This is a genomic window from Clostridiaceae bacterium (assembly GCA_012840395.1).
Classification (GTDB): domain Bacteria; phylum Bacillota; class Clostridia; order Acetivibrionales; family DULL01; genus DULL01.
In genome coordinates, this window is record DULL01000034.1 from 1 (window position 1) to 57671 (window position 57671).

Here is a 57671-nt window from a genome sequence, read left to right on the forward strand (position 1 = left end):
ACGCATCATTTCCCGCATTGCTGCTTTTTGCTGACTGTCATTTTTTCTTGCCATAAATAAAACCTCCAAACTGAGTAATTTTATCTTACATCAGATTAGAGGTTTACACAAACTTTAGGACACTTCCTTTTGCTCAAATAATTTTTTCATCTGGTATATAATTTCAGTTTTTCTAACTACCGTTGCACTCTGCCTGTACCATCTCCGCCCATTAGTTTCTCCACATCTGATACGCTTACACGATTAAAGTCGCCAATAATGGAATGTTTCAGGCAACTGGCCGCTACTGCAAATTCCAGTGCGGTCTGTGTATCTTTATAGGTATTGAGGCCGTAAATCAGTCCACCGGAAAAAGAATCTCCGGCGCCAACCCGGTCAACAATATCACGTATTTCGTAACGTTTACTCACATAGAAACGTTCCCTGTCATGCAGGCAAGCAGCCCATCCGTTTATATCAGCGCTTTGGCTTTCTCTCAGTGTAATAGCTACCAAACGTACATTAGGATACTTCTCCAGAACCTTTTGGGCTAGCAGATTATATTTCTCGCGGCTCAATTCTCCGCTTTCCACCGATACATCGATTGTAATTCCCAAAGACTTTTGTATATCTTCCTCATTAGCAATAACTATGTCCGTGTATTGGACCATTTGTCTCATTACATCCGGAGCTTCAACTCCGTATTTCCATAAATTTTTACGATAGTTGAGATCGCAGGAAACGGTTACGCCGTGTGCTTTCGCTGCTTTTACACTTTCAAGTGAAAGCTCCATGGCACTTTTGCTTATAGCTGGTGTAATACCGGTTATATGGAACCAATCTACATCAGATAGAACAGCATTCCAGTCAATATCACCAGGTTTTGCCATGGCAATAGCTGAGTATGCTCTATCATAAATTACTTTACTGGGTAATTGATTTGCACCATTTTCCAAGAAATAAATCCCCATGCGCCCTTCTTTCCTGATTATCTTGGAAACATCCACATTGAAGCGGCGCAGTTCCCGTATACATTCATCACCTATGGCATTTTTAGGTAGTACGGTCAAATATTGCACTTCCATTCCATAGTTGGCAAGGCTGACTGCCACATTTGCTTCTCCGCCTCCGAATGTTGCTTCTAAAAGGGGAGATTGAAGCAATCTTTCAGAGTTTGGCGCCTTTAGGCGAAGCATGATTTCACCAAATGTTAATACCTTCATTATCAACACCTCGTTACTTCATTATTTTTGCAATGGTTTCAACTGCTTCCCTGCACAATGAAGTTATATGTTCAAAGTTGTCCTTATTAATATCTTCTTTACTGCATACCCAGCTTCCACCTATAGCATGCACATAGGGAGCAGCAGCATAATCAGCCAGGTTTGCCGCATTAATACCACCCGTCGGAATAAATTTTATATCACTAAAGGGACCAACCAATGACTTCATGGCAGATAATCCACCAAAAACATTAGCAGGGAAAAACTTCAGCACATATAAACCTAACTTTTTTGCAGCCATAATTTCAGTAGGTGTCACACACCCGGGAACAATCGGAATATTGTTTTGCTGGCACCATGACACCAGTTCTGCATCAAATCCGGGAGATACTATGAATTTAGCACCGCAGTCAACTGCTTTTTTACACTGTTCCAGGGACACTACTGTTCCTGCACCTACGAGCATATCCGGACAGTTTTCACTTACCTTACGAATAGCTTCAGGTGCTGCAGCTGTCCTGAATGTGATTTCCATTACATCCACGCCACCTTTTAAAAGAGCATTTGCCGTGGGCACTGCCTTGGCAGCATTCTCTATAACAACAACGGGTACGATGCCTGCTGTCTTCAGTCTTTCCAATACTTCCAAGATTCTCTCTCCTTTCTGAATCCAAATTCTTCTTTACCATTCTACTTTACCATTATTTTAATCTAATAGCTTCAACAGAGAAATATCAGCATGTGTATACTCTGCAATACGGCATAATTCTTCATAGGTAATTTCATTTACCGGTACACCTGTTGCTTTGATACGTTCATGTGCCTCTATTTCCTTTTCTCCGTGAATATAAATTCTTTCTTGGCCTTCCGCTTTGCTGGAATCGCGCAATTCCTGCAAATATTTGCTGAAGCGAAGCTTGATGTCCTCTTTGTCACCAAATATGCCATAATCAATTGCATAGAAACAGTGAGCAATATTTGACTGACCCTGTTTTTTATAAACATAATTGGAAGTGGTTCCGCCAGACAGGATTCCTGTACACAGCTCGCAGATCAGTCCGAAGCCATAGCCTTTGTGTCCGCCCATAAGTTCTCCCGAGCCGCCGATAGGCAGAATGCCTCCGCCAGACTTGGCAATGATATTCTTAAGTACTCGGTTGGAATCAGTACAATCATGCCCTTTTTCATTCAACGCCCAACCAAATGGAATATCATTGCCGCGTTTTGCATAAACCTCCAATTTCCCACGGGGTACAACCGTTGTGGAAGCATCAAATAAAAATGGATGTGGCTTTGCAGGCATTCCAACTGCAATAGGATTGGTACCTAACATAGGCTGGCGTCCAAATGTCGGCACCATAATTGCTTCCGTATTAGTCATAGCTACACCCAGCATATTTTCTTCAATGGCCATTTTTACATAATAAGCTGCAATACCGAAATGATTGGAGTTGCGCACAGTCACCAGACCAACTCCGCTTTGCTTTGCTTTTTTAATTGCTGTTTCCATCGCATATGTAGCAATAAGTTGGCCCATTCCATTATTACCTTCAATTACTGCAGAAACCGGAGTTTCAAACACCACTTCAGGCTTTCCGTTGATATCCACCAATTTTTTGCTGGTTATTTCTTCATGATAGCGCTTCAGCCGCTGGATACCGTGTGATTCAATGCCAGAAAGGTCTGCTTCCAATAAGACGTCTGTAATTGTTTGGCTGTCTTTTTCTGAAAACCCATAACCTTTGAAAACTTCTATGCAAAACTTTACCAGATCGGTATAACATAGATGTTTATAACCCATAAAAATTACTCCTTTTCAATCAATATACTATCCTGTGTAAAATCATACAACGTAATTAAATATTAATAGGATATTTACCATAACGCCGCGCTGCTTCATATACAGTAAATACATTTTTATTGGGGATGTCGTCGTGGACGCTGTGGTCAGAGCCAAGACAGTAGCCTCCTCCTGGTCCTGCTATGCGTATACACTCCTTGACCATTTCCTCAATCTCTTCTGTTGTGCCTGATACTAAGGTTGTTGAATTATCAATATTGCCAAATATAGTTACCTGATGGCCATACTTGCTCTTAATATCAGCAAGGTCTATTCCTTTGCAGCGCTGGATAGGATGCAAACCTTGTATACCGGTAGACATTATATCTGGTATCAGCTCGCCGATATTGCCATCACTGTGCAGCAACATTTTTTGGCCCATTTTTGCAGTTTCTTCCTGAATGCGTACCAGCTGTGGCACGATGAATTCGCGAAAATGTGCCGGAGATAACAATGGTGCCTCAATTGAACCATAATCATCAGAATAAAGAATAGCATCCACACCCATTTGTGCCATACGGCGTGCGCAAGCCAGTGAGAATTCTGTGGATGCCGTCAGAGCTTGATGAACTGTATCAGGGTCTTCATATAACATGATAAAGAAGTTTTCCATTCCAAACAGCTGCCAGGCTGCGGAGAATGGTCCCCGCACATTGCCTACAACACCCATGCCGTATTCTTTTGCAAGTTTTAGGCAATCTGCCAGGCCTTTATAACGGAATTCAGCCTCAGGATCCGGCATTTTATAATTTGCCCAGTCTTCTGCATTCTTCAGGGGAACCTCAATTTCTGCATCAATAGGCCAAGTATTATCTGCAATCATACGTTTGATGCCCCACTCATCTACATAGACGGTGTCCTTCATCCCTTCAGGACGAAAACCGCTGACACCCGGAATGGGGATAAAAGCAAAATCATAGCCTATTCTGTGGCTGCACTCAAGCACGCTTACTGGATCAAATGTTTCCGGAACATACCCTAAAACTTCCTTAAATAAAGGCCGGCTATACACACATTCAAATACAGGAACCGTATCTGGCTCCTTATGATTCAAAGCACATAACAATCTCTCGCGTCCTGTCATATTAAACATCCTCCAATATCTTTTTGAATTTCTTTTTGTATTTTATTAAATAATTAGCTATAGCTATTCAAACTATTCATTTTTTGTCAGTTTCTCAAGTTTGAATTCTCCAATTTCCCCGGGACCGTAACCTTCCAGGATAATACGTTCATGAACATCTGTCAGATGTTCCTTCATTAACCGGCGGGCACCTTTGGCATCGGATTCTTTGATACAATTAATAATTTTTCGGTGAAAATCTATAGCTATTTCGGTTTTTTCATGGGTTAAGACCAGTACATTGAAGTCCATGAAGACTTCAAGAAGCATATCCAGTATTTCCACCAAAAAAGAATTTCCTGTTCCTTCTGCTATAGAGCGGTGCACTTGAAAGTCCAGACTGACAATTTCATATTTATCTTCACTGTCTATCCTGGAAAGTAACCGCTCATTGGCCTCCTGCATTAGCGCTATACTTTCTTCTGATGAATTTAATGCAGCCAGTGCAGCGTTCTGCTCTTCAATAATCATTCGGGCTTCGCTTAATTCGATCATGGAAAAGCGTTGCAGGACATTGCGAATGTTAAAGCAGGATCCATCATTATTAATAATTCTACTCTTAACGTAAGTACCGCTTCCCTGACGTTTCTCAATTATTCCCATGGATTGAAGCGCACGGAGAGCTTCCCGTATTGAAGAACGGCTTACACCAAATAATTCAGTTAATTCTTTTTCTGTCGGAAGCATGTCTCCCACTTTAAGCGTGTTTCGTTCTATCATATCAATAATGCGTTCCACTACTTTTTCCGCCAAGGAAATACGCTGAATTTTATTTGAATTAATATTATCTGCCATAATACTCTCCAACAAACTTAAAATGAAATGAAAATTTTAATAAGTTATCTATTTGTCATATTGTCAGACAAATTTCTTATTATAAATAATTATATTTGAGCATTTTATTAATGTCAATGAGTCATTGAATTTAAAATGAAGCGAAAATACAAAAAAGGAGCATATAAATGCTCCTAAAAGGATAATTAGTTTTATTCAAATTATATTTATTATAGATATGTTAAATAACCTTAACATTCCCTCTCTGGTATTTTGCCTTTGTTGCTTCTCCACCTCTTATATGTCTCTCAGCTTTATTCTCTTCTAGTACCAGCCTGACCTTATCTGCCATTTCAGGATTGATTTTAACCAGTCTTTCAGTTACGTCTTTGTGTACCGTACTTTTACTGATTCCAAATTTTTTAGCAGCAGCTCTTACTGTAGTTTTTTTTTCAACGATGTATTCAGCAAGTTCTAATGCTCTTTCTTCGATGTAACTCTTCAACCGAGTATACCCCCTCTACATGTCTGCTTTGAAAAATGGCACTGTTATCTTTATTAGAACTGAAGTGCTCAAAGCCCCCAATGACTATCACTACAGTATATATATGCCTTTGATTCAAGCCTTATGATAAAATACAAAAGGAGGAGAAAATAAAGCTTATATTTTATTTGTTGTGAATTTTTATTGCTTTTTTTGCGAAATTTTTTACGGATAAAACTTATGCATTTATATAAGAAATTGATAGAAAAAAGGTTGATATTTATAAATTCATTGCAAACTTAAGAAATAATTGAATTTATGGTTTGCAAAGTATTTTTTATTTTATGATAATTGTAAATATGTGCTTATTGTGCTTACATAGATCAGATGTATTTTGTGAAAGGATAAAACCATGAATAGCTTTAAAATTGCAAATTTGGGGAAGAAAAATCCTGATGGGGGAAAGGGTTTTTTTTATGGCTGGCTTGTGGCTGTAGCTTGTTTCGTAATGGTATTCATCAGTTTAGGATTAGGTAATCTAACAAGTGCATTATATATTACTCCGGTGACTGAAGAATTAAAATTTAGCAGAGGAGCATTTTCATTTGTTTTTTCCTTGCGTTTTATTTCAAGCGCGGTCTTTAGTATTTTACTAAACTTTTTTATAAGAAAGTTTGAAATAAGAAAAGTAATAGGTATAGGTTTCAGTATGCTTGTACTTTCATACTTTTTATTCTCTGTAGCAAGAGATTTACCGGTTTTCTACTTAAGTGCAATACCTTATGGAATAGGAATCACATTTAATGCAACAGCAATTGTTTCCATCTTGATTGAACGTTGGTTTGAGAAACACAAGGGTTTAATATTAGGTGTAATATTTGCAGGAAGTGGTTTGGGCGGTTCATTATTTAACATAATTGTTGCAGGCTGGATTGAAAAATATGGCTGGTCCAAATCATATTTTTTTACTGCAGTATGCTTAGGAATATGTGCTATACCTATTCTTGCCACTATCCGTAATAATCCATGCGAGATGAAACTTAAACCATATGGCAGTGAAGAACAGGAGCAGTCTGGTAAGAAAAGTAAGAGAGTGAATTGGGAAGGGTTTACCATGGAAGAATCATTAAGAAAGCCCTATTTTTATCTTGCCGCTATTGCTATCTTTTTTATTGGTTTTTTAAATAGCCCGGTATATACAATTGCTCCTGCCCACCTGATAGATAGAGGTTTTGATGCAAATTATACGGCAACAATTATGAGTTTATTTTTCTTTACTCTGGCAGGAGCAAAGATTATCATGGGATTTATATATGATAGGTTTGGGTTAAAAAATGCTCTTATTGTGTGCTTTATAAGTAATATTTGTGGAATTATGCTCCTTGCTTTTGCTCAAAATAAATTAATTGCTACATTATTTGCCTTGTTTTTTGGCTTTTCTGTAACTATTGAAACTGTTACCTTGCCGTTGCTGGTGTTCGAACTTTTTGGTCCCAAAACCTATACCGCCACTATTGGGCTCTTTTTGGCCATTTCTACCATAGGTGTGTCTATCGGAACACCGGTTATGAATTTCAGCTATGATGTGACAGGAAGTTATAAAGGGATGCTTATTATTTTTGATGTTATTTCAGTTTTGGTATTTGCACTGTTTATGTATATTATAAATTATGCGCAAAAAGACCGAAATGAATATATAGTGTGAAGCATTTATTTATATTTTCAGATTTCAAGAAATAATTGACGATCCTATTATTATTCTTATAATGAGAGTGTGAAAATGATAATGAAGTTATCTTTTTATATGCAGTAAGCTATTGAAAAAAGTTTGTGGCATGGGTATTAAAAGGGTAGTAAAAAGAAAACTATTTCCAAACTATTGTTAAATAGAGTTTGACAGTTATGAATAAGTAACTTATAATAAAAGTGTTAACGCTTACGCAAATAATTAAATATAAATCTATGCAAAAAGAGGTTGTGTGTAAATGAAAAAATACGAAGATAAGGCACTTGCCTACATTGAAGAAAACAAAGAAAAGCTCTTTGGTCTTTTGTCTAAATTGATTCAATTTGATACCCAAAATTTTATAACTCATGGAAGAGAAAAAGAATGTGCCGAATACATAGAAAAATTATACCGGGATTTAGGATTAGAAACCGAGCTTTATTCACCTGACAGTATACCTGGAATTAAAGAACACCCAGGCTACCTTCCAGGCAGAGGACTTGAAAACAGGCCAAATGTAAGTGGTATTTGGTATGGGGAAGACAAAGAATTAGCAGTAATGCTTGCAGCCCATATAGATACCATGCCGGCCGGAGATCTGGACAGGTGGGATGTGGATCCCTTCGGAGGCGTAATAAAAGACGGAAAGATTTATGGCTTAGGAGCAGGGGATAATAAATTTGGAATAGCAGGATCTTATTATGCAATTAAAGCTCTTAAAGAATGCGGTATAAAATTAAAAAAATCAGTTGTTTTAACATCTTATGCAGACGAAGAATATGGAGGAGGAGACGGCGCTCTTGCCGCATGCCTGAAATATCCTTGTGACACCTATGTGAATCTGGATGGAGGGAATTATGAAATCTGGATAGCTGCACTGGGTGGAGGCTGCTTTAAGATCAGTGTAAAGAAAACCGAAACTACTGACAATGCAATGGATGTTTTTGACGCCATATCAATTCTGATGAATGAATTGAAGGTTTTTGCAGAAAGGCGCAGGACTGAATTACATATAAATTCTCTTTATACAGGATCAGACATGGAACGTTCTGCCTTCCGGCTGAGTAGTTTTGCAAGTGTAGGAACAAATCACGATGAAGCAATGTTATCTTTTGTTATTTACACAGATAAAACCAAGGAAGAAATATATAAAGAGCTGGATGATATATTAGACAGAGTAAGGCCTCAATTTGCTAAAATGGGAATTGTGACAGAAGGATTTATTCCCACAACCAGATTCTTTGGTTATTACGAGACTGAAAAAGACTGTCTTGCGGTTAAAATTATGAAAGCAGCTGCAGAGGAAGCCGCAGGGAAGAAGGTTAGAGAGTGTGGCTCATGCCTTACAGATCTTTCTGTAATTCTACCATATGGAAGTCCAAGAAGCTTTAATTTTGGTATTTTGAGAGATTTTGCACTTCCAGGAGGAGCACATCAGCCCAATGAGTATGTAGATTGCCAGGAATTCCTGAATCACACAAAAGCATTAATATTATTCTTAATACGTTATTGTGGAGTAGTTGAAGAATAATACTTTAATCGTTATTAATACAAATATAATTAATGAAATTGTGCGTGCGTTAAGTTATCTGTCATTGTGTTAATAAATAAATTTTAAACTAATTAATATACAAAAATATACAATATTGGAGGAGAGTATTATGAGCAAATGTTTTAAATTTCAACCAGCTCCCTGGCTTCCTTTTAGAGATACGGAAGTCATGGACAGGGTACGTTCCATGACTCGTGAAGAAATGGTAAATTTTAAGCACGAGAATCCGGATTTTAAAGTAAAAATTGTATATGATTCGCGTTTTTACTTTGTAACAGATCTGTATAATCGCATTCGCATGTCCGATAAGGAGAACAAAAAGCTTACAGTAATATTGCCAAATCCATGTGTTGCTGAATATATAAGCCTTACAGAAGTATTAAATAAGTATAATGTCAGCTGCCGCAATTTACATGTTTTTTTCATGGATGAATATGCTGATGAAAACAATAATGTTGCTCCATTGACTTATATTGCAAGCAAGGGAAGATCCTTCAAAAAGTACTTCTATGACAGATTGAAACCCGAATTAAGGCCACCTGAGAATCAAATTCACTATTTTACAACAGAAAATGTGGCAAACTATTCTGATATGATTGAAGAATGCGGAGAGGGCGGAGCTGACGTAATGTATTCTTCTGTTGGCTGGTCCGGACGTATTGCAACTATAGAGCCTTCAGATGATTTCAAAGCAGATTCCATTGAAGAATATGTAAAGCTCGGTTCTCGTGTGGTTACTCCCCTGCCGGAAACTATTGCTGAAGATTCACTGATGGGTATATTCGGATGTTCAGGAGATGTGGCAAATGTTCCACCCAAGGCTGCAACAATTGGTCCCAGGGATGTGGCAAATGCTAGATACCATGTAGAAGTCCAGCATCGTGGACCTGCTGCAATGGAAACTTCCTGGCAGCGTTTGATATCTCGTATAATGCTTTACGGACCGGTTACAATGGAGGTACCTGCTTCTATTCTTCGCCTTTATAAAGGTGTTTGCTATGTAAGCGAAGGAATTGCTAAACCGATAGTATTACCACCGGATAAAAATCCACTTGAATAATAGTAATACGATGATTTAAATAAAAATAATTAGAAAGGGTTGAATAGGATGAATCGGTTAGATACTATGAGTAACAGAGTTTTTGATTTTACACCTCAATCGTGGATACCAATACGCGATAAAAAGGTTTTAGAATATTGTAGGAATATTAAACGTGAGGATATGGAAACACACCCCCATCCGAATCCGGAATATAAGGTGCGTGTGGTACCCAATCCCAGTTCTGCGATTACTGCTGAGCTTTTCAACTGGGTTGTTCGTTCTCATGAAGAAGATAAGAAAACAGTAATTATTTTCCCGAATTCCTGGAGGAATATTTACACTGCTGTAGCTCAGATGTGCAATGAATTTAACATAAGCGCCCGTAATATACATGCTTTCTGTATGGATGAATGGGCAGACCAGGACGGAAACGTAGCACCTATCAGTTATGGTCCGTCATTAGGCGGAGCATTCCTTAGAGAGTTCTATATGAGCTTCCGCGAAGACCTGCGTCCTCCCTTGGAGCAAATGCATGTTTTCACAAATGAGAACTATAAATATTATTCAGATATGATCGAGGAAGTAGGAGAGGGAGGAGCCGATTTGATAGTATCCGCTACAGGATGGATAGGACATACAGCATTCATTGATCCTTACTGTAAAGCATTCCAGGCCGAAACCCTCGAAGAATTCCTGACACTGGGCGCAAGATGGGTTGACAATCACAGATTAACTGTTATTCAGAACTCATTGGGTGGATGCTTTGGAGCTACAGGCGATTTGGCTATTACACCCGCATATTCTGTATCCATTGGCCCACGTGACGTCATAAATGCAAGAGAATCCTTGGAGCGCCACGATCTTGGATTTATTGGCGGATACAGCTCTTGGGAACGCATGATTTCACGCCTGCAGATTTATGGACCTGTAACAAAAGACCTGCCTGCTTCAATTTATCAGCTTAAGAAAGGTACTATCTATGTAAGCGAAGATATGGCACGTCCAATTGAGCCAATGGAACTTGTTGATTTTTAGTTGGCAGGTTAAAGCAGTTAAAAACTAACAGCTTTAAATAAAGGCCCCTTGAAATCAAGGGGCCTTAAACATATTATTTATAACCAATTCCATAATTGTTATAATCAAGGCAATGGGCGTTCTCCTTAACTACGATGTTAATGTTGGTAAAAATATTATTATCTTCAGGTAATATACCTTGAACCAAGTATTCATACAACAATTTTACAGGGTAATAGCCCTGACACACTTTTTCTTCACAAATTAGAGCAGTAACATACCCTTCCTGGAGCATGTTCCTGGAAAGCGGGGAGCTTTCATGGCCTACAAGAGTAATACCTTTGATATTTTTTTCTTTTAAGATTGTACCAAATATGCCGGCACTAATACTGTCAATCACGTAAATGCCATTTAAATTTGGATGTTTACTGAGTATATCAAGAAGAAATTCTTTTTCATTGCCCGGTTGACAAGTATACACACCATAGATATTAATATCAGGGTGATTAGTGTGCATATAATCATAAAAGCCTTGTTTTCTTTCTATTTGCTGAGTAGGAAGATTTTTTTGTGACAGCACGCAGATATTTCCTTTTAATCCAATAAACTTCGCGAGCACTTCTCCGGCTATTCTTCCGGTTGCATTGTTATTTGGTCCATAATAGAATAACCTACTTTCATATTTTGCACCATCATTAAAAATAACGATGGGTATATTTTTACTATTGGCGTATTTTAATATTTCCTCAAATTTGTTAATTGATATAGGCGCGATAACAAGTCCATCATATTTTTTTTGCTTCATCATATTTATTATATCAATATGGACGGTATCTGGGTTCTGATCGGGCAGAACAAAATAGGTTTCAGTTTCGAGACCAAATTCAGAGAGTTCATTTCTTGCTGAAGAAAGACCTAAATTGACATCTTTCCAGTAATAATGGGGTTCATGAGGCATTACTACAAGGATGTTAAATTTGTTCCAGAGAGCGAACTTTCTGGCTACTGTATTTGGTTTATAGTCCATTTTCTTTGCTAGGGCGAGAATTTTTTCCTTTGTTTCTTTTTTAATACGCCCCTTATTATTAAGAGCACGATATACTGTACCGATAGAGACTCCGGCCTCTTTAGCGATGTCCTTTATAGTAATCCTGTACATTATATAAAACTCCTTATTTAAACTGAAAACTATTTAAGTGCAATGCACTAAATATAATTTGAAGTTCAGAAAACTCAGATCCTACGCAGATCTATATTTTTTAGTATATACATTCATTGATTGCAGTGTCAAATGGAAAGAAATATAATTATATGAAAAAGCTTCAATAATAACTTTTTAATTACTTGAATTATCAAAATATTATGATAATATAAGAATAAAAGTAATAATTGTTTTTTTTTAATTTTTTTACATAAAGTTACCCATAATATATATGTATATTTAGTCATAATGAAACAAAAGAAAAATAAAGTTGCGGCAAAGGAGTGGGTTAATTGGCTCTTGGACTAGATATCGGAATTGACCTGGGAACTGCATCGGTGCTTGTATATATTAAAGGTAAAGGGATTGTTTTAAGAGAACCATCAGTTGTAGCAATAGATAAGAATACCAACAAACTCCTGGCTGTTGGTGAGGAAGCCAGGAGAATGCTTGGGAGGACACCTGGTAATATTGTTGCTATCCGTCCATTGAAGGATGGTGTTATATCCGATTACGATATAACCGAAAGGATGCTGAAATATTTTATAAATAAAGTTTGTGGTCAGAAAATTTTCAGACTTTTCAGACCTCGTATTATGGTATGTGTTCCAAGTGGTGTTACAGAGGTTGAAAGACGGGCGGTCATAGATGCTGCCATGCAGGCAGGAGCCAGAAAGACCTATCTCATAGAAGAACCTATTGCTGCAGCCATAGGTGCCGGTATAGACATTTCAAAAGCTTGCGGAAGTATGGTCATAGATGTGGGAGGCGGTACTACCAATATTGCTGTAATTTCTTTAGGAGGAACAGTTGTCAGTTCTTCCATTAAGATTGCAGGAGATAAGTTTGATGAGGCTATTATTCGTTATTTGCGTAAAAAGCACAATATTATGATTGGTGAGCGTACTGCTGAAGAACTGAAAATTAATATAGGTACTGTATATCCAAGAGTACAGAAGGTATCCATGGATGTCAGAGGAAGGAACCTGATTTCAGGACTTCCAAAAACTATAACTGTAGAATCTGATGAAATTATGGAAGCACTTGAAGAACCTGTTTCAAGTATAATTGAGGCTGTACATGCAGTTCTTGAAAAAACTCCACCGGAGCTTGCAGCAGATATTAGCGACAGAGGTATAGTTATGACAGGAGGAGGAAGCCTGCTGTATGGATTAGACAAGCTGATCCAGGAAAAGACCGGTATCAAGACTATTATAGCTGATGATGCAATTTCATGTGTAGCTCTTGGGACAGGAGAAACTCTCAATAATTTGGATGTAATCGAGCAAAGTTATATTCAGGAAAATAGGAGTAAAAAAGTATCAGCGAGAGATTAAAAGAGACAAAAATATTGAACAATAATTTTGTTCTTAAAGGATTGTTTGTGCTATATTAATGGGTTTAACCGGATATAGCAAAATAATTCCTTTTTTATTTGCCTAAGTATATAGCCATTATCAAAAAACAAGGAACTTTTTCCTATAGAAATAGTCTTCCTATAAAAAATAGTTTTTCCTAAAAAAATAGTGGTGTTAATTAAATTTTATATTAGCCGATATATACACTGAGTAAAAAAATACTATTCCCATAAGGCAGGTTTATATATGATAAGAGGCTTATATACCTCCGGTTGGAGCATGTTGGCAAATAATAAAAAAATGGATGTTATTACAAATAACCTTTCAAATGTCAATACCTACGGGTATAAAAGAGATGTTACAGTTTTTCAGAGCTTCCCTGAGGCTTTGACTATGCGCATGAATGAAAAGGATTTAATCGGCAGGAAGACTTCAAATATAGGCACCATGGAACTTGGAAGTGATATAGGTGAAATTCATACATATTACAGTCAGGGAAGTCTTCTTAAAACTGATGATAAATATAATTTTGCCATTAAAGATTCAGATCTTTCTTTTTTCACTATTGGAGTTCCAGATCAGGACGGAACAATAAATGAATACTACACAAGAGATGGATCCTTCACAATAAATTCAAACAATGAACTTACCACATCAGAGGGCTTTTTGGTTCTGGGAGAAGGAGGACCAATAGTACTGGAAGATGGAGATTTTTTCATTGAAAGGGATGGAACTATCATTCAGTATGGTGAAGTAGTAGACAAGCTCTTAATCAGGACTTTTGCCGATAACAGCGGGCTGAGAAAGGTAGGCTCAAACTTGTTGCAGAGCGTCAACAACAATTATGAAGGAGTACCTTTTGAGGGGACTATTGTACAAGGATATGTGGAACAGTCTAATGTGAATATAATAAAAGAAATGGTAGAAATGATTAATGTAATGAGAGCATATGAATCAAATCAAAAAATGATTCAAGTTCAGGACAGCACTCTTGAGAAGGCTGTAAACGAAGTTGGGGCAGTAAGATAGGAGGAGTAATGGTATGATGAGATCTTTATGGACTGCTGGGTCCGGGATGCTTGCACAACAGTTAAATGTAGATGTGATAGCAAATAATCTGGCAAATGTTAATACAACATCTTTTAAAAAGGACAGAGTAGAATTCAAGGATCTTATGTACGAGACTATTGAAAGGGCAAATATCCTTGAGAACGAAGGACGTCCGGTTAACCTGCAAGTGGGACATGGAACAGTTCCTGTTTCTACAGTTAAAAGTTTTACTATGGGCAGTTTGGAGTCAACAGATAATCCTCTTGATTTAGCTATAAATGGAGAAGCGTTCTTTATGGTATTAAATCCCGCAGGTAATGTAATTTATACCAGAGATGGAAGCTTTAAAGTATCTATGTCTGAATACGGAAGGATACTTACAACATCAGAAGGATACCCAGTACTGGATGATACATGGAATGAGATAATAATAGATGTGGATATAGATAAATTAGTTATTTCTGAGGATGGGGAATTAAGTTATATAGACGAATCAGGAGTTACTGTCCCCCTGGGGCAGCGTATTGGTCTGGTTAAATTTGCTAATGTTAAGGGTCTTGAAAGTATAGGAAGAAACTATTATGCTGAAACTGATGCTTCTGGTGAACCTATACCTGATTGGGAACAGGGGGAAAGGAGTATTATAATGCAGCGTTATCTGGAAACTTCAAATGTTCAGATTGTTGAAGAAATGGTCAAATTAATCGTTGCACAGAGAGCTTATGAAATTAGTTCGAAAGCGGTCCAGTCTTCCGATGAAATGATGGGAATAGCAAATAATTTGAAAAGATAGTGATAGTTAGTATATTTAGTTAATTATATTTAATAAAATTTTAATATATAATACTAATGAAAACCAGAAAAGGAGCCAATGGAATAACTATGAATATAAGTAGGATTATTGATATGGGAACCTCTGAGGTTATTAATAACAGGATTAATACCTACGAACAAAATGATTTCGAGAAGATATTCCAAAAAGCTATAGAAAAAAACGATGATAAGGCTTTGAGAAAATCTTGCATGGAGATGGAAAAGATATTTCTTGCTATGTTATTCAAGCAGATGAAAGCTACCGTTCCAAAATCCCGATTAGTTCCTGAAAATCAGGGAGAAGATATTTTGAATTCTTTCATTGATGAAGCATTTATAGAGGAAGCTTCAAAAAGCAATAGTTTTGGATTGGCGAAAATGTTGTATAATCAGTTAAAGTAGAGAAAAGTCAAAGGGGTTTGAAGTGGGAACCTGGGGCAAAACACATTTTATAAAAAATGGAATTATAGTAACTCTTCTAGTATTTTTGTTGTCTGTTGTAATCATTTCTTTTTATAAAAATGGCATTAATCAGAATGAACCTGCAACTGAAAAAGAGAATAATAGTACTGAAACAACTGAGATTCATGAAACTGAAGAGAAGATAAATCCTATTAAATATAGACGTATCAGTGAAAAAATAGAGGGAGTAAAGCAGGAAATAAATATTCTTGAAATAGATCTTAAACATGGGCTTGTAGAAATATTTCCGGTACTTTCCCATGATCTTATCTTTGGATTTGAAAAGCTTTCATCCATGGCTTTGAGACATAAAGCTTATGCGGCAGTCAACGGCGGTTTTTTTTATGAATATGGAGAACCTGCAGGAATGGTTATAATACATGGTGAACTCATAACTAATTCGACAGGTAAATATCCGGTATTTATGACAGACGGAAAAAAAGCTGAACTGAAGGAACTGGCATCAAGAGTGTGGATAGAGATAAACGGAAGAAAGTTGTATATAGACGGCATTAATGTGGAAGGTGGCCCCGGAGATATTGTTATTTATACTCCATATTTTGGTCTCACTAACAGAGCAGAAGAAAAGAATAAAACTGCCATAGTCGAGAATGGAGTAGTCAAAGAAGTTGTAAGTACGGCATCAGAGACCTCAATACCAAAGAATGGCTTTCTTATAACCATGTTTGATGATTTAAAAGATTATGTAAAGGATCACATTGATATAAAAATAGATATAGGGGAAAATATCACATTTGGGATAGACCCTGACCTGGTGGAAAATGTACAGGCATATGAATGTGGCAGCTGGATTGTAAAAGATGGCAATATAGTGATCGGAAAGACAGATGAATGGATTGGGGTATTAACAAATCGTGATCCGAGAACAGTTCTCGGATTGAAAGATAGCCACACTGTTGTACTTTTAACAGTTGACGGGAGGCAACCAGGATACAGTGCCGGGTTTACGGCAGAAGAATTAGGCAGGTTTTTGTTATCACAAGGTATTAAAGACGCAGCTATGCTAGATGGAGGTGCTTCCACCGAGATGATAATTGAAGGCAATATTATAAATAAGCCATCTTTCAAAGGCGAAGAACGGCCCTTATGTGGAGGCATAGTGGTAAGATATTTAGATTAACAAGTGGTTACATAATCTAAATATATTTCCTTGCATCTATTTATAATATTATTAGCTAATACTTTTTTATCTTCTGTAGGAATTGATTCTAGATTTTCACTAAGAAAAGCTATTTTAGCTTTAGAAAGTGAACAAAAAGTGTTGTAAGTAATTGTTTCTGTATCATACTGCATAATTATCAGTTGCAGAAATTTTATGATACAATCTAAGAGTAAATAATTTATCACTAATAAAGTCACCTCTTCAATTATCCTCTAAAGCGTTGTAAAAACAGACGTCAATATGGATATGCAGCTTCAGCGATAATATTTCGGTTATTTAAATATATCACTGCAGAAAGCCTGTGTCAAGAATAATGGAAATAAAAGAAATATAGTGTTGTTAATACAATTATTATTATAATTATTTTTTTGTATTAATATAATAATTTGTCATATCAATGACGAAAATTATAGTAAAAAAATAAAAATATTGACAAATAATGTATATTATTATAAAATCTTACACAAGAATAATATAATATATGGTTATAATTTCATAATAAGTATTGTTCATGGAGTAAAGAAATAAAAAACATTATGGGAAATATAGCATTTGTATTTTGGGAGGTACGATGAAACGGCTGACTCTTATTATTGTAGACGAGGAAAAAGAGTACGTAGATGCACTTTCTGATTTTATTTTGGAGAATTTTCCAGGAAAATTTTCTATATATTCTTTCACTAATAAAACAATCTTTACAAAATATATGGTTGAAGAATATTCCCCCTATGATATTTTATTAATCAATCCAAGTCTGTATGATGAATCATTACCTGAGGGGAAACAGGGTATTGTTATATTCCTGGCCGAGACTATTGGTGATAATTGCAGGGATGGTAATAAAACAGCCATATATAAATATCAAAGTGGAAGGGCAATTGTACAGGAAATAGTCAGGATATATTCAGAAAGAAGGAATACAGGAAAATATATAACTGGAAATGTCAAAGAAACAAAAGTGATTGCTGTTTACTCTCCTGCCGGAGGCACAGGAAAAACTACTTTAGCTTTGAGTATAGGAATCTGTTGTGCCAAGAAGTCATTGAGAACTCTTTATATTAACCTGGAGGATATATATTCTGCAGGACAATTTTTTGACACATATGAAAAACCTGGGTTATCAAACATTATATATTATTCAAAATTAATGAATAAAGATATATTGTCGAAAATTGAAGAAATCAAATGTATAGATCCAAATTATAGTTTATGTTATATAGGGCCTCCTGATAGTGTTCTGGACCTGGATGAACTTGAGCCTGAAGATTTACAGTATATTTTGAAGGAATTAAAGCAATCTGGAATCTATGACCTGATTATTGTAGATATGTCCGGAGGCTCAAATAAAAAGAATTTCACTATATTTGATGCAAGTGACGAAATAATTTTTGTATTATCCCAGGAGCAGTATTGCCATGAGAAGACTCATATGATTATGAAGGAACTTGAACGATATTGCCAAAAGGCCGGAACAGACTATTTATACAAGATTGTTCCCGTAGTAAATAAATATAAAGTATCTATATGCGCAGAAACTGTCAAGGAAGGAACTTTAGATAGTCCTGAAAAATATAATGAAGATTTGTTTATGGGTAAGATAGAATACAAAATTCCTTATGTAAGGAGAGTTCCTTTTATTCAGAGTATTCCAGAAATCAATCTGTCAGGAAAGAAAGATGAAAACTGTGAGAATTTCATTGAGGGAATAATGCAACTGGTTAATAGATATGTTTAATTCCCAGGAGAAGCGAGTTTGCTGAGGTGGTATTGGAGATATGAAGAAAGAAGAAATTCCGAAAATATTAGCTGAAATCAGGCAGGCAGTTGGAGAAAGTATAGACTTAAGTAATGATACTGTTGATGAAGAAATCAAAAAGATTATTACTGAGATTGTATTCAGGAAGACCGAAAAACATTACATACCAATATCTGAAAAAATTAGCCTGGTGAATAATGTTTTTAATTCTTTGAGACGCCTCGATATTCTCCAGCCATTAATTGAAGATAATAGCATAACAGAGATCATGATAAATGGAACCAATAACATTTTTATTGAAAAGGAGGGTAAAATAGTTGAAACTGAATTGAGGTTTGAAAGCAAGGAAAGGCTGGAAGATGTTATACAATCTGTTGTTTCAAAAAGCAATAGAATTGTAAATGAATATTCTCCCATAGTAGATGTAAGACTGAAAGATGGGTCGAGAGTGAACGTTGTGCTTCAGCCGGTAGCAATTAACGGGCCTATTATGACTATCAGGAAATTTCCTGAAAAACCAATGACTATGGATGATTTAATAAGATTAGGCTGTTTAACGGAAGAAGCTGCAGAGGTTCTTGAAGCCATGGTAAAGGCTAAGTATAATATTTTCATTTGCGGTGGTACAAGTTCGGGAAAGACAACATTCTTAAATGCCCTTTCAGATTTCATACCTAAAGATGAAAGAATTATTACTATTGAGGACTCAGCTGAACTTCAGATAACCGGGGTAAAAAATCTGGTCAGATTGGAAACCAGAAATGCTAATACGGAAGATAAAGGCAGGATTACAATGAGGGATTTGATAAGAACATCCTTAAGAATGCGGCCGGAAAGAATAATTGTAGGGGAAGTAAGAGGAGCAGAAGCACTGGATATGCTTCAGGCTATGAATACCGGACATGACGGGTCATTGTCCACAGGCCATGGGAACTCTCCCCAGGATATGCTGAGCAGGCTTGAAACAATGGTGTTATATGCAGCGCCCTTACCACTTGAAGCAATAAGGCAGCAGATAGCATCCTCCATAGATATTATTATTCATTTATCCAGATTAAGAGACCGTTCAAGAAGAGTTATGGAAATTACCGAAATAAAAGGGTATAAAAACCGACAGATATTTTTAAATCCTCTGTTTATATTTGAAGAAGAAAATGAGGACGGAGAAGGTAGCACGGGAGAAAAAGTTATTGGAAAATTAAAAAGAACAAGCAACCCTTTGTTGAACGAAACCAAATTTAAACTGGCGGGAATATCCTGTAAAGTATAAGAAAGAATGGGATAATTCTTCCATGGCGTAATATAGGTCTCTTTAGAAAAATTAAGTATTAAGAAAGGAACAGATATCTGGAATGATTGATTATAATCAGTATATCATGTCCGTAAGAGAAAAAATCTTTTATGTAATTACTGCAGCTATTGTTATATTTGTAATTGGATTAATATTTTACAGAAACTGTTTAATAGCCTTGTTACTATGTCCATTAGCATTGTTTTATCCGGAAATAAAAAGAAAAGAAATAATAAAAAGAAGAAAGGCAGAATTAAGTATTCAATTTAAAGATATGTTATATTCTCTTTCTTCATCACTTTCAGCGGGTAAATCTGTAGAACTGGCCATAAAGGATATAGTAAATGATCTTGAAATCATATATCCTGAGGCTGATGCCTATATTAATCAGGAAATAAAATGGATGATAAGAAACTTGGAGATGAACCAGCCAATAGAGCTTCTTTTTCATGATTTTGCCCAAAGGAGCGGAATAGATGATATTTATAATTTTTCTGAAGTTTTTTCTGTCGCTAATCGTGCCGGAGGAAATCTAATAGAAGTAATAAAAAATACCTCAAGTATAATCAATGACAAAATAGAAATACAGCAGGAAATTGACATCATGCTGGCAGAAAAGAAGTTTGAACAAAGAATTCTTAACATTATTCCCATACTGATTATCCTCTTGCTTTCCATATATGCTGAAGACTATATAAAACCTGTATTTTATACATTACCTGGCAGAATAGTAATGACCATATGCCTTCTGTTGTTTATTGCGGCTTTTTTAATTTCAAAAAAAATTTCAGATATAAGGGTGTAGGAAAGCAATGAAATTTATCCTGGCAATTTATACATTAAGCATTTTTTTATTATACTTTTTTTCAAGAAAAAAATATTCCCGGCATATTGCAGTTCTTGACTCTAAACAATATCCACTAAAAGATTTTCTTGTGATCGGTTTGCATATTATTGATCTGGTAAAGTATAAATTTAATAAATCTTATGACAGGATACTTTACAGTAAGTTTACCGAGCTTTCCGGATTAAAGGATGCCAGATATTATGTTAAAATTCACCTGGCAAATAAAATTATCCTCTTATTGTTTTGTATAGAGTTTATACTTTTTGTCGGAAGTTTTGCATCCCTTGATAAAGGATTCTGGATTTTTGCATGTTCTTTGATATTAAGCGTATTATACTTTACGGATTATGAGCTGAACCGCCGTATAAATGAGAGGCGTACAGCCATACAGATTGATTTTCCTGATTTCCTTAACAGATTAATATTGCTGATAAATGCCGGCATGACAATATCGAGAGCGTGGGAGAAAGTGGTAACTGAAAATAATAAACCAGGTCCTCTAAAAGATGAATTAAGGAGAGTATTGGCAGAGATAAGAAGTGGCAAGCCTGAGATCAGGGCTTATATTGATTTTGCAAAACGATGCAAGACCCCGGAAATAACGAGGTTTGTGTCAGTAATGATTCAGAATATTAAAAAAGGCAATTCTGAGCTGGTTTCTATTTTAAGGGTTCAGTCTAATGACTGCTGGCAAATGAGAAAAAATACAGCAAAAAAATTAGGGGAGGAAGCATCCACAAAAATGATATTTCCATTAATGCTTATGTTTGCCGCCATATTAGCCATTGTGACGACGCCTGCTATTTTATCTTTAGGCCAGATGATTTGATAATGATGTTACTTGGCAGAATTGCTTTTTTTATTATATTTAATTTTATTAGTAATTTAAGGGAGGAGAAAAATGTTTACACTTCTGAAAAATTTCCTTAAGGAGGAAGATGGTTTGGGCACGGTGGAAATTGTAGTAATTATTGCAGTATTGGTAGGTATTGCTCTTATTTTCCGGGACGCAATAATTAAATTTGCCACGGGAATTATGGAAGGGGTATTTGGTAATGAGACAATTTTTGATGATATAAACAGTGGTAATATAAGAAACCAAAACCCTATAAACTGATCAATTGGTTAAATATTCACGAGGGAGGTGGCTGCACTTTATGGAGTTCCTAAAGGATGTGTACCATGTATTTTATGAATACGGTGTATCCTCAAGCTACCTAATACTAGAATCAAGCCAAGCAACCAAAGTTAAGAATTATCAGGTTGAAATGATAGCAAGAAACAAGGTGGAAAACATTCTGCCTTTAGATATCAGATTTAATAATGAAAGTACCAGCTTGTACTACAACATTACTTCACAGCTTCAGTTATCCCAGCTTTTGAAAAGAAGAAAGATAAGCATGGATGAACTTATAAAAATACTATGGAGTATTGGAAAGACGCTGATAGGTTCTAAAGAATTTCTTCTTAATGAGAATAATTTTGTTCTAAATGAAGACTACATATTTATTAATCCTGCAAATTTGCAGGTTTCACTTGTATACCTGCCTGTTGACATGGAAGGAGATATTTTGCAGGAGTACAAAGATTTTATATTAAGAATGATACTAGATATTGCGGACATAGATGAAGGTGCCTGCGACAATTATCTTCATAAAATCCTCATGTCTGTCAAATCTGAAACCTTTAATATAAAAAATTTTACCAATATGCTGGAGCATATGACAGCTATGAAAAGTGGCCCCTGTACAGAAAATGAAAGTATAACAGAACCAGATCAGTATATTTACGTACAGGAGGATGACAGAGGATTTGGAAATGGTAGTGGTAATGAAGGTAGCAAGGGTAAGAATGATAATAGCAAAAATGACAAGGATAAGAATTGCGAGGATAAAAGAAGAAATACCAAACTTATAGTTTTTATGGCCATAATTGCAATACAGGTCGCTGCAATAGTGATAGTTTTTATTAATAAATATGTTGTCTTGCCCAGTGAAAATAACTCATGGAATACATACTTTGGAGTTGCATTAGTTATTGGTGCGGTGAATTTTGTATTGTTAAGGAGAATATGGGTTTCAGGTTCTGAAAAGCAAGTAAATATACCTTCTCCAAAAGCAGAACCTGATAAAAACAGTTTTAAGGAGGAAAAATATTGGAATGAAATTGAAAATATGGATATGAAAATAGATTTAGAAAAACAAAGAGGTTTAGATATGGAAAAAGTAAAATTAAACCATAATGATACAGTATTGTTATCTTCCAATGAAAATCATCCCTTTTTAAAAGGAGCAAATAAGGACAATAATGAGTTGATATTTATTTCAAAAGGAGATTTTCTTATCGGAAGATTAAAGGGATATGTAGACCATGTTATAAGTAATGAGGCCATAGGAAAAATTCATGCTCAGATTATATGTCTGGAAAATCAGTATTACATAAAAGACCTTAATTCTGTGAATGGCACTTATATAAATAATGTAAGGATTGAAAGCAATAAGGAATATAAGATTTTTAACGGAGACAGAATTACTTTGGCAAATGAGGATTACATATTTATTAATCCTACACTTTTTGAAGCAGGCTAGAAAAAGCAGACATCCAATAACTGTAAAATTATACTGGTACTGCTACCAGGGTTTTGGATTTTAATATCATTATTATTAAAAAAATTAATCAGGATATAAATAAATTTAATAACCTGATTAATTTTTTTAATAAATTCCTGCTGAATAATATTGACAGCTGAGGAGAATAATAATATTATAAATATAGTAATTAATATTATTAATGTAAAAATTATGATTATTAACATTCTGGCAATAATTAATTAAATTTTTTAAGAGGTGATTTCATGTATTTAGAAGTTCCCGGAAAATGCCCCATATGTAATGCGAACATTGATATTACCAGAATAACCTGCAGGGATTGCAGAACAACTATTGAAGGGCGATTCCAACTATGCAAGTTTTGTAAACTTACCCCTGAACAAAAGAATTTCATAGATGTTTTTATCAAATGCGGAGGAAATATTAAAGAAGTGGAAAGGGAATTAGGAGTATCCTATCCTACAGTAAAAAACAGACTGGAAAATGTTGCTGCAGCGCTTGGACATAAAGCTTCAGAGGTTATGCCTGATGACGAAACCAACAGAAAAGAAATTCTTGAGAAAATCAGTAATAAAGAGATCAGCGTAGAAGAAGCTATTGAATTATTAAGGGGTCAATAATATCTTTATGAGTTTAAGGAGGGAGAATACTTATGTCATTGAATGAAGAAAGAATGTTTGTACTTAAGATGCTTGAAGAAGGGAAAATTAACAGCGAGGAAGCAGCGAGGCTTATCCAGGCTTTAGAAGCTGGCTCTCAGAAATCATCTTATCAGGAAAACTCCAGGCAATCAAAACAACCAAACTTTTATGATGAAATCTCAAAATTGGGCGATAAAATAAACCAGTGGAAAAAAGATTTTAAGAAAATGTATAACGAAAAGGAATTTGACAAAGTAATGGAGGAATTTGGAAACAAGGTAGAAAAGATAGGGAAAACAGTTGCTTCAACTACGTTTAATGCAGTTGAAAGAATGATTGAATTTGTTGGCAGTTTCGTTGACACAAACACTTTCAACATTTTTGGGAGTTATAAAGTAGTTGAAAGGCAATTTGAAGTACCTGCTGAAGAAGGAATGGATATTAATATAACCGGTATAAATGGCAATATACATCTTAAAAAGCATCAGGATGATAAAATTTCAATAAGATCGAAAGTAAGAAGTCCGCAAAATGATGCAGATGAAATATTAGTCTTCAGCACAGAAAATGATTCAGTAAATCTATCCCTGAGTAAAGATTCGGGTATTAGTGTTTCCCATGAGATATTTGTACCAGCCATCAGATTTAAAAAGATTACTTTAAACACCAGAAACGGGAAGATTTATGTTGAAGATTCACTGTCTGATTATCTGAATGTTAATACTAAAAACGGTCCCATTGATCTGGCAGGTGTGACTTGCAATGAATTATCTGCAAGCACTAAGAATGGTAAAGTTCAAATTGGGTATGTGATAGCAAAAAATATTGACATTAATACCAGTAATTCAATTATTGATATTAAAAATGTTAAAGCTGCCATACTTAAAGCCCTTACAACCAATGGCAAAATCTTTATAGAAAATGCTCAAAATTATCAGGATACGCCTCAGTTAGACATGAATTTGAAAACTACTAACGGAGGCATAAAGGTTAATATGAACGACATGGACAACAAGGGGTACAAAGTTAAAGCTCAAACCGGTTTAGGTTCCGTTAGCCTGTTGATACCTGAAATGACATACAATACTGTGACTAAAAGGGGAACAGACGGAACATTTATTGAAGCTGAGAGCAAAAACTATGAACAATATGCTGAAAGGGTATACGTGAATGCTGAAACCATGAATGGGGACATTGAAGTTGTAAAATAGCAACCTAAGCACGGGGACAGTTCTTTTGGAAGCACGGGGACGGTTCTTTTGCTTCCGCTTTTTTGGAAGCAAAAGAACCGTCCCCGTGCTCCCCCCGTGCTTCTTCATTCATCATTAAAACTTCCGCCTGCAAGCTTTTCTGCCTGATCTGACGTAATTAATGCATTGATGATTTCATCAAGATCTCCGTCAAGAATGGAGTCTATTTTGTATAAAGTTAAACCAATTCTGTGGTCTGTAACTCTTCCCTGAGGGAAGTTATAAGTTCTTATTCTTTCGCTTCTGTCACCGGTACCAATCTGGCTTTTTCTCTCCTGGGCAATTTCAGAATGCTTAGCTTGCTGTGCCATTTCATAAAGTTTTGATCTTAAAATTTTCATTGCTTTATCTTTGTTTTTATGCTGAGATCTTTCGTCCTGGCATTTTACCACAATACCTGTAGGTATATGTGTAATCCTGATAGCTGAGTCGGTCTTATTTACATGCTGTCCTCCGGCTCCTCCTGCGCGGAAAGTATCTATCTGGAGGTCTGCCGGATTTATTTCTACATCAACTTCTTCCACCTCGGGAAGGACAGCAACAGTAACAGTGGAAGTGTGGATTCTTCCTCCCGCTTCGGTAACCGGTATTCTTTGAACCCTGTGAACTCCGCTTTCATATTTGAGCTTGCTGTAAGCACCTTTGCCATCAATGGAAAAAACTATTTCCTTAAAGCCTCCTATTTCTGTAGGATTGGAGTCTAATACCTCTAATTTCCAGTGGCTTCGCTCTGCATACATGGAGTACATTCTGAAGAGATCCCCGGCAAACAAGGCTGCTTCATCTCCCCCAGCTCCTCCGCGGATTTCCATTATTACACTTCTCTCATCATTAGGATCTTTGGGCATAAGGAGCAACCTTAACTCGTTAGTGATTTTTTCCAACTTCTTCTTTCCTTCTTCAAGCTCCATTTCCGCCAGTTCATGAAACTCCTTATCTTCTTTGTTCTCAAGGAGTTCCCTGGCATCCTGGATATCTTTATTTACCTTTTTGTACTCTCTGTATTTGGTAACTATTTCTTCAAGCTCAGAAAATTCTTTCATTAATTTTTTATATTCATCCTGATTCTCTATTACTAAAGGATCACTTAACTTGTGACTTATTTCTTCATATCTGTTTTCTGCAGCATCAAGCTTGTCAAACATTATTACACCTCAAATTCATAAATTATAAATTAATAATATAATAAAATAATATACATGGTTATTTTGGCGATTATCGAAGATATTATAGCATAAAACATTTTTGTTATCTATAAAACTAATATTATCTCTTCTTTTTGAATACTCATAACAATAGCAATATTAACTTCTGTATCATTTAGCCAGGTGATGTCTTTTGGAACATCTTATAAGAGTTACTGTTTATGGGTTGATTTCAGGTATAATAGGCACGGGGCTTGGTGGAATAATTGCGTTCTTTATAGGTAATGCCAGCAACCGCATACTGAGCTTTATTATTGAATTTTCAGCAGGAATAATGACTTCGGTGGTATGTTTTGAACTTATTCCTGAGGCCTTTGATCTTGGAGGAGTATATCCTGTTTTTATTGGATTGGTTTCAGGTGTAGCTGCTATTATATTAATTGAAGATTTTATTAAAAAATCTGACCTTATGGCAGGAAAATATAAGAATAGCAGTTTGTTGAAGGCTGGAATGCTAATGGCTATAGGAATAGCATTACATAACCTCCCTGAAGGATTCGCAGTGGGATCGGGATTTGAAGCTTCTACAAGGCTGGGATTTACAATAACAGGTGTAATTGTTATCCATGATATCCCGGAAGGAATTGCCATGGCTGTTCCAATGAGAGCAGGAGGAGTTTCAAAATTAAAAACTTTTGTCTACACTCTTTTGTCTGGAGTACCAATGGGAATTGGGGCTTTTATAGGGGCTGCGTTAGGGAATATATCCAGCCATATGATTGCAGCCTGTCTCAGTTTTGCAGGAGGAGCTATGCTTTATATTGTTTTGGGAGAAATGATACCTGAGTCAAAAAGAATTTATTTAGGAAGACTATCTTCGGTTGGGAACATTATTGGCATAATTTGTGGTATAATAATTTCAAAATATAACAGTTGATTTGACATATACTATGTATACTGATTGCATAATATTTGTAATTTAATATATTTGCATCTGGAGAATATGTAATTGCGAAATTTATGTTTTTTGAGGCAACCAAGATGAAAACAGAAATAATAAAACTCTATGCTGACAATATTGATATGGACAAGCTAAGATATGCTGCACAGGTCATACGGGATGGAGGACTTGTAGCTTTTCCTACAGAAACTGTTTACGGTTTGGGAGCAAATGCACTAAATGAAGAAGCGGTAAGAAAAACTTTTGAAGTAAAAGGAAGGCCGCCAGACAACCCTCTTATTGCACACATAGCGTGTAAGGATGATATAAAGATAGTATCCAAGGTTGCTTTGGAAGGATATGTTAAAAAATTAACAGACGAGTTCTGGCCGGGCCCTTTAACTCTTATAATGGAGAAAACGGACAGAGTACCCTACATAACTACAGCAGGTTTGGACACAGTTGCGGTAAGAATGCCTTCCCATCCGGTTGCCATGGCTTTAATCAAAGAGTCCGGAGTACCTATAAGTGCTCCAAGCGCAAACTCTTCAGGTAAGCCTAGTCCCACAAGAGCAGAACATGTAATAAAGGATTTGTCGGGGAAAATTGATGTAATAATAGATTCTGGAGAAACAACAGTTGGTCTTGAATCTACGGTGCTGGACATAACCACCTGGCCGCCTGTGATACTTCGGCCTGGTGGAATAACACCTTCACAGCTTTCAAGGGTATTGGGAACAGTAGAGATAGATCCAGCGATAACGGCAAAGGGAAGCGGGAATACTAATTATACTCCCAAATCTCCCGGTTTAAAATATAAGCATTATTCTCCTGAAGCAGAAGTAATCGTTATTGAAGGAAGACCTTCAGCTGTAGCTGGGGAAATTATCAGGATGGCAAAGCATTATATTGAAAAAGGTTTAAAAGTTGGAATTATGGCCACTGAACAGACTAAAAATTTCTATTATGACGACGACATAATTTGCCAAAATACTGAAATTATTTTACTTGGAGACAGGGAAAAACCCGAAACTATAGCTGCAAATTTATTCCGGGCTTTAAGGGAGTTTGATAACCGCAGGGTAAAAGTAGTACTTGCAGAAGCTGTTGAAAGCACAGGAATAGGACTTGCAATAATGAATAGATTAAATAAGGCAGCAGGTTATAATATTATTAATGTAGGGTGGTAAGAATGAAAAAAATATTGTTTGTCTGTACAGGTAATACTTGCAGAAGTCCTATGGCTCAGGAATTTTTTAATGATATTGTACAAAAGAGTCATGATCTTGAAAATAGTTTTTCTGCAATATCAGCAGGAATAGCTGCTTTTGAGGGTGCACCTGCAAGCACTAATGCCATAAAAGTTTTACAGGAAGAATGGGATATTGATCTGAGCAAACATGGTGCCACATTAATAAACCGTGACATTATATCAGACGCATATTTAGTACTTACAATGTCCAGTGAACATAAAGATTATTTACTCTATAAATATCCGGAATTCGAAAATAAAATATTTACCTTGAAAGAATTTGTCTATGATAATATAATAAATAAGAATAAATTTGAATATGATTACAACCTGAATATTAGTGATCCCTTTGGCAAGTCTATTGATGAGTATAAAAAATGTGCGGTAGAAATAAAAGAAGCTGTTGAAAAGCTGATTTCTATCCTAAAAACTAGTAGTTTTAGCTGACAGGTTAATCCAAATAATAATCAAAATCAGCAAATTTTTTTGACATTATTCTACTGTTACTATAGAATATTTTTGGAGGAGAAGACTATGATAGCTATTGGCAGTGACCATGCAGGTTACAGGTTAAAAACAGAGATTATAAAGTATTTAAAAGAGAATAATTACGAAGTTAAAGATTTTGGAACCAATGATGATTGTTGTTCGGTGGACTATCCCGATTTTGGAGAGATGGTTGCTAAAGCTGTAAGCAGCGGAGAGTGTGAAAAGGGAATAATTATATGTGGGACAGGTATAGGCATATCAATTACTGCTAACAAGGTTCCCGGTATCAGAGCTGCTCTCTGCACTGATACATATATGGCAAAAATGAGCCGTGAACACAATGATGCAAATATCCTTGCTTTAGGAGAAAGGGTTATTGGTGTTGGCGTTGCCTTGGATATTGTCGAAGCCTGGCTAAAGACAGAGTTTCAAGGTGGAAGACATCAAAGAAGAATTGATAAGATGACGGCTATTGATAGAAAATATTCCAGAACAGGAGAATAAAATTATGAAGAATGTTTTCGTATTTGATCATCCTTTAATACAACATAAAGTATCTTTGCTCAGAGATAAAAATACAAATACAAAAGAGTTCAGAGAACTGGTTGCTGAAGTATCTATGCTTATGGGCTATGAAGTAACACGTGATTTACCTTTAAAAGAGATAGAGGTTGAAACACCTGTTGGTATTGCTAAAACAAAAGTAATATCAGGGAAAAAACTGGGCCTGGTGCCTGTATTAAGAGCCGGCCTGGGTATGGTAAGCGGCATGCTTGACTTGGTTCCAATGGCAAAGGTTGGACATATAGGACTTTATAGGGATCCTGAAACTCTACAACCTGTAGAGTATTATTGTAAGCTCCCCACTGATGTTGAGGAAAGAGACATAGTAGTTTTAGATCCAATGCTTGCAACAGGTGGTTCCGCTTCAGCTGCAATAAGCTTCCTGAAAAAAAGAGGAGTGAAAAACATTAAGCTCATGTGCATTATTGCTGCTAATGCGGGTATAGAAAGAATTAATAAAGATCATCCTGACGTAGCAATATATTGTGCTGCTGTTGATAAAGAGTTAAATGATCATGCTTATATAGTACCGGGACTCGGAGATGCAGGAGACAGGCTTTTTGGCACAAAATAGATTTCGGTAATTTACACTGGGGGAAAATGTATGAGGCCTTCATGGGATGAATACTTTATGGAGATTGTTGAAATAGTTAAGACACGCTCAACTTGTTTAAGACGACAGGTAGGTGCCATAATAGTAAAGGATAAACGAATTCTTGCCAGTGGATATAACGGGGCTCCGGTTGGATGTAAGCATTGTTCAGAGGTTGGTTGTATTAGAGAAAAATTACAGGTACCCTCCGGTCAAAGACATGAGCTTTGCAGGGCAACACATGCTGAACAAAATGCAATTGTTCAGGCTGCCTATTCAGGAACCAGCGTTAAGGGAGGCATAATGTACATAACTCATCAACCCTGCGTTATGTGTGCGAAAATGATAATTAATGCAGGCATAAGTAAAATTGTATTCAAGGGTGAATATCCTGATGAGTTAGCAATGAGCCTTTTACAAGAAGCTGGTGTCAGGGTAGTTAAAGTGTAGTTGTATGCAATAATGTTTAACGGGGTATAATGTATACTAAAAATGTATACTAAAAGTATACCCTTTACTTTACAAAAGAAGGTGCTTTAATTTGTATATAGAGTATTTAATTTCTATTATTCTTGCATTTATAGTATCTTTTTCAGCTACACCTGTAGCTAAAAAGATTGCTTTTAAAATAGGTGCGGTTGATTATCCCAAAGATGCCAGACGCATTCATAATAAACCAATTGCGCTTTTTGGTGGCGCTGCAATTATAACTGGTTTTTTAATAACTATTTTTTATAACTTAATAGTAGAGACTGATATTTTTATACCTGACCGCAGACTTTGGGGACTGCTGGCGGGTGTTGTTATTATAGTTATAATGGGCATTATTGATGACATAAAACATATTGGAGCAAAAACAAAATTACTGTTCCAGATTCTTGCAGCTATAACTGTTGTTTTGATATCCGATACAAAAATTTCCGTATTTACAAATCCTTTTTCAGAACAGGGCTATATAGAATTAAGTGATTATATTTCTTATCCTTTAACAATATTGTGGATAGTAGGGATAACCAATGCTATTAATCTGATTGACGGGCTTGACGGGCTGGCAGCAGGAGTATCCTCAATATCTTCGTTGTCACTGTTTTTCGTTTCTGTTCTTGGTGTATCTTTGGAACCAGGGCATAACATATCCATATTAACTGCTGCTCTTGCAGGTGCTACCCTGGGATTCTTGCCCTTTAACTTCAACCCTGCTAAAATATTCATGGGTGAGACAGGTTCAGCTTTTCTCGGATTTACTCTTGGTGTAATATCCATACAGGGTATGCTTAAATCCTATGCTACCATATCTATAGTAATACCTCTTCTGGTCCTCGGTCTTCCTATATTTGATACTGCTTTGGCAATAATAAGACGGCTGATTAACGGAAAACCGGTTATGACTGCGGACAGGGGACATCTGCATCATAAATTGATAGATATGGGGCTGAGCCAGAAACAGTCGGTAATGATTTTGTATCTTGCAAGCGCTGCTCTGGGTTTAGGTGCTATAGTACTTGCAAATAAAGGTGCTCTAAGTGCTGTAATTCTTCTTATTACCATATCGGCATTTGTGATTGGCGGAGCCCGGTATATGAGTGAAATTTCAAACGATGTTTATGAGGAAAACAATAAGGATCAAAAAGGTTCTGCCAGCAATGAAAGGTTAAGAGAAAAGCTTATTGACAAAGTTGATCAGAATAAAAACACTTCAAAGATAGTTATTAAAGATATGAAGAAGCTTGAGAATCCTTAAATGAGAATAATATACAATGTTAAAATATATTTAATGCGCTTAATATCTTAATACAATGTTAAGTCATAAATAATTTAGAAAAAATTATATTATTTTAGGAGCAGAAAATTGAAGAAGATTAAAGTTATGACAATATTCGGCACCAGGCCTGATGCTGTTAAAATGGCACCCTTGGTGAAGGAAATAGGTAAACATGACCAAATAGAATCTGTTGTATGCGTAACGGCCCAACATAGAAGCATGCTGGACCAGGTACTAAACATATTCAGGATAGATCCTCAGTTTGACTTAAATATTATGCAGGAAAGGCAATCCTTAGAGTACATAACTATCAAGGCTCTTGAGGGTTTGAGCAAAGTCCTTGAAGAAACAAAACCTGATATAGTGCTTGTTCATGGAGACACATCCACGTGTTTTGTAGCAAGTCTTGCAGCTTTTTATAAGAAGATAGAAATTGGCCACGTAGAAGCAGGGTTAAGAACTTTTGATAAATATTTTCCATTTCCTGAAGAAATGAACAGAAGGCTGGCAGGTGTATTATCAGACTTACATTTTGCTCCTACTCTTTCAAATAAGAAAAACCTTATTAATGAAGGAATAAAAGAAGACAAAATATTTATTACGGGAAATACTGTTATAGATGCTTTAAAAACTACTGTAAGAAAAGACTATATCTTTCAGAATGCTACTCTCCAAAAAATTGATTTTTCTAAATCCCGTATTTTAACTGTTACAGCCCACCGAAGAGAAAATCTTGGTGAGCCTTTGGTTAACATTTGCAAAGCACTCTATGACCTGGCGGAGAAATATGACGATGTGGAAATAGTATATGCTGTTCACTTAAATCCAGCAGTACAGGAAACCGCAAGGAGTATTCTTGGATCTCACAGAAGAGTTCATTTAATAGATCCTCTTGATCTGGAAGATATGCATAACCTGATGGACAGGTCCTACTTTATATTAACTGATTCCGGTGGTATTCAGGAAGAAGCCCCGGCTCTTGGGAAACCTGTATTGGTGCTCAGAAATGAAACTGAGAGGCCGGAGGCTGTGGAGAGAGGTACGGTAAAATTAGCAGGTACCAACCGTGAAAAGATTTTCAATATGGCCTGCCAACTGCTGGAAGATGAAAATGAATATAACAAAATGGCAAGGGCAATTAACCCATACGGTGATGGAAGAGCCTCAGAACGTATAGTTAATGCCTTGCTTTATAGATTTGGAATAATTGATAAAAGACCTGAGGATTTTGTTTCGTGAAGGTTTTTATTTAACCAGAACTTTAAACCAAAGGATAAAAGGCTTTTAATGACAAAGCAATGCTTCGTGGATTCTATGCAAAGAAGAACAGTCCCTGTGCTTTCATCATTATATCTCTCTTCTGCCTTCCAGGGCTTTGGCCAATGTAATCTCATCAGCATATTCAAGATCGCCGCCAACAGGTATGCCATGGGCGATTCTTGTAGTTTTTATTCCAAGGGGTTTGAGAAGCTTTGATATATACATTGCAGTTGCCTCACCCTCGATATTTGGGTTTGTTGCCAGAATAACCTCTTTTACATTTGGATTATCTTTAAGCCTTAAGAGCAGCTCTTTTATTTTTATATCTTCAGGACCAATTCCTGCCATAGGTGAAATTGCTCCATGCAGCACATGATATAGCCCTTTAAATTCCCTGGTGCGTTCCATAGCTACAACATCCCTTGGGTCCTCAACCACACAAATAACTGACGGATCTCTTTTTTTATTACTGCATATACTGCATATGTCAGAGTCCGTCAGGTTACAGCACACGGAACAGTATTTCGTTTTAATTTTTGCTTCCCTTATTGCATTTGATAGACTTAAAGCTCTTTCCTCCGAAAGATTCAGAATATGAAAAGCCAGCCTCTGAGCGGTCTTGTGCCCGATTCCGGGCAGCTTTTCAAATTCTTCAATGAGCTTGGCAACAGGAGATGCATAAAAATCCATATGTGATAACCGCCATTCTATAATTATCTAAAACATGCCAGGCAGGTTTCCTAATCCGCCTGTGATTTTACTCATTTCTGAGTTTGCCAGTTCATCAGCTTTTCTTAATGCTTCATTTACTGCAGCAAGGATAAGGTCCTGCAGCATTTCAACATCTTCAGGATCGACAACTTCAGGTTTTATTGCGATCTCTTTGATTTCTTTCTTACCTGTTGCAACTACTGTTACAGCACCGCCGCCTGCAGTTACTTCTACAGTTTTATTCTCCAATTCTTCCTGAAGTCTGGCCATATCTTTTTGCATTTTTTGTGCCTGTTTCATTAACTGATTAATATTTCCTCCGCCAAAACCGGAGAATCCGCCTCGTGCCATTATACTACCTCCTGATAATGAATAAATCAACAACAATATTATATGCAATGGAACAATTATATTCAAGAATGTATTACATTATGTCCTTATCCATCAATTATATTAATTTTGTCTACCGGGATCTTGAGCTTTTCTGACACTTCTTTAATTTTTTCCTGATAATGATCATCCTTATCATGTTTTTCTTTCTTTTCAAGCTTTTTTTCATAATCATCCTGGTCGAGCAGTTTTATTCTGATTTCTTTTTCCAAGCCTTTACTCAGTAAATTACTTATTGCCTGCAGGTTTTCATGAGTATTTACGGCATTTTTTAAAGAAGATTTGTCCCTTGGGAATACTATACCAATAGTACTGCCGTCTAGTTTAACTGCTTTTGTATCCAGCAGGTGAGTATATAGAAATACTTTTCCAAGGCTGAATAATTGCTTAATTATACTGTTCCACACCTCAGATAAATTTTCAGAAATATTGGAATCATGGCTAGGTTTTAAATCTTCTTTATCATTTTCCAAAGAAGCAGCTTTTTTCCCGCTACTTTTTCTGCTATTTTTTGGTGAAACGGTTTTTTCCTGTATATCTTGTGGTATATGATTCTCATGTGATTCATGAGGCAATTTTTCAGAGCGAAGTTTAATAGTTAATTCTTCAACCTTTTTTTCCAGCTCGGATATTCTTCTAAGCAAGATATTATTTCTGTCATTACTGTCCTCCGGTAAAGCATTACCTGCTTTTAAACTCTCATTTGTTTTCTTAGTCATATTATTAAAATTATTTTCTGAGTCAAAAGAATAATCAAGTCCCTGGCAAATTTTTATTAAGGAAACTTCAAGTATAATTCTGGGATTGTTAGCCCACTTTAATCTTCCTTCCAGGGAAGAGAGTTCTTGTATTATGGCAGATATCTCATTAACAGAGTAATTTTGGGACTGCCTTTTCAATTTTTCCAGGGCTTCTGGGTATGTTTCGATTATATGCTCCGGATTATCCGAAACAGAACAAATAAGCATGTTTCTGTAGTAGCTGATAAGGTCAGATACAAACCGGGCTATATTTAAACCTTCCTGAACTAATTTATCCAGGTTTGTCAACAGTTTTTCCACGTTCTTATCAATTATATAATCAACTATATCTGAAATAAATGTATCAGCGGCAATTCCTACAACTGACATAACAAGCTTATAGGTAATTTCCTTATTACCGGTTGAAATACATTGGTCCAACAGACTTATAGCATCCCTGAGAGCTCCGTCGGATAAACGGGCAATAAGTCTTGCTGCATCTTTATTGAGAACAAGATTATTAGCTTCTGCTATCAACATTAACCTTTTTATAATGCTGTCTATAGTAATTCTTCTGAAATCAAACCTCTGACAGCGGGACAATATTGTTGCGGGAAGTTTGTGAGGTTCTGTAGTTGCAAGAATAAACACAACATGTTGGGGAGGTTCTTCAAGGGTTTTTAACAGAGCATTAAAGGCACCTGTAGAAAGCATATGTACTTCATCTATAATATACACTTTATATCTTGCCCGTGAAGGCGTATATACTACTTCATCCCTGATTTCTCTAACATTGTCAACACTGTTGTTTGAAGCAGCGTCGATTTCCACAACATCCAGCAAGGTGCCGGAAAGTATGGCAGTACAAATTTCACACTGATTGCAGGGATCACCATCTTTAGGATTAAGGCAGTTAATTGCCCTTGAAAATATATGCGCCATGGTGGTTTTGCCGGTGCCTCTTGTTCCGCAGAAAAGATAAGCATGAGCAATCCTGCCGGTTTTAACGCTGTTTTTCAGGGTTTGCACCACATGCTCCTGTTCAACTACATCCTCAAAAACAAGAGGTCTCCATTTTCTATAAAGAGCAATGTAAGACATAATGATCCTCGCTTCCTAAGATCCAAAACTTTACAGCAATAACCTTTACCACTATAATCTCCAGCTGATTGCTAAGTTATGTGGTAATTCAAATTATACACTATTGAATTAGTAATTTGAATAAAATAATATGATTATTTGAACGTTCAGGCTGGATTTAATTATAATTGGCCGTGCACCCATTTTTGACTTCTAACCATAAGCGTTACCAGTACAGTTAACTCGAACCAGGCAACCTTACGGCACATAGAAATGATTGCTTACCGTTGCTTCCTTCCGGACCTGGCGGGGTTCACAAGTTTCTATTGCGTAAGACCCGGCTTTCATTGCCACTTATAAAGGGCAGACCCTACAGTTAGCAAGCCGAGAATGGGGATTCAACCCTGCTATAGCGGATTTCAGGTTCAGGGTGCCGCTACCTCCCCGTCTAGCACGACCAAAGATTGATAAACAAACTTATTAAAATTACTTAATTATTATAAACAATTATACTAATTATATCAAGGCAAATTCAATTTTTACTCATGGCAATTTTTGTAAGTATAAATATCATTAAGTATCAAAATAAGCAAAAAAAATAAAGCACTTTAATTATAATTTAAGAATAATTCCAGATAAATAATATAAGTGCTTTAAAATAATAAAAATCAAATAAACTAAAAAATCTATATTAAAAGGAGGAACAAAAATGAAAAAATTAGTATTATTGGCTGTGGTATATATATTATACCACATATTTCTATTTATAATATTAAGTTAAGATTACAAATATAAACAAATAATGAACATTTAATAATTATTGTCATGATCCATTAATTTGTGATTTCGTTTTTTCGAAGATTCAGACATAGCTGTTTGCATTGTTGCCTGATTTTCTATTAAACTATAAGAAAATGAAGAATACTTATCCAAAACTTTTCTATCATGTTCACTTAAAGTAGTTATATCAGATTTTATTTCTTTTTTCAAGAGACCACTTCCATTCAAAAATAATTTATTTACATTAATTTGCCCTGATAAAATAAAATTATCCAATTATTTTTTATTCTGAAATTACCTGCCGGTTTTATACTTCGACAAGCATACCTTATTTTCATTTGCTTTTGCCAAAATTTGCAGGTATTATATAAGAAGATAGGGGTATCAACTATTATGTATGAATACAGGCAAAAGGAGGAGAATAACTTGAGGAAAGTACGCAAAGCTATCATTCCGGCTGCAGGACTTGGAACCAGATTCTTACCTGCAACAAAGGCTCAGCCTAAGGAAATGCTTCCAATAGTGGACAAGCCTACAATCCAGTATATTATAGAAGAAGCTATAGCTTCCGGGATAGAAGATATAATTATTGTTACAGGAAGAGGGAAAAGAGCTATAGAAGATCATTTTGATAAATCTTACGAGTTGGAGGATATTCTTAACAGAAAAGGTGAAAAACACTTGCTTGAGCTGGTACAGGATATATCCAATCTTGTGAACATATACTACATAAGACAGAAAGAGCCACGGGGATTAGGACACGCAATATATTGCACTAAAACCTTTATAGGAGATGAACCTTTTGCTGTATTGTTGGGAGATGATATAGTAGATTCCGAAGTACCTTGTCTTAAACAAATGTTAGAAGTTTATGAGAAATATGATACTTCTGTTGTGGGAGTGCAGAAAGTTCCCAAAGAAGATGTTTCAAAATATGGCATAGTAGATTGTATTGAAGTTGAGGAAAGAGTTTATAAGATATCAGATATGGTAGAGAAACCTGATAAGGATAATGCTCCTTCGGATATTGCCATATTGGGCAGGTACATAATAAGCCCCAAAATTTTTGAATACCTGGAAAATGCTGAACCCGGAAAAGGGGGAGAAATCCAGCTTACAGATGCTTTGAGAAGTCTATTGAAAGATGAAGAAATGTATGCCTATAATTTTATTGGTAAAAGATATGATGTAGGTAATAAGTTAGGATTTTTGGAAGCCAATGTTGAATTTGCCCTAAAGAGGGAAGACTTAAGAGAGGATTTTTCAAGGTATTTAAAACAATTAACCAATAAGTTTAACACCTCAATATAGGCGAAATATACCGGAACATAAAAGAACCAGGTGCCTTTTCAAGAAGAGTGAGAGGGAGTGCACCTGGTTTTAATTTTTCTTACAATACACTTGAAACCAGCTGGTTACAATCAATTAACGGCTAATTAACTGCTATAAATCTACAAATCATAATATAGGCTTGAACTCGTATATAACCCGGTTGCCTTTTACCGTAACAAGCACATACTTAACCTGATCCGCATTGTCAGGCTTAAGGTCTTCAATATCAAATCCTGCTGTAGATATATATTTTATACCTCTTTCCATATAGCTTTCATTCTTTTGTCCTTTAAAAAATACCCATATATTCTTTAGAGTTTTTTTCCTGTATTCAGTAAGGGTTTCTTTAAAAAGACCAGCTTCTAAATTATCATTAAAATAGTTAGGAGAGGACTCAAGGAAAATCATAATATTATTGCCATTAAAGCTTTCCAGTTGGTCATAAAGCCAGAACCATTGTTCCGGGTCGGTTGCTCTTAAACCTCCTTTGCTGGTATCCAGCCTGATGAATCTGGTACTTTCTATATCTACGGAGGCATATCCGGAACCTGATGGCAGAAGAGGTTTTTCTATAGCGAGAGATGCTTCCTGCGAATAATTTCCTACAAAGACTCCATAATCAATGTATTTATTGATTTTCTCATTTAACCTGGCCACAAGTATGTTTTCCAGCAGGTTGCAGGTATTCCGTGATTGACCGAAAACTGAAAATCTGAAAGAACCAGGGGTTGCCTGATATATTTCACTTACATTATCTTCATCTATATACACTGTATCCTCAGGTATTTCAATGAAATCTGTCTGTGGTGTTATGGAGTATACAAGATTAAGGTTGTCAAAGAAAATGCTACCAGAATCAGCAATAGGGTGTACCTTTGCAATATAGAGTCTTGTAAGCAATGCAGGAGAATTAATATTATCCAAGGAAGCTTCTACATATTTCCATCCTGTCCAATCCATATTTTGAGACAGGCTAACCAGGTGCTTTTTACCAGAAGAATCAATAATTTCTGCGCGGAGCCAGTTAGAATTAATGCTGCTGTTATATACCCATACTCCTATTTTTGATATTCTGGGCTCAAGAGGTATTCCATCATTTGAGAAGACCAGGTATGCAGCCTGGGTTTCTTCAGATTCAGTAAAATTGTAAGCCAGACGTCCTGAATAATTTCCAGTACGTACATGCTCAGAAGAAAGTTCATATTCTCCGGTAACATAACTAGGATAAGAAATGAATGAACCATTTAAGTTCTCAAAATAATCGGCGATTATATTCTCTTCAGAAATTACCGTCAATGCGCAATAGGAATGAATATTACCTATGGAAGCACTGATATATCCTGTTCCAGGTTTTTTTGCAGTAAATATTCCATTATTAAACTCACCTAAGTCATCAGTCACAAACCAGTTAACATCTTCTGGTGAAATTTTAGCTTTAAATCCGTTCTTGTTAAAACCAGTGATGTTAATTTTCTGAGTCTGGTTAGTAGATAGCTTAATTTCTTTCCGTTCCAGTACCAATTTTACGGGTGAACTTAAGGAACTAATATTGGCAGAGACAGAAATATCTCCTACTCTTGCTGTAACTGTACCTTCACCAACAGATTGCGGATATAATACATTATCCTTAAAATTACCTGATATACCTGAAACACTCCAGCTTACCAGAGAAGGGTCAACGGAAACAGGATTGAAATATTTATCATATCCCTTCACCGTAAATGCCCTGGAAGTATTTACAAAAACATTCTCATCTTCCGATTCGATAACCAGGCCGGCCAATGGTCCAGGAGGAGCAATTGAAAAGATGCCGATGGCTGTGGATATAGTTCTGACAATACCATCTGAAGGACTGTTGAGAACTTTCAGGTTATTTGATCCAAGGGGCCTTCCAACCATAGTAGTTGAACCTCCCCCGTCAAAATTTATAGCATTATAAGCACCCAGGTCAAGCATGAGGCGTGCTGTTTCAAGCTGAGTCAAACCTATACTGCTGTTCTGCCTGCCATCAACAGTAACCAGTATTAATTGCTTTCCGTCTTTAGAGGTACCAATGGCAGTTCTCGGCTGACGTTTAGAAATATAGGGCAAATCGAATGAAAACTTATCTGGTATCTTACCGTCTTTAACCAGTATTGAACTTCCCGTAACTGACATTTTATAGTTATTCCAGTCAGGTGTTGTAGTAATGCTTAACTCAACATCATCACCAGGCTTAAAACATTCCATGAGCCTGATTCCGCCTTGTTCCCTTGTTACCACCACATATCCGTTTTCCGGCATGGGAATGGGTGGCTGGCCCTGGCGGAATTCAACTACTTTGCCTTCAATTACAACCATTTCAACTATATCAGGGTATTCCTCGCTGGCACCAATTGAAGTATCACTCCATCTACGGTCAATAACCGTATAATCTTTATACTGAACTCTACTTGGTTTGTTAAATTGCCCGACAGCTATTGGCTCACCCTCCGGAACCAGCAGAGAAATACTGCTTTTCCAAAAGTCATAAAAAGCATTATTAAAACTATCCAGGGAAAAGGATGCCATATAATTCCCATACAGGTTGTATTCACTGGTAGACGAAATAATCTTGCCTGACTCAACTATAGGACCGTCTGGATAACCGGTTCCATTTCCTGTAGGAGTAAAGAAACTGGCATTTATAGCAGCCACTGCTCCTCTTGATTCAGCCAGAGTCTTTGTGGAAGTTAACTTATTAAGAGAATCGGTATTTGCTAATGTGTCAATTTCAATGTTTTCATTTGATAAGTCCACTCGTATTACATTAATATTCAGCCATCCTTCAACAGTGAAGCGGGTTATGTTTTCATAGGTAACTCCTGATGTAATTGTTTGATAATTAACTGTTTCATAAATGACACGGAAATCAGATTCCGCATATGCAGGGACAATAAGAGTCCAAAACAAAAGTAATAATGATAAAATAATAGTTATAGTTCTTTTTCTTCTGTAATTCATATGTATCTCCTACTTTTGTGTGAATTTTACCATTCATCAATATGTGAACGCTTTATTGCGCTAAATATATTGTTTTTTACGCTTTTGTTCTCCCAGAACATTTCTGACAAAAGATTCTTGACATACTGCCTTTTGGTTCTGCCATTGGCAGGACAGGGATTGGAAACTATCTGAAGGCCATGGATTTTAACAAATTCCTTTATTTCCTTTTCCTCTGTATATATTAAAGGCCTTATAACGGTAATACCTTTGCGGTCAAGATATGTTACAGGAGAAAAAGTGTGGAAACGGCCTTCATATAAAGTGCTCAGCAACAAGGTTTCCACAACATCATCCCTGTTATGGGCAAGCGCTACTTTATTGCAATTCAATTTTCTAGCAACATTGTTCAATGCTCCTCGTCGCATATTGGCGCAAAGGGAACAGGGGTTCTTTTCCTGTCTTGCTTCAAATACTATTTTACCAATAAGAGTTTCCTCTATTGTGTAATTTATACCTATTTTTTGGCATAATTCCTTTACCGGGGAAAGGTCAAATTCACCTAAGCCCATAGTAAGGGTTACTGCTTCCAATTCAAATTTTTTTGGATAATACTCCTGAAGCTTTCTTAATGCAACTAGAAGAGTAAGGCTGTCCTTACCTCCTGACACACCCACTGCAATCCTGTCTCCGTCCTGTATCATATTATAATCCTGTAGAGCTCTTCTGACCTGTCCAAAAACTCTTTTTATAAGCAACACCTCTTATAAAATAATGTATGAGTTTACATAATATATAATCACCTTTTAATTTATTATATCATACCGTTAGACGTATTAAGTTAATGTTTTGTTACAGAAAATTGACAACTTATAATATTATTAATAAAATATAATAAATCATATTTTTGTTTTATCCTGTATAATGATTAATTATGAAGCTATTGGGAGGAAAATTAATATAAACCTGTCTGAATAACACCAGGCAGAATTGAACAAAAGCTACTATTATAGTAAAATTCTTTTGTCTTAAATATTGTTTTAAATTTTATATCGGGGTGTGGCTCAGTTTGGCTAGAGTGCGTGGTTTGGGACCATGAGGTCGCAGGTTCAAGTCCTGTCACCCCGACCAATACAAATCAAGCAAGTTTTTCCTGTTATAATAAATCAAATGAATTTCCTAGTGGGATTATTGACAATGTAACAATTTTTAAGGATAATTTTTTTTAATAGTATAAATTTATTTCAAAATATCAAAAGGACTAGTATAGTGAGGTATTGCATAAAATGTCATCATCAGGAAAAATATATGGTTAAATGTTATGTAGTACAGTGAAAATCCTGTTATTGAGGTATTATATGAATTGCAATTTATAATTAACATGCTATTGAGTTTACTGATTTTAATAAGTTCTAACCAATAAAAAAGGAGGGGAAGATGCGGTTTGTATTCAGACAGACCGCATTTTGTTTATTATGAAGACTGAAGAATCTAAAAACGGTGCCATTCCATTACATACCAGGTTGTCAGGGAAATTAAAAAGTTTTTTTACTCTGGAAAATTTAAAAAGTATTTTTTCTCCCCAAAAAGTAAAGTCTTTTTTTAATTTTAAGGAACTGATACATAAAATTAAAGAAAACAAAATTGCTGCTGTGGTAATTTCAGTTTTAGTACTTCTCATCATATCATTATTAATTTTTGTTAAACCTGGCAGCATTAACAGGCATATTAATGCACTTGGAAGCGGAGATATTGAAAAGGCAAAAAAGGCTGAAACTGAACTTGTAAAGGCCGGAAAACGTGCAGTGGGACCTTTAATGGATGCGGTAAAGAACAGTAAACCAGCTGTAGGATTAGCTGCCGTTAAAATATTGGCTGAAATTGAAGACCCCCGGGTTGATGAGTTTTTACGTGAGGTGGTCAGTAATCCTAAAAGAGATATAGATGTAAGGGCGGCAGCCGCAAAAACGTTAGCTGAGGAAGGGGGGACTCAGTCTATTGAGTTTCTGGTCTCAGTTTTGACCAAAGAAAAAGATGAGGCCATGGCCGGGAAAATAGGAGATATTCTATGCGGAGCAGGTGAATTATCTGTTAATCCGCTTATTTCGGCTATGAAAGAATATGATGTATCTGAGAATTCTCCTGCGGGAATTCTGATACGTATTGGAGAATCTTCGGTGGAACCATTGATAAAAGTACTTTCAGACGGAAGCACAGAGGCAAAGAAATGTGCAATTTTTGCATTAGGTAAAATTGGAGACAGGAGGGCAATAGACCCTTTAATAAAGTCACTACAAGATAATAAAGATTCCGGAATAAGGGATGTATCTTTTGAAGCACTTTCTGTTTTTGGCAAAGAATACATATCTGAGTTATTTCCATTGCTGAAAATTGAAGATGAAGATATTAAAGTAAGGGCTATAAAGCTTTTTGCAGACTTAGGCAATTCAGAGGCAATAAAACCTTTATTTAATGTTATTTTAGAAAAGGATACACATTTACATGAAGAAATCTTTGAAGCTTTTTCAAGGCTAGGTGATGCAGGAATCGGCGCGTTAATAGCATCCTTCAAAATTCCTGATAAAGATGTAAAAGTTGGAGCTGCAAAGAAGTTAATAGAAATTGGTGAACCGGCTGTAAACAGCTTGATTTTTGCTTTGAAAGAGGAGGACTATTCTATACGCTGGCTGTCTGCCGCAACCTTATGCAAATTAAGTCATCTGCCGTTAGTCAAAAGGCTTGTGAGTGAAATAGATGATGACATAAGTGAAGAAGATATTGAGATGGCTTCATGGGCTTATCCATTCTATATACTTATGGGAGTCCCGGGTTCAGATGAAATTATGGTAAAGGCTCTGGAAAAATACGGCGACGAGGTAATGGCTGAAGATTTTATGAACTGCGGCAATAAAATACTTGCGGATGCTGCTTACAAATGGGCTGAAGATAACGGCTTTGAAGTGGAACAGAAGGAAAGTACAGTAGGCACACTCAAGTGGGGTTCAGCCCAGGAATCATGATATTTTTTGAGATAAAATAACTGATTTTTTAAGGGAGTATCTATATTTACAAAATTTATACCGGAGTATATTATTTATAATATATATTTAAAGTTTTCGTTTAAGGAATTATTGTAAAAAAAGGGGGATTTTATGCCAAAAGAAATAATGACTCGCAAAGCATCAGATAATGAATATCTGCATAAGGATTTCCATTTAGCAATGAATACCGGTATTGATTATCTGCATAAGAAGTATGGTGAACATGCAGTAAGAGAATATCTGAAAAGATTTGCGAAAAATTTCTATGCTCCGCTGACTGAAGCCTTAAAAACAAGGGGTCTAGTTGCTTTGAAGGAGCATTTTGAACATATATATAAGGTAGAACGGTCAAATGCGAATATTACTTTAAAAGATGATGAATTGACAATTTCTGTTGATATATGTCCGGCTGTTGAGTATATCAGGAAAAACAATGCTAAGGTGGCAGACCTTTTTTATGAAACTACCAAAACAGTGAATGAAACAATTTGCGAAGGAACACCTTACGCTTTTGAACTAATTGAGTATAATCAAGAAACTGGCGGCGGAACGCAGCGCTTTTACAGGAGGTAGTGCATAATGATTTCATGTACAGAATTTATACCTGCATATAGTGAATTGTTTAATTTCCTTGAAGAATTAGGTGGAAAGGAAGCAGTTAAAGAATATTGGGATTACTGTTTTGATGGCCCCAAACCTTTAAAAAAACTCGTTGAAGAACATAGCATAAAGGGATGTTGGCTATATTGGACCCGTACTCTCAATGAGGAGGCCGCAGATTTTACACTTGAGTTGGATGAAGAAGCCGGTGAGTTTAATCTTTATATGCATCATTGTCCTTCAAAAGGAAGATTACTGGAATTTACTCATATTAAGCCTTATCATGCATACTGTGAGCACTGCGATTATTACCGCAAATCATTAGAGCCTTTAGGTTATGAATATCATATTGATTTATCAGAATGTGATAAGGCTAAATGTACAATTAAGGTCAGAAGGAAGTAAACAAAAGTTTTTCATTTACAAACATTAATAAGGAGGACAAAAGTTAATGAAGCTTTACAATGATAAGTTTAAATGGTACAGAGGAGGATTGCACATTCATACAACAGCTTCTGACGGAAAGGTTTCTTCTGAAGAATGTGTAGAATTATATAAAAATAATGGTTATGATTTTATTGCCATAACAGATCATTGGAAGATAACAGAAATACCGTCCAGAGAAGATTTTATAGTATTAAAAGGTTGTGAATATGATTTTCTTGACAGCGAAAAAAGATCCACATGCCATATAGTTGCTGTTGGTATTGAAAAAGCGCTAATTAAAGGTGAAGTATCCACCAGACAGTATGCAATAGATGATATCAGAAAACAAGGCGGAATATCAATAATAGCCCATCCCCACTGGTCCTATATGTCTACTGAAGAATTAATTGCTTTAAAAGATTACGATGGCATAGAAATATATAATTCTGTATGTGATGTAGAAAGGGATACAGGAGATGGTTCCAGTTATATTGACGCAATTTCCATAAAAGGCTTGACACCAAAAATATTTGCCACCGATGATACTCACAGGTATTCTTATGAACTGTTTAAAGGATTTATTATGGTTAACAGTCCTGAGTTTACTGCTGAGGCTTTAATAGACAATATCAGAAAAGGAAATTTCTATAGTTCCCAGGGGCCAAAAATATATCAGATTGAAGTTGAGGAAGACTATATTCGTATTGAGACTTCTCCACTTAAAAAGATTATTTTTCATCCTGATTCATCCTGGACAGGAACAAATTATTTGGCTGAGGATGGAAAAAGCTTGACTGAAGCTGTTCATAAAATCCATCCCCTCAATCGCAGTATAAGAGTTGAAGGAATAGATGAAATGGGCAGAAAAGTTTGGAGTCAGCATATTAAAGTAAATGTAAAAAAATAACTTAAAGGGGTTTTGGCCATGAAAAATATTGATATTCAGAGCATAATACCTCACAGATATCCTTTCCTGCTGGTGGACAAGATAATTGAAATTGAACCTGGAAAAAGAGCGGTAGGAATAAAGAACGTTACAATTAACGAACCTTTCTTTCAGGGCCACTTTCCTGGAAATCCCATAATGCCCGGGGTGCTTATTGTAGAAGCATTGGCACAAACAGCCTGTGTAGCAGGGCTCATGCTCGAGGAAAACAGAGGTAAGCTTGGTGTGTTTACAGGTATTGAGTCCATGAAATTCAGAAGGCAGGTTGTACCTGGAGATACACTTAAACTTGAAGCTGAGTTTTTAGTCTTTAAGATGGGTATGGGTAAGGTTAAGGTAAAAGCTACAGTTGAGGATCAAGTTGCTGCAGAAGGAGAAATTAAGTTTGCATTGATAAGTACAGAGAAATAAGTATATTCCCTAAAACTGCATTTAGAGCCCAAAAAGCTGAATATATAGATACAATTAATATTGATATATTAAAAAGGAGGAAAAAGGGACGGTGTTCTGTTGACCATAGGTTAACAAGACACCGTCCGCGCAATTTCCAAGTTCTATTAACTTTAACTGACTGCTTTAATACCTTCGCTTTGTAAAAAAATTTCTCCAACCTTGCTGATGTTGCCTGCACCCATTGTAACCACAATATCACCAGGAGAAGCATTTTCATGAAGATATTTTGCTATCTCTGTAAAATCTGAAATATATATGGCTTTTTCACCGTAAGAGTTTATTTTTTTTACCAGCATACTGGAATGGATTTCACCAGTATCCAGTTCTCTTGCTGCATAAATATCGGAAATAATTACTACATCAGCATCTGAAAAAGAAGTCGCAAATTCATCCAGAAGATACTTTGCCCTTGAATAGGTATGGGGCTGAAAAACACACCAGATTTTAGAAGGATTGCAATTCTTAGCGCTCTTTAGAGTAGCTTTAATTTCAGAAGGATGATGGGCATAATCATCAAATACCCTAATATTATTTATTACCCCTTTTAACTCAAATCGCTGATGAACTCCTGTAAATTTAAGTAATGCAGATTTTATTGAAGCAATGCTGCAACCCAGAGCATTACATGCAGCTATAGCTCCTAAAGAATTACTTACATTGTGCATACCTGTGACTTGCAGTTTGATTCCGGTAATTTCTTTTTTATTTTTCAGGAGTGTATATGTAGTTGTTCCATCACTGTCAAACTTAATATTAGTAGCACTCCACAAAGCATTTTCAGATTTAATTCCGAATGTGATTTTATTGCAGGATAATTTGTCAAGCAACCAGGAAACATTTGGATCATCAACACAGGCAACAATATAACCATCTTGAGGGATACGGTTGGAAAATTTAAGGAAATATTCTTTTACATGTTCTATATTTTTGAAATAATCAGCATGGTCATATTCAATATTCAATATTACAGCCATATTCGGATGAAATTTCAGAAAGCTTCCCTGGTATTCACAGGCTTCTGCCACCATGTAATTGTTACTTCCAAGCCTTGTGGTTCCACCTATTGATTCCAGCTCTGCACCTATATGTACGGTTGGGTCAAGACCGGATTCCATCATTATTGTAGAAATCATGGAAGTAGTTGTTGTTTTACCGTGAGTACCTGAAACTGTAATACGGTAATTATATTTTTTCATAATCATGCCTAATAAAGTTGCCCTGTCAATGGTAGGTATATTTAATTTTCTTGCCTTTTGCAATTCAGGATTATTATGGTTAATTGCGGCAGTATAAACAACCAGATCCTGATTATCAATATTTTCTTCACTATGGTAGGGAATAATTTTTGCACCCATTTTTTCCAGTTTTAATGTTTTGTTCGATGTTTTCACATCGGAACCTGATACCTTGTATCCTAAACTTATCAAAATTTCAGCCAGGCCACTCATGCTGATTCCATCAATACCTATAAGATGGATATATTTGATTTCAGGACAATCTAAAAAATAAAATTCTGTATTTTCAGGCAAAACAAACACTCCTCTGGTATTCTTCTATTGACAGCAAACTTAAATGTCTGTTATATAAATTCCACTATTTATTATTGACAATATATAAAAACTATTATCTTTATTTCCAATAAATAAATGATACAATATTTTTTTTTAAAAGTAAAACTTAACGTGTTTGGTAATTTTTAATTATACTTACCGTAGATATTATATGATATTTTTAGAAAAAATATTAACAATGGTCATGTAGCCATATAATCTATTTTTAATAAATAATAAAATTTTAAATAAAATATTTGGAAATTTCAAAAAAAAAAGAAGGAAAATAAAAATCTTCATCGAATATAATAATAACATTATAATTACGGAAGGTGGTAGCATCTATGGAAATTACTGATGTCCGCATTAGGAAAATCGATGTAGAGGGAAAAATGAAAGCGGTTGTTTCTGTTACATTTGATAATGAATTTGTAGTTCATGATATTAAAGTAATAGAAAGCCAAAATGGTCTTTTCATAGCTATGCCAAGCAGAAAAACACCCGATGGAGAATTCAAAGATATTGCACACCCGATAAATGCAGTCACTAGAGAAAAAATTCAGACAGCTATCTTAAATAAATATGAATCAATGACTGTTATAGAAGAATAAATTTTGTTTTACAATACTATTTAATTAAATAGTATTTTTTTTGAATAAGCGAAGCGTACATATTAACTTTAATAATCCATGTGACAACTGGACAAACTTGCTTATGATTGAGGCTTCGGATAGTATATTTATGAAATTAAAAGTTAAATATGTATTTATATATGAATGCTATAAATTAATTGTATTATTTACATTATACGTTAATTTAGTTGCACAAGTAATATTGTGCAACTTTTCTTATTATTACGGTTGAAAATAATATAGAAACATGAGAAGATATAATTGAATTTAGGGGGGAGTATTATATGAAAGATGTCATAGGAGTTATTCTTGCTGCAGGCGAAGGAAAAAGAATGAAATCGAAAAAATCCAAAGTTGTTCATAAAATACTTGGGAAAGCAATTATTGAATGGATTTATGATGCAGCGTGTGGTGCAGGTATAAATGAAAATATAGTTGTAGTTGGATTTAAAGCAGACCAGGTAAAAGAGTGTATGGGAACAAGGGTTAAGTACGCAATGCAGGAAGAGCAACTGGGGACCGGGCATGCACTTATGCAAGCCAGAAATTTTTTTGAAGGCAAAGAAGGGTATCTTATTGTCTTATGTGGTGACACTCCGTTGATTACATCAAAAACAATAGCAGATACTATAGATTATCATAAGGTTAATAGTTTTTCTGCTACAATTGTTACTGCCGAGATGGATGACCCTGCTCAATATGGACGTATTATAAGGGACTTAAACGGAGAAGTAGTTAAAATAGTTGAATATAAAGATGCTACCGAACAAGAAAGATCTATAAAAGAAATTAATTCCGGAATTTACTGCTTTAATATAAATGATTTAATTCAAACTTTAGATAAAATAACAAGCAACAATAGTCAAGGGGAGTATTACCTGACTGATGCCATTGAAATAATGTTAAGTATGGGACTTAAAGTAGGAGCATTAAAAATAGCTGATTCTGAGGAAATTCTGGGAATCAACGACAGAGTACAGCTCTATGAAGCTTCAAATGTTTTAAGAAAAAGAATACTGCAAAATTTCATGAGAGAAGGTGTTACGATAATAGATCCTGATACGACATATATTGATCAGGGGGTGAAAATAGGAATTGATACAGTAATTTACCCTGGGACCATCATTGAAGGAAACACTGTTGTTGGAGAGGATTGTATAATCGGACCGAATAGCAGACTTATTGATGCAACAGTGGGGAATAATGTAGAAATAACAGCTTCAATTGTAGCGGAAAGTACAATCGGAGATGATGCAAAGATAGGGCCATTCGCTCATTTAAGACCTCAAACCTGTGTAGGGGAGCATGCAAAAGTCGGTGCTTTCGTTGAAACAAAGAAGTGTACTTTAGGAGCCGGCACAAAAGCTTCTCATCTTGCTTATGTAGGAGACGCAGAAGTTGGCAGGAATGTTAACATAGGTTGTGGAGTAGTATTTGTGAATTATGATGGAAAGAAAAAACATAAAACAATTGTAGGAAACAATGCATTTGTGGGAAGCAACTCCAATTTGGTAGCGCCGGTTACGGTTGGAGAAAATGGATATATTGCGGCAGGTTCTACAATAACTAATGATGTACCGGAATACTCACTAGCAATTGCCAGAGAGAGGCAGGTTGTTAAGGAAGGCTGGGTAATTAAAAAAGATATGATAAGAAAGGAAAAAAAGTAAAGTATACAAAATAAACAGAGGGGAATTGAAATGAATTTTCATGGTAAAGACATTAAGATTTTTGCAGGTAATTCTAATAGACCGCTAGCGCAAGAAATAGCTGAAAAGATCGGGTTGCCTTTGGGGATTGCAACTGTAGGAAAATTCAGCGATGGAGAAACTCAAGTAAATATTGGTGAAGTTGTAAGAGGTTCAGACGTATTCATAATTCAGTCAACTTGTACACCAGTGAATGATAATCTTATTGAACTGTTAATCATGATAGATGCTCTCAAAAGGGCTTCGGCAGGAAGGATTACAGCGGTTATTCCGTATTTTGGATACGCAAGGCAGGACAGAAAAGCCAAGGCAAGAGATCCTATTACTGCAAAATTAGTTGCAAACCTTATTACAACAGCAGGAGCAGACCGTGTGCTCACAATGGATTTGCATGTACCTCAGATTCAAGGATTCTTTGATATTCCTGTTGATCACTTGATAGGTTTGACAATAATAGCAGATTACTTAAAAGAAAAATTCCAGAATTCGGATGATCTTTGTGTTGTTTCACCCGATGTTGGAGGTGTTACAAGAGCCAGAAAGTTAGCGGAACTGCTTGACGCTCCAATTGCGATAATTGATAAGAGAAGGCCGAAAGCGAACGAATGTGAAGTAATGAATGTTATTGGAGATGTAGAAGGAAAGAAAGTGGTGCTGGTAGATGACCTGATAGATACTGCTGGCACCATTACTAAAGCAATTGATGTTCTTTTAGATCTGGGAGCAAAAGAAGCATATGCCTGCTGTACTCATGGAGTACTTTCAGGCCCTGCCATAGAAAGAATGAAGAATTCACGCATTAAAGAGCTGATTGTATTAAATACAATTCCTTTAACTGAGGAGAAGAAGATAGACAAGGTAATATCTCTTTCTGTTGCCGGACTTTTTGCTGAAGCCATTGAAAGAATATACGGTGATATGTCTATAAGTACATTATTTGATCGGTAATATTGCAGATATATTGATATATTATAAATTCTAAAAAATATGCATTTAACTACAACCCAATTAGTGCCCCCTTCCATTTGTGAAGGGAGGCTTTTTGGGCTATTTGTATTTTCCTGGATAATTTTTGGTTAAAATAATAAATATAAATAATTTGAGAAATATTGGAGAATTATATGATGGATGAATTATTTTTAATAATAGGATTAGGTAATCCAGGCTTAAAATATATAAATACAAGACATAATGTAGGATTTGACACAATTGACTACATAGCTGCTAAAAATAACATTAAGGTGTCCCGCTTAAAACATAAAGCTTATATAGGTGAAGGGACAATTGAAGGCCATAAGGTAGTGCTTGCAAAACCTCAGACGTATATGAACCTGAGCGGTGAAAGTGTCAGGGATATGGTGGAATGGTACAAGATAGATATGAGCAATTTAATATTGATATATGATGATGTGGATATTCCTCTTGGGAAAATAAGGATTCGCCCGGGAGGGAGTGCAGGTACTCATAATGGTATGAAATCGGTTATATATAATCTTCAGAGAGATGATTTTCCGAGAATAAGAATTGGTATAGGCCAGCCACCGGAAGGATGGGATATGGCAGACTATGTATTAGGGAAATTCCCTAAGGAAGAGAGAGAGCTTATAGACAGCAGCATCCTAAGAGCGGCTCAGGCAGCCTGTATGATCATGGATTTAGGTATCAATGCTGCCATGAATAAACATAATTCATAGCATTTTTATTGTAAGGAAGGTATAAAATAATGACATTTTTAATAAAGCCGCTTTATGAGCTTAGCCAGTACAGAAATGTTTTGGAAAACCTGAGAAATTATTCGGTACCTGTTAGTATAATTGGCCCTTCAGACTCCCAGAAAGTACACATGGCCTACAGTATTGCCAGCCATTTGGGACAAAAAGCGGTATTTATTGCGTATAATGAGATGCAGGCAAGGAGAGTATTTGAAGACTTCTCCTTTTTTGCAGGAGATGAAGTGGTTTATTTTCCTCCAAGAGAGATTACTCTCCATGATGTAGAAGCTAAAAGTAATGATACTGTTTATCAAAGGCTGTCATCCCTGGCAAGAATTTGTGAAGATAAATACAGAATAATTGTTACATCCGCAGAGGCTGTAATCCAGAAATTAATTGATAAGAATTATTTTAATGAGTGCATTATAAATATCCGAATCGGTTCTAAACTGAATGTTGAATTATTTAAGAAAAAGCTGGTGGAAATAGGATACGAAAGAGTTGATATTGTTGATGCAAAAGGTGAGTTTGCTGTACGAGGCGGGATAATTGACTTATTTCCTGTAAACAGTGAGTATGCAGTTCGCATAGAACTTTTTGATGATGAAGTAGATTCCATCAGGAGAGTTGATATTGTTTCACAACGCTCGGTAGAAATGCTTGATTCCCTGAAAATAGTACCTGCAAGGGAAACTATTTTCAGTGATGATGATGTTAAGGGAATTATTAGCAGGATAAAAAATGAATTAAATGGAGTAATTAAATCAAATAAGACAGGACAGGTCAAAAATTTAAAAAATATTCGAGCGGAATCATCTTATGACAATAATGACAATAATTTTAAGAAAAGAATCACGGCAGATATTGAGAAAATCGAAAGCCAGCGTTACTTTCCAGGTATTGATAGATATATATCATATATTATTGGCAAGCCTACCAGCTTAATAGAGTATATAGGGGATAATGTTATTGTTTTTGTAGACGAGCCTGTAAGATTAAAGCAGAGAATTGATAATATAACCCTGGAATACCATGAAATGTGCAAAAATTTTTTAGAGAAGGGGCAAATACTGCCTGGAAGCTGTGAGGCATTTTTTGATTTTGATGATTTAATTATAAAAATGTCTAAATACAGGCAGGTATGTTTGTATACCATAATAGCAGGCAGCCATTCATATACAAATACCATTAATTTTAATATAACCTCAAAATTACTTGGAACTTATCAAGGACATATCAATCTGCTGATTGAGGATGTAATAAACTGGAAAAACAAAAAATCCAAAGTTGTTATTTTATCAGGAACCCGGGGAAGAGGAGAAAGACTTTCAGAGGAATTAAGAAAAGAAGGTATTGAAGCCCTATATACAGAAGACAATAACCTTTTGCTGCAGCCGGGACAAGTGATAGTTACACGGGGCAGTCTGAGTAAAGGTTTTGAATATACTGATATTGGTTTTGTGTTATTAAGTGATTCTGCAATATTTGGGCATGGAAAAAAACCTAAGAAAGTTTCTAAAGAGAAAAAGGGAGACAGGATAAATCTGTTCACCGATTTAAAAATCGGGGACTATGTGGTGCACAGAGCCCATGGAATCGGCCAGTATGTGGGAATTGAAAAGCTCACTATAGAAGGAGTTAAAAGGGATTATATAAAAATAAGATATTTGGAAGGTGGTTTTCTTTATATACCCACCAATCAACTGGATCTTATACAAAAATATGTTGGGATTGAAGGAAAGACTCCCAGATTAAACAAACTTGGCTCTTCCGACTGGTCAAAAACAAAAAAAAGAGTAAAAGAATCATTAAAGGAACTGGCAGGAGAATTAATTAAGCTTTATGCTCAAAGACAGGCATTAAAAGGATTCGCTTATTCAAAAGACAATATTTGGCAAAAACAGTTTGAAGAACTATTTCCCTATGAAGAAACTGAGGATCAGTTAAAATGTATAGCTGAAATAAAAGAGGATATGGAATCAGACAAGGTAATGGACAGACTTTTATGTGGAGATGTGGGATATGGAAAGACAGAAGTAGCAGCGAGGGCTATTTTTAAAGCAGTAATGGACGGAAAGCAGGTTGCCTACCTTGTACCCACAACTATTCTCGCCCAGCAGCAATATGTAAGTTTTAAGGAACGCATGAACAATTTTCCCGTTACTGTGGAGGTAATAAGCAGATTTCGTACCACTGCCGAGCAGAAGCGTATTCTTAAGGATGTAAAATCAGGAAAGATTGATGTACTTATAGGCACTCACAGGCTTTTACAGAAAGACATACAGTTCAAAGACCTGGGACTGCTGGTAATAGACGAAGAACAAAGATTTGGGGTCGCTCATAAGGAAAAGCTGAAAAATATGAAGCCAAATGTGGATGTGCTGACTCTGACTGCTACACCAATCCCCCGTACTTTGCATATGGCACTTGTTGGAATAAGGGATATAAGCGTTATAGAAGATCCGCCGGAGGAAAGATATCCTGTCCAGACCTACGTAATGGAGTATGACAAGGATGTAATAAGGGATGCAATAATAAGAGAGATTAGCAGGAACGGGCAGGTTTTTTATCTATATAACCGTGTGAGATCTATAGATTTAAAAGCATCTGAAATTCAACTACTGGTACCGGAAGCCAAAATAGCCGTTGCCCACGGTCAGATGGATGAAAAACAACTGGAAGATATTATGTTCAATTTTATAAATGGTGAATATGATGTCCTTGTTTGTACAACCATTATTGAATCCGGCCTTGATATGCCAAATGTCAATACAATTATAGTTGAAGATGCAGATAGAATGGGACTGGCCCAGCTATACCAGCTCAGGGGGCGGGTGGGGCGCTCCAACAGGCTTGCTTATGCATATATAACATATAAGAAGGGCAAGATCGTGTCTGAAATTGCTGAGAAACGTTTGCAAGCCATAAGAGAATTTACAGACCTTGGTTCGGGATTTAAAATAGCCATGAGAGATATGGAGATCAGGGGAGTAGGAAACCTTCTGGGACCTGAACAGCATGGAAACATGGAATCGGTAGGTTACGATATGTACTGCAGATTGCTTAGTGAGGCAATAAAAGAATTAAAAGGAGAGCCGGTTGAGGATAAGCAGATTGAGGTAAACATCGATATTAATGTTAGCGCCTATATTGATGATTTCTATATCAGCCAGGAAACTCAAAAAATTGAAATGTATCAAAAGATAGCTGCTGTAAGGAATGAAAATGATTTAAATGATATTGCAGATGAGCTGATAGACCGCTATGGAGATATGCCTGAGCCGGTAAGGAATCTGCTGGCTATTGCAAATATAAAGATACTGGCAGGTGAAATTGGCTTTTCTTCTATTGTAGAAAAGGATGGCGGCGTATTATTCCAGTTTTCCGAAGGAAAGAAAATTGATATAAAAGCAATTAGCGCTTTAATGTCAAAATACAAAAGAAGACTTTTGTTTAACGCAGGTTCTTCTCCATACTTTTTGCTCAAAATTTCAGATATTGACAAAAGCAAAGTACTTGATAATATTAAAATTATGTTACATGATATTAAAAACTTTGAAGTATAAAGATAATTTAGTATAATGATTATTAGGCCATTTATTATATAGGGCAATATATCATACATGGTATAAGATATTCCGCTCAATGTAAATGTTAGGAGAGATGGACTTGGATAAAAATAAAAAATTAGATACTAAATATTTAGTAAAAAAAGAAAAATCACGTCCGCCATTGACACCAAAAACTATTAAGCTTGTTGCACTTGGAATTATAGCTCTTATAGTTTTAGGTACTGCGTTAGCAATATACTTAAATTATAAAAACAGTTATGTTGCAAAAATAGGTGGAGAGTTGATTACTACTGCAGAATTCAGATTTTTCTTAAAACAACAAAAGGATGCCATGCTGAATCAGGCAGACAATCCTGACCCTGATACTTTTTGGAACACAAAAATTGGCGGGGAAGACGCTATACAAGTTGCTAAAAATAAAGCACTAGAAAGCGCAAAAGAGTTTAAGATTCAGGTAATAAAAGCCAAGGAGCAGAATTTATCGCTTGATAAAGCTGATATTGAAAACCTGAATAAAGGCATTAAAGAAATAATAGCTCAAAATAATAACAGCAAAGTTCAGGCAAATAATGAGTTTATGGAAGCATATGGTGTTACTCTGGATGAATTTAGGGAAATTTATAAAGGATTTATTCTGGGAAATAAGCTTTACCAGAAGGAATATGATGCTATAACGGCTACGGAAAGCGAAATACCCCAGTATTATGAGAAGTACCCAGATGAGTTTTTAGATTCCCAGTTTAGATATAATGGTGAAGAAGCTGTATGGGCAAGGCATATACTAATAAAAACTGTTGATGATAACATGAATGAGTTGCCTCAGGATAAGCAGGAAGAAGCAAAGAAAAAAGCTGAAGAGGTTCTTGCTAAAGCTAAAAATGGAGAAGATTTTGTTAAACTGGTCGCTGAAAATTCCGAAGATGCAGGATCTGTTAATTACGGAGGAGCTTATGTATTTGGAAAAGGGAAAATGATGGCTGAATTTGAAGAAGCGGCTTTTAACTTGCAGCCAGGACAGATAAGCGACTTGGTGAAAACAGCTTATGGATATCATATTATTAAACTTGAAGAAAAATATGCTGAAGGTCAGCCTGTAAGTCTTGAGTGCGTAAAGAACTACTGGGAATATGGTGTAAATTTTATAAAGGCGTTGAAAATTCAAGAAAAGCTGGATCAGTGGAAGAAGGATCTCCAATCAACCACAATAATTAATAAGAAGGTATATGATTCAATAATGTGATAATATGATTCAATATTGTTAGTTAGTTACTATTTGTAAAATATTAATATCAGTTTTTAAAGAGACTCAGAAATTTTGGCTGAGTCTCTTTATTTTTACGATTTATGTTACAGTTTTCTAATTATGCATAAAACTCCAATAAAAAAACAATAATAAAAACACCGGATAAAACTAATTATAAACTAAAACTAACCAATAAGGAGGTAGTTCAGATTGAAGGCAACTGGAATAGTAAGAAGAATAGACGATCTGGGAAGAGTTGTGATTCCTAAAGAAATACGAAGAACTTTGAGAATAAGGGAAGGTGACCCTTTAGAAATATTTACTGACAGAGACGGGGAAGTTATACTGAAGAAATATTCACCTATTGGAGAATTAGGTGATTTTGCAGCCCAATATGCAGAATCTCTCCATAAGACAAGTGGACATATTACATGTATAGCAGACAGAGATACAATAATTGCAGTTTCCGGAGCATCAAAAAAAGATTTTCTTGAGAAACCTCTTAGCCCTGAACTGGAGAAAATTATTGAAGAAAAGACAACAGTTGTGGCAAAATCACCTAGTGATAAAA

At 35.8% G+C, this 57671-nt stretch carries 52 protein-coding genes, 1 tRNA gene and 1 other RNA gene (1 of these 54 running past the window's edge); 39 read left to right on the forward strand and 15 right to left on the reverse strand.

Annotated elements, in window-relative coordinates; translation table 11 throughout:
* Positions 1–176: 176 nt before the first annotated feature.
* The 6 genes from GXX20_04205 to spoIIID form a co-directional block, all read right to left on the reverse strand.
* On the reverse strand, positions 177–1202 hold the full coding sequence (locus GXX20_04205) for a sugar kinase (GenBank protein ID HHW30866.1): 1026 nt from the start codon (positions 1200–1202) through the stop codon (positions 177–179).
* Between the two features lie 13 nt (positions 1203–1215).
* A complete protein-coding gene (gene eda / locus GXX20_04210) occupies positions 1216–1851 on the reverse strand; it encodes a bifunctional 4-hydroxy-2-oxoglutarate aldolase/2-dehydro-3-deoxy-phosphogluconate aldolase (protein ID HHW30867.1) in 636 nt (211 codons plus the stop codon).
* A gap of 57 nt (positions 1852–1908) precedes the next feature.
* Entirely contained in the window at positions 1909–3003 is a 1095-nt protein-coding gene (locus tag GXX20_04215; protein HHW30868.1) for an Ldh family oxidoreductase, read from the reverse strand.
* A gap of 55 nt (positions 3004–3058) precedes the next feature.
* Positions 3059–4126 carry a hypothetical protein gene (locus GXX20_04220; GenBank protein ID HHW30869.1) on the reverse strand — a complete coding sequence of 356 codons (1068 nt, stop codon included), beginning with the start codon at positions 4124–4126 and terminating at the stop codon, positions 3059–3061.
* Positions 4127–4198: 72 nt separating this feature from the next.
* Positions 4199–4960 carry a FadR family transcriptional regulator gene (locus GXX20_04225; GenBank protein ID HHW30870.1) on the reverse strand — a complete coding sequence of 254 codons (762 nt, stop codon included), beginning with the start codon at positions 4958–4960 and terminating at the stop codon, positions 4199–4201.
* A 220-nt stretch (positions 4961–5180) separates the two neighbouring features.
* Positions 5181–5444, reverse strand: a complete 264-nt coding sequence (spoIIID, locus tag GXX20_04230; protein HHW30871.1) for a sporulation transcriptional regulator SpoIIID — start codon at positions 5442–5444, stop codon at positions 5181–5183.
* 391 nt (positions 5445–5835) lie between these two features.
* Between spoIIID and GXX20_04235 the strand changes: the two genes are divergently transcribed.
* The 4 genes from GXX20_04235 to GXX20_04250 all read left to right on the forward strand — a co-directional run bounded on the left by GXX20_04235 (position 5836) and on the right by GXX20_04250 (position 10778).
* Positions 5836–7128: an MFS transporter gene (locus tag GXX20_04235; protein ID HHW30872.1), complete on the forward strand. Its 1293-nt coding sequence runs from the start codon at positions 5836–5838 to the stop codon at positions 7126–7128.
* Positions 7129–7408: 280 nt separating this feature from the next.
* Positions 7409–8680: a M20/M25/M40 family metallo-hydrolase gene (locus tag GXX20_04240; protein ID HHW30873.1), complete on the forward strand. Its 1272-nt coding sequence runs from the start codon at positions 7409–7411 to the stop codon at positions 8678–8680.
* 130 nt (positions 8681–8810) lie between these two features.
* A complete protein-coding gene (locus GXX20_04245) occupies positions 8811–9761 on the forward strand; it encodes a hypothetical protein (GenBank protein HHW30874.1) in 951 nt (316 codons plus the stop codon).
* A gap of 48 nt (positions 9762–9809) precedes the next feature.
* Entirely contained in the window at positions 9810–10778 is a 969-nt protein-coding gene (locus GXX20_04250; protein HHW30875.1) for a hypothetical protein, read from the forward strand.
* A gap of 73 nt (positions 10779–10851) precedes the next feature.
* On the opposite strand, the gene GXX20_04255 is transcribed toward GXX20_04250, so the two are convergent.
* Entirely contained in the window at positions 10852–11916 is a 1065-nt protein-coding gene (locus tag GXX20_04255) for a substrate-binding domain-containing protein (protein ID HHW30876.1), read from the reverse strand.
* A gap of 335 nt (positions 11917–12251) precedes the next feature.
* Between GXX20_04255 and GXX20_04260 the strand changes: the two genes are divergently transcribed.
* The 13 genes from GXX20_04260 to GXX20_04320 all read left to right on the forward strand — a co-directional run bounded on the left by GXX20_04260 (position 12252) and on the right by GXX20_04320 (position 25179).
* Positions 12252–13295: a rod shape-determining protein gene (locus GXX20_04260; GenBank protein ID HHW30877.1), complete on the forward strand. Its 1044-nt coding sequence runs from the start codon at positions 12252–12254 to the stop codon at positions 13293–13295.
* A gap of 267 nt (positions 13296–13562) precedes the next feature.
* Positions 13563–14345: a flagellar hook-basal body protein gene (locus GXX20_04265; protein HHW30878.1), complete on the forward strand. Its 783-nt coding sequence runs from the start codon at positions 13563–13565 to the stop codon at positions 14343–14345.
* 13 nt (positions 14346–14358) lie between these two features.
* The gene (gene flgG / locus GXX20_04270; GenBank protein HHW30879.1) at positions 14359–15159 is read left to right on the forward strand and encodes a flagellar basal-body rod protein FlgG; all 801 of its coding nucleotides are present in this window, start codon (positions 14359–14361) and stop codon (positions 15157–15159) included.
* An 89-nt stretch (positions 15160–15248) separates the two neighbouring features.
* The gene (locus GXX20_04275) at positions 15249–15581 is read left to right on the forward strand and encodes a flagellar biosynthesis protein FlgJ (GenBank protein HHW30880.1); all 333 of its coding nucleotides are present in this window, start codon (positions 15249–15251) and stop codon (positions 15579–15581) included.
* A gap of 22 nt (positions 15582–15603) precedes the next feature.
* Positions 15604–16782, forward strand: coding sequence for a phosphodiester glycosidase family protein (locus GXX20_04280; GenBank protein ID HHW30881.1), 1179 nt, complete (start codon positions 15604–15606; stop codon positions 16780–16782).
* A gap of 613 nt (positions 16783–17395) precedes the next feature.
* Positions 17396–18559: an AAA family ATPase gene (locus GXX20_04285; protein ID HHW30882.1), complete on the forward strand. Its 1164-nt coding sequence runs from the start codon at positions 17396–17398 to the stop codon at positions 18557–18559.
* Between the two features lie 40 nt (positions 18560–18599).
* Positions 18600–19850, forward strand: coding sequence for a CpaF family protein (locus GXX20_04290; GenBank protein ID HHW30883.1), 1251 nt, complete (start codon positions 18600–18602; stop codon positions 19848–19850).
* A gap of 82 nt (positions 19851–19932) precedes the next feature.
* On the forward strand, positions 19933–20676 hold the full coding sequence (locus GXX20_04295; protein HHW30884.1) for a pilus assembly protein TadB: 744 nt from the start codon (positions 19933–19935) through the stop codon (positions 20674–20676).
* Between the two features lie 7 nt (positions 20677–20683).
* Positions 20684–21547 (forward strand): type II secretion system F family protein, encoded by an 864-nt coding sequence (locus tag GXX20_04300; GenBank protein HHW30885.1) that lies wholly within the window; start codon positions 20684–20686, stop codon positions 21545–21547.
* A 72-nt stretch (positions 21548–21619) separates the two neighbouring features.
* Positions 21620–21835, forward strand: a complete 216-nt coding sequence (locus GXX20_04305) for a hypothetical protein (GenBank protein ID HHW30886.1) — start codon at positions 21620–21622, stop codon at positions 21833–21835.
* 40 nt (positions 21836–21875) lie between these two features.
* Positions 21876–23306: an FHA domain-containing protein gene (locus tag GXX20_04310; protein HHW30887.1), complete on the forward strand. Its 1431-nt coding sequence runs from the start codon at positions 21876–21878 to the stop codon at positions 23304–23306.
* A gap of 266 nt (positions 23307–23572) precedes the next feature.
* Positions 23573–23947: a DUF2089 domain-containing protein gene (locus tag GXX20_04315; GenBank protein HHW30888.1), complete on the forward strand. Its 375-nt coding sequence runs from the start codon at positions 23573–23575 to the stop codon at positions 23945–23947.
* Between the two features lie 32 nt (positions 23948–23979).
* Positions 23980–25179: a DUF4097 domain-containing protein gene (locus tag GXX20_04320; protein ID HHW30889.1), complete on the forward strand. Its 1200-nt coding sequence runs from the start codon at positions 23980–23982 to the stop codon at positions 25177–25179.
* Positions 25180–25283: 104 nt separating this feature from the next.
* Here GXX20_04320 and prfA read toward each other — a convergent pair whose 3' ends face one another.
* Positions 25284–26363 (reverse strand): peptide chain release factor 1, encoded by a 1080-nt coding sequence (prfA, locus tag GXX20_04325; protein HHW30890.1) that lies wholly within the window; start codon positions 26361–26363, stop codon positions 25284–25286.
* Positions 26364–26556: 193 nt separating this feature from the next.
* Here prfA and GXX20_04330 point away from each other — a divergent pair, with 193 nt between their 5' ends.
* The 8 genes from GXX20_04330 (at position 26557) to wecB (ending at position 33201) form a co-directional block, all read left to right on the forward strand.
* Positions 26557–27300, forward strand: coding sequence for a ZIP family metal transporter (locus GXX20_04330; protein HHW30891.1), 744 nt, complete (start codon positions 26557–26559; stop codon positions 27298–27300).
* Positions 27301–27404: 104 nt separating this feature from the next.
* The gene (locus tag GXX20_04335) at positions 27405–28493 is read left to right on the forward strand and encodes a threonylcarbamoyl-AMP synthase (GenBank protein ID HHW30892.1); all 1089 of its coding nucleotides are present in this window, start codon (positions 27405–27407) and stop codon (positions 28491–28493) included.
* 2 nt (positions 28494–28495) lie between these two features.
* On the forward strand, positions 28496–29002 hold the full coding sequence (locus tag GXX20_04340; GenBank protein HHW30893.1) for a low molecular weight protein arginine phosphatase: 507 nt from the start codon (positions 28496–28498) through the stop codon (positions 29000–29002).
* An 87-nt stretch (positions 29003–29089) separates the two neighbouring features.
* Entirely contained in the window at positions 29090–29548 is a 459-nt protein-coding gene (gene rpiB / locus GXX20_04345) for a ribose 5-phosphate isomerase B (protein HHW30894.1), read from the forward strand.
* A gap of 4 nt (positions 29549–29552) precedes the next feature.
* Positions 29553–30182 carry a uracil phosphoribosyltransferase gene (gene upp / locus GXX20_04350; protein HHW30895.1) on the forward strand — a complete coding sequence of 210 codons (630 nt, stop codon included), beginning with the start codon at positions 29553–29555 and terminating at the stop codon, positions 30180–30182.
* Between the two features lie 30 nt (positions 30183–30212).
* Entirely contained in the window at positions 30213–30650 is a 438-nt protein-coding gene (locus tag GXX20_04355) for a cytidine deaminase (protein ID HHW30896.1), read from the forward strand.
* Between the two features lie 91 nt (positions 30651–30741).
* Positions 30742–31941, forward strand: coding sequence for an undecaprenyl/decaprenyl-phosphate alpha-N-acetylglucosaminyl 1-phosphate transferase (locus GXX20_04360; GenBank protein ID HHW30897.1), 1200 nt, complete (start codon positions 30742–30744; stop codon positions 31939–31941).
* A 126-nt stretch (positions 31942–32067) separates the two neighbouring features.
* Positions 32068–33201, forward strand: coding sequence for a UDP-N-acetylglucosamine 2-epimerase (non-hydrolyzing) (wecB, locus tag GXX20_04365; protein ID HHW30898.1), 1134 nt, complete (start codon positions 32068–32070; stop codon positions 33199–33201).
* A gap of 108 nt (positions 33202–33309) precedes the next feature.
* Here wecB and recR read toward each other — a convergent pair whose 3' ends face one another.
* The 4 genes from recR to ffs form a co-directional block, all read right to left on the reverse strand.
* Positions 33310–33912 (reverse strand): recombination protein RecR, encoded by a 603-nt coding sequence (gene recR / locus GXX20_04370; GenBank protein HHW30899.1) that lies wholly within the window; start codon positions 33910–33912, stop codon positions 33310–33312.
* A gap of 27 nt (positions 33913–33939) precedes the next feature.
* Complete coding sequence (locus tag GXX20_04375) at positions 33940–34284, reverse strand: YbaB/EbfC family nucleoid-associated protein (GenBank protein HHW30900.1); 345 nt, start codon at positions 34282–34284, stop codon at positions 33940–33942.
* A gap of 86 nt (positions 34285–34370) precedes the next feature.
* Positions 34371–36164, reverse strand: a complete 1794-nt coding sequence (dnaX, locus tag GXX20_04380; protein HHW30901.1) for a DNA polymerase III subunit gamma/tau — start codon at positions 36162–36164, stop codon at positions 34371–34373.
* A gap of 171 nt (positions 36165–36335) precedes the next feature.
* Positions 36336–36600, reverse strand: an RNA gene (gene ffs, locus GXX20_04385) — signal recognition particle sRNA large type.
* A gap of 716 nt (positions 36601–37316) precedes the next feature.
* Between ffs and galU the strand changes: the two genes are divergently transcribed.
* Positions 37317–38234, forward strand: a complete 918-nt coding sequence (gene galU / locus GXX20_04390) for a UTP--glucose-1-phosphate uridylyltransferase GalU (GenBank protein HHW30902.1) — start codon at positions 37317–37319, stop codon at positions 38232–38234.
* 147 nt (positions 38235–38381) lie between these two features.
* On the opposite strand, the gene GXX20_04395 is transcribed toward galU, so the two are convergent.
* Positions 38382–41237, reverse strand: coding sequence for a phosphodiester glycosidase family protein (locus GXX20_04395; GenBank protein HHW30903.1), 2856 nt, complete (start codon positions 41235–41237; stop codon positions 38382–38384).
* Between the two features lie 26 nt (positions 41238–41263).
* Complete coding sequence (locus GXX20_04400; protein HHW30904.1) at positions 41264–41977, reverse strand: tRNA 2-thiocytidine biosynthesis protein TtcA; 714 nt, start codon at positions 41975–41977, stop codon at positions 41264–41266.
* A 292-nt stretch (positions 41978–42269) separates the two neighbouring features.
* On the opposite strand from GXX20_04400, the gene GXX20_04405 reads away from it, so the two are divergent.
* The 6 genes from GXX20_04405 (at position 42270) to fabZ (ending at position 46640) form a co-directional block, all read left to right on the forward strand.
* Positions 42270–42347, forward strand: a tRNA-Pro gene (locus GXX20_04405).
* Between the two features lie 335 nt (positions 42348–42682).
* Positions 42683–44236, forward strand: a complete 1554-nt coding sequence (locus tag GXX20_04410; GenBank protein ID HHW30905.1) for a HEAT repeat domain-containing protein — start codon at positions 42683–42685, stop codon at positions 44234–44236.
* 132 nt (positions 44237–44368) lie between these two features.
* Positions 44369–44830, forward strand: coding sequence for a hypothetical protein (locus GXX20_04415; GenBank protein HHW30906.1), 462 nt, complete (start codon positions 44369–44371; stop codon positions 44828–44830).
* Positions 44831–44836: 6 nt separating this feature from the next.
* The gene (locus GXX20_04420; GenBank protein ID HHW30907.1) at positions 44837–45262 is read left to right on the forward strand and encodes a hypothetical protein; all 426 of its coding nucleotides are present in this window, start codon (positions 44837–44839) and stop codon (positions 45260–45262) included.
* 46 nt (positions 45263–45308) lie between these two features.
* The gene (locus GXX20_04425; GenBank protein HHW30908.1) at positions 45309–46190 is read left to right on the forward strand and encodes a hypothetical protein; all 882 of its coding nucleotides are present in this window, start codon (positions 45309–45311) and stop codon (positions 46188–46190) included.
* An 18-nt stretch (positions 46191–46208) separates the two neighbouring features.
* A complete protein-coding gene (gene fabZ / locus GXX20_04430) occupies positions 46209–46640 on the forward strand; it encodes a 3-hydroxyacyl-ACP dehydratase FabZ (protein HHW30909.1) in 432 nt (143 codons plus the stop codon).
* A 152-nt stretch (positions 46641–46792) separates the two neighbouring features.
* On the opposite strand, the gene murC is transcribed toward fabZ, so the two are convergent.
* On the reverse strand, positions 46793–48130 hold the full coding sequence (gene murC, locus GXX20_04435) for a UDP-N-acetylmuramate--L-alanine ligase (protein HHW30910.1): 1338 nt from the start codon (positions 48128–48130) through the stop codon (positions 46793–46795).
* Positions 48131–48576: 446 nt separating this feature from the next.
* On the opposite strand from murC, the gene spoVG reads away from it, so the two are divergent.
* From spoVG to spoVT, 7 genes are all read left to right on the forward strand, one after another.
* Positions 48577–48843: a septation regulator SpoVG gene (gene spoVG, locus GXX20_04440; protein ID HHW30911.1), complete on the forward strand. Its 267-nt coding sequence runs from the start codon at positions 48577–48579 to the stop codon at positions 48841–48843.
* A 305-nt stretch (positions 48844–49148) separates the two neighbouring features.
* Entirely contained in the window at positions 49149–50534 is a 1386-nt protein-coding gene (gene glmU, locus GXX20_04445; protein ID HHW30912.1) for a bifunctional UDP-N-acetylglucosamine diphosphorylase/glucosamine-1-phosphate N-acetyltransferase GlmU, read from the forward strand.
* 30 nt (positions 50535–50564) lie between these two features.
* Positions 50565–51521 (forward strand): ribose-phosphate diphosphokinase, encoded by a 957-nt coding sequence (locus GXX20_04450; protein HHW30913.1) that lies wholly within the window; start codon positions 50565–50567, stop codon positions 51519–51521.
* A 176-nt stretch (positions 51522–51697) separates the two neighbouring features.
* The gene (locus tag GXX20_04455) at positions 51698–52267 is read left to right on the forward strand and encodes an aminoacyl-tRNA hydrolase (GenBank protein ID HHW30914.1); all 570 of its coding nucleotides are present in this window, start codon (positions 51698–51700) and stop codon (positions 52265–52267) included.
* 29 nt (positions 52268–52296) lie between these two features.
* The gene (mfd, locus tag GXX20_04460) at positions 52297–55851 is read left to right on the forward strand and encodes a transcription-repair coupling factor (protein ID HHW30915.1); all 3555 of its coding nucleotides are present in this window, start codon (positions 52297–52299) and stop codon (positions 55849–55851) included.
* Positions 55852–55954: 103 nt separating this feature from the next.
* A complete protein-coding gene (locus tag GXX20_04465) occupies positions 55955–57097 on the forward strand; it encodes a hypothetical protein (protein HHW30916.1) in 1143 nt (380 codons plus the stop codon).
* A 213-nt stretch (positions 57098–57310) separates the two neighbouring features.
* Positions 57311–57671: the 5' portion of a stage V sporulation protein T gene (gene spoVT / locus GXX20_04470; GenBank protein HHW30917.1), read on the forward strand. 194 nt of this gene lie beyond the right edge of the window; the window shows 361 of its 555 coding nt (coding positions 1–361); its start codon is at positions 57311–57313; its stop codon lies off the right edge, out of view.

Bases quoted from the DNA above. Each gene is read 5' to 3' on its own strand.
- GXX20_04205 (HHW30866.1), bottom strand. From the start codon at position 1,202: ATGAAGGTATTAACATTTGGTGAAATCATGCTTCGCCTAAAGGCGCCA.
- GXX20_04315 (HHW30888.1), top strand. From the start codon at position 23,573: ATGTATTTAGAAGTTCCCGGAAAATGCCCCATATGTAATGCGAACATT.
- GXX20_04450 (HHW30913.1), top strand. From the start codon at position 50,565: ATGAATTTTCATGGTAAAGACATTAAGATTTTTGCAGGTAATTCTAAT.
- GXX20_04340 (HHW30893.1), top strand. From the start codon at position 28,496: ATGAAAAAAATATTGTTTGTCTGTACAGGTAATACTTGCAGAAGTCCT.
- GXX20_04310 (HHW30887.1), top strand. From the start codon at position 21,876: ATGGAGTTCCTAAAGGATGTGTACCATGTATTTTATGAATACGGTGTA.
- murC (HHW30910.1), bottom strand. From the start codon at position 48,130: ATGAGTGGCCTGGCTGAAATTTTGATAAGTTTAGGATACAAGGTATCA.
- recR (HHW30899.1), bottom strand. From the start codon at position 33,912: ATGGATTTTTATGCATCTCCTGTTGCCAAGCTCATTGAAGAATTTGAA.
- glmU (HHW30912.1), top strand. From the start codon at position 49,149: ATGAAAGATGTCATAGGAGTTATTCTTGCTGCAGGCGAAGGAAAAAGA.
- GXX20_04265 (HHW30878.1), top strand. From the start codon at position 13,563: ATGATAAGAGGCTTATATACCTCCGGTTGGAGCATGTTGGCAAATAAT.
- fabZ (HHW30909.1), top strand. From the start codon at position 46,209: ATGAAAAATATTGATATTCAGAGCATAATACCTCACAGATATCCTTTC.
- galU (HHW30902.1), top strand. From the start codon at position 37,317: ATGTATGAATACAGGCAAAAGGAGGAGAATAACTTGAGGAAAGTACGC.
- flgG (HHW30879.1), top strand. From the start codon at position 14,359: ATGATGAGATCTTTATGGACTGCTGGGTCCGGGATGCTTGCACAACAG.
- GXX20_04425 (HHW30908.1), top strand. From the start codon at position 45,309: ATGAAGCTTTACAATGATAAGTTTAAATGGTACAGAGGAGGATTGCAC.
- GXX20_04215 (HHW30868.1), bottom strand. From the start codon at position 3,003: ATGGGTTATAAACATCTATGTTATACCGATCTGGTAAAGTTTTGCATA.
- upp (HHW30895.1), top strand. From the start codon at position 29,553: ATGAAGAATGTTTTCGTATTTGATCATCCTTTAATACAACATAAAGTA.
- GXX20_04235 (HHW30872.1), top strand. From the start codon at position 5,836: ATGAATAGCTTTAAAATTGCAAATTTGGGGAAGAAAAATCCTGATGGG.
- GXX20_04335 (HHW30892.1), top strand. From the start codon at position 27,405: ATGAAAACAGAAATAATAAAACTCTATGCTGACAATATTGATATGGAC.
- GXX20_04290 (HHW30883.1), top strand. From the start codon at position 18,600: ATGAAGAAAGAAGAAATTCCGAAAATATTAGCTGAAATCAGGCAGGCA.
- wecB (HHW30898.1), top strand. From the start codon at position 32,068: ATGACAATATTCGGCACCAGGCCTGATGCTGTTAAAATGGCACCCTTG.
- GXX20_04225 (HHW30870.1), bottom strand. From the start codon at position 4,960: ATGGCAGATAATATTAATTCAAATAAAATTCAGCGTATTTCCTTGGCG.
- GXX20_04250 (HHW30875.1), top strand. From the start codon at position 9,810: ATGAATCGGTTAGATACTATGAGTAACAGAGTTTTTGATTTTACACCT.
- dnaX (HHW30901.1), bottom strand. From the start codon at position 36,164: ATGTCTTACATTGCTCTTTATAGAAAATGGAGACCTCTTGTTTTTGAG.
- GXX20_04240 (HHW30873.1), top strand. From the start codon at position 7,409: ATGAAAAAATACGAAGATAAGGCACTTGCCTACATTGAAGAAAACAAA.
- GXX20_04285 (HHW30882.1), top strand. From the start codon at position 17,396: ATGAAACGGCTGACTCTTATTATTGTAGACGAGGAAAAAGAGTACGTA.
- mfd (HHW30915.1), top strand. From the start codon at position 52,297: ATGACATTTTTAATAAAGCCGCTTTATGAGCTTAGCCAGTACAGAAAT.
- GXX20_04300 (HHW30885.1), top strand. From the start codon at position 20,684: ATGAAATTTATCCTGGCAATTTATACATTAAGCATTTTTTTATTATAC.
- GXX20_04255 (HHW30876.1), bottom strand. From the start codon at position 11,916: ATGTACAGGATTACTATAAAGGACATCGCTAAAGAGGCCGGAGTCTCT.
- GXX20_04355 (HHW30896.1), top strand. From the start codon at position 30,213: ATGAGGCCTTCATGGGATGAATACTTTATGGAGATTGTTGAAATAGTT.
- prfA (HHW30890.1), bottom strand. From the start codon at position 26,363: ATGTTTGACAAGCTTGATGCTGCAGAAAACAGATATGAAGAAATAAGT.
- GXX20_04395 (HHW30903.1), bottom strand. From the start codon at position 41,237: ATGAATTACAGAAGAAAAAGAACTATAACTATTATTTTATCATTATTA.
- spoVG (HHW30911.1), top strand. From the start codon at position 48,577: ATGGAAATTACTGATGTCCGCATTAGGAAAATCGATGTAGAGGGAAAA.
- GXX20_04320 (HHW30889.1), top strand. From the start codon at position 23,980: ATGTCATTGAATGAAGAAAGAATGTTTGTACTTAAGATGCTTGAAGAA.
- GXX20_04275 (HHW30880.1), top strand. From the start codon at position 15,249: ATGAATATAAGTAGGATTATTGATATGGGAACCTCTGAGGTTATTAAT.
- GXX20_04295 (HHW30884.1), top strand. From the start codon at position 19,933: ATGATTGATTATAATCAGTATATCATGTCCGTAAGAGAAAAAATCTTT.
- GXX20_04420 (HHW30907.1), top strand. From the start codon at position 44,837: ATGATTTCATGTACAGAATTTATACCTGCATATAGTGAATTGTTTAAT.
- GXX20_04245 (HHW30874.1), top strand. From the start codon at position 8,811: ATGAGCAAATGTTTTAAATTTCAACCAGCTCCCTGGCTTCCTTTTAGA.
- GXX20_04305 (HHW30886.1), top strand. From the start codon at position 21,620: ATGTTTACACTTCTGAAAAATTTCCTTAAGGAGGAAGATGGTTTGGGC.
- GXX20_04220 (HHW30869.1), bottom strand. From the start codon at position 4,126: ATGACAGGACGCGAGAGATTGTTATGTGCTTTGAATCATAAGGAGCCA.
- GXX20_04375 (HHW30900.1), bottom strand. From the start codon at position 34,284: ATGGCACGAGGCGGATTCTCCGGTTTTGGCGGAGGAAATATTAATCAG.
- GXX20_04455 (HHW30914.1), top strand. From the start codon at position 51,698: ATGGATGAATTATTTTTAATAATAGGATTAGGTAATCCAGGCTTAAAA.
- GXX20_04415 (HHW30906.1), top strand. From the start codon at position 44,369: ATGCCAAAAGAAATAATGACTCGCAAAGCATCAGATAATGAATATCTG.
- rpiB (HHW30894.1), top strand. From the start codon at position 29,090: ATGATAGCTATTGGCAGTGACCATGCAGGTTACAGGTTAAAAACAGAG.